This window comes from Brevundimonas sp. Marseille-Q4549 (assembly GCF_976940555.1).
Genome location: NZ_CDRHXG010000001.1, coordinates 2,724,030 through 2,779,389, shown reverse-complemented (window position 1 = coordinate 2,779,389; position 55,360 = coordinate 2,724,030). Strand labels below are relative to the sequence as shown.

Genomic DNA, 55,360 nt, shown 5'->3' with positions numbered 1-55,360 from the left:
GGGGATCATGAGCGACCACGAGAGCACCTACGTCCCGAAGACGGGCGTCGAGAAATGGCTGGACAGCCGTCTGCCCATCATTCGCTTCGGCGCGGACTATATGTCCCTGCCGACGCCCAGGAACCTGAACTACTGGTGGACCTTCGGCGGCATCCTGGCCCTGTGCCTGGTGACGCAGATCGTCACCGGCATCGTCCTGGCCATGCACTATACGCCCAACGTCGACCTGGCCTTCGCCTCGGTCGAGCGCATCATGCGCGACGTGAACGGCGGCTGGCTGATCCGTTACGTCCACGCCAACGGCGCGTCGATGTTCTTCATCGCCGTCTATCTGCATATGCTGCGGGGGCTCTACTACGGCTCCTATAAGGCGCCGCGCGAGATGATCTGGATCATCGGCTGCGTGATCTTCTTCCTGATGATCGCCACTGCCTTCCTGGGCTATGTCCTGCCTTGGGGCCAGATGTCGTTCTGGGGCGCCGAGGTCATCACCAACCTGATCGGGGCCATTCCCGGCGTGGGCGAGCCGATCCTGATCTGGCTGCGCGGCGGTCCGGCGATCGACAATGCGACGCTGAACCGCTTCTTCTCGCTGCACTATCTGCTGCCGTTCGCCATTCTGGGCTGCGTGGTGCTGCACCTGTGGGCGTTGCACGCGGCGGGTCAGAACAACCCCGTCGGCATCCTGATCCCCAAGGATCGTCAGGCCAAGGACACGCTGCCCTTCCACCCGTATTTCACGGTCAAGGACGGGTTCGCGATCATCCTGTTCCTGATCCTGTTCGCGATCTTCGTCTTCTATCAGCCGAACGCCCTGGGCCACGCGGACAACTATATCCCCGCGAACCCGCTGCAGACGCCGGCGCACATCGTGCCTGAGTGGTACATGTTGCCCTTCTACGCCATTCTGCGCGCCATCCCGGACAAGTTCGGCGGTGTGGTGGCGATGTTCAGCGCCATCGGCGTGCTGTTCGTCCTGCCCTGGCTGGATACGTCCAAGGTGCGCTCCATGCGTTATCGCCCGACCATGCGGACCTTCTTCATCATCTTCCTGGTGGTGGGCGTGGGTCTGGGCTGGTGCGGCGGGCAGTTGCCGGACGCGCCGGTCATTCCGGGCATGCCCAGCCCTGTCCTCTTCGACGGTGCGCTGAACTCCTACCTGTGGCTCACGCGTCTGTTCACGGCCTACTACTTCCTGTTCTTTTTCGTGATCATGCCGCTGGTGGGGCTGAAGGAAACGCCGCTGCCGATCCCGGCGACGATCTCCGAGCCGGTGCTGACCGGCGCGGACGCCGTCGAGCAGAAGGGCTGAGCGTCATGACGATTGGAATGAAGACCGTGTCGATCAAGACCATCCTGGCCTCGGCCGCCGTCATCCTGGGGCTGGCCGCTGCGGCGCCGGCCCTGGCGTCGGGCGGCGCGTCCCATCCGCGCTCGGGCGGGTTCAGCTTCGACGGACCGTTCGGAACCTATGACCAGGGCCAGCTTCAGCGTGGCTACAAGGTCTATCACGAGGTCTGCTCGGCCTGTCACAGCATGAACCTCATGCACTATCGGAACCTGGGCGACGCTCATGGCCCGTTCTGGAATCCGAAATACCCGAACCCGAACGACAACCCGGTCGTGAAGGCTCTGGCCAAGGAGGTTCAGGTTCCCGACATCGACAGCGAGACGGGCGAGCCGATCCAGCGCGACGCCACCCCGGCCGACAAGTTCCGCAGCCCCTATCCGAACGCCACGGCGGCGGCGGCGGGCAACGGCGGGGCGGCCCCGCCCGACCTGTCGGTGATGGCCAAGGCCCGTCACGACGGCGCCAACTACATCTATTCGCTGCTGTCGGGCTATAAGGCCGCGCCGGCGGGCCTGACCATCCGCGACGGTCAGCACTACAACCCCTATATGGCCGGCGACCTGACGCCGTTCTGGAACGGCGATCACAAGCACGTCCCGCCCGGCGGTTTCATCGCCATGCCGCCGCCGCTGAAGGACGGCCTCGTCACCTATGACGATGGCTCGCCCCAGACGGTGGACCAGTACGCCAAGGACGTGGCCGCCTTCATCGCCTGGACCTCCGAGCCCAAGATGGTGGAACGCAAACAGGCCGGCTTCGGCGTTCTGATCTATCTGCTGATCTTCGCGGGGATCACCTACGCCAGCTACCGCCGCATCTGGAAGGGCGTGGCCCACTAAGCCGCTCCTCCCGATCGGAGACCTTCAGGCCCGTCGGCGTCCGCGCCGACGGGCCTTTTGCTTGCGACCAATCGTCTCCGTCACGGAATCGACATGGGCGGGATCGGCCCCTAGGGTTCGTCGGTCTTCTTCTTGGCTGTGGGGCCTTAAGTTCATGCGTCTTGTCTCTTCCTTCGCCGCCGTTCTGCTGGCCGGCGTCGCCTTGTCCGCCTGCGCCACGACCGCCGCGCAGAACGCCGCGCCCGCCTTCGACGCGGCCCGGATATCAGAGGACATCCGCGTCCTGTCCGACGACAGTTTCGAAGGTCGCGGCATCGCCACCCCGGCCGAGGCCAAGGTGATCGACTATCTCAGCCGCCAATACGCCGCCGCCGGCTTCGAGCCTGGCGGACCGAACGGCCAGTGGACCCAGGACGTGATCCTGAACCGCTTCACCCAGTCGAATGTTCACGCGGCGCTGAAACTGGGCGACTGGAGCCTGCCTCTGACGCAGGGGCGGGAGGTCGCAATCTCCACCCGTCGGCCGGCCGAACACGTCAGCCTGAAGGACGCGCCCCTGGTCTTCGTCGGCTATGGCATCAATGCGCCCGAGCGTCAGTGGAACGACTTCAAGGGCCAGGACCTGCGCGGCAAGGTGCTGGTCGTGCTGGTCAACGACGCCGACTTCGAGGAGCCGGCGCTGAACACCTTCGGCGGCAAGGCCATGACCTATTACGGTCGCTGGACCTACAAATACGAGGAGGCGGCGCGTCAGGGGGCGGCGGGCGTGCTGATCGTCCATGAGACGGCGCCGGCGTCGTATGGCTGGCAGACGGTGGCCAACTCCTGGGGCGTGCCCCAGTTCGATATTCTGCGCCAGAACGCGGCGGCCGAGCGCGTGCCGATGGAGGGCTGGATTCAGCGCGATGTGGCTGTGGACCTGTTCCGCCGCGCGGGCCTGGATTTCGACGCCCTGAAGGTCCAGGCGCGCAGCCGTGACTTCCGGCCCGTGGCCCTGCCGGGCGCGTCCTTCTCCACCGAGTTCGACGTGGCGACCAACCAGGTCACGACCCACAACGTCATCGCCCGCCTGCCGGGCACGACCCATCCGGACGAGACCGTCCTCTATACCGCCCACTGGGATCACATCGGCATGGGCGAGCCAGACGCGACCGGCGACCGCATCTTCAACGGCGCGGTGGACAACGCCTCGGGCACGGCGGGATTGCTGGAACTGGCGCGGATGTTCGGCCGCGCGCCGCGCACCGAACGTTCCATCGTCATGATCAGCTTCACCGGCGAGGAAAGCGGCCTGCTGGGCTCGGAATACTACGCCGTCAACCCGGTCTACCCGCTGGCCAGGACGGTCGGCGGCTTCAACATGGATTCGATGAACGTTTATGGCCGGGTCACGGGCCTGGGCGTCACCGGCTACGGCCAGTCGGACTTCGACGAACGCCTGGCCGCCGCCGTCCAGCCGCAGGGACGGACCCTGGTTCCCGACCACGAGAATGCGGCCGGCACCTACTATCGTTCGGATCACTTCCCCCTGGCCAAGCGCGGCGTGCCGATGGCCTATGCCGGCAGCCGCGGCGATTTCCGGGATGCGCCGGTCGCGGCGCGTGAGGCGGCCCGCAGCGAATACGGGGCCAACCGCTATCACCAGGCGGCGGACGAATGGTCGCCGGATTGGGACTATCGCGGCATGATCGAGGATTTGACGGTCTTCTACGACGTCGGCCGCGACCTGGCGAATGGCCGCGACTGGCCTCGATGGAAGCCGGGGTCCGAGTTCGGGCCCGTGCGCGAAACCACGGCCGCCGAACGGCGCTGACCTTTCCGATCCAATCGCCAGACGGGGTGGGCGACGGTCCGTCCCGTCATCGTTTCCGCCTTTACTAGAGCCTGCGCATGATCCGCCGTTCCTTCCTCGCCGCCTCGGCTCTGCCGATCCTTGCGGCCCTGACCCTGTCGGCTTGCGCCAGCGTCCCACGGCCGGCGGCCGCGCTCATCGACGCCTTCGCCGTCGCCTCGGCCGCCCATCCGCAGTTCAGCGCCCAGCGCCTGTCCGACCACATCAAATATCTGGCCTCCGACGAACTGGAGGGCCGCTTTCCCGGCCAGATCGGCGAACGGCTGACCCTGGCCTATCTGCAGGCTCAGTACGAGGCGATGGGGCTTGAACCCGGCGGGCGCGACGGATCGTGGCTCCAGCCGGTCGATCTGGTCCGCTTCACGCCCGCGCGGGCGCCCATGGCGACCTGGAAGGGTTCCGACGGCGTCGCCCTGGCCTTGACCAGCGGGACGGACATCACCCTGCGCGCGGGGCCGGCCGATCCGCAGGTGAAGCTGGACGGTCTGCCGGTCGTCTTCGCCGGCTATGGCGTCGTGGCGCCCGAACGGGGCTGGGACGACTATGGTTCGGCCGACCTGACGGGCAAGGTGGTCGTGGTGCTGCGGGGCCAGCCGGCCTCCATGGGCGCCGATCCGAACTTCTACGGCTCGACCACCCACAAGATGCAGGAGGCGCTGAAGCGCGGGGCGGTCGGCGTCATCACCCTGCAGGAGGAGCCCGGACGTTGGCGTCGCGCGGTCGGTGGGGCGACGCGACCCCAGATGACCGTCAAGGGCTCAAGGGAGACGCGCTTCACCGGCGCGATCGACGCCGCCACGGCCGAACGGCTGGGCGGGTCCGCCTTCGCTTCCATCCTGACCCGCGCCAAGGCCGGCGGCCTGGGCGGCCCGGTGTCTCTGGATGGGACGCTTTCGGTCGACATCGACGAAACGACCGAGGTCATCCACTCCAACAACCTGCTGGCCCGGATTCCCGGCGCGAAGCGGCCGGACGAGTATGTGATCTACTCCGCCCACTGGGACCATGTGGGCAAGGCGCGCCAGCCCGACGCCACGGGGGACGACATTTATAACGGCGCCTGGGACAACGCCTCGGGCACCGCCGGCCTGATCGAGATGGCCCGCGCCTTCAAGGCGGGCCCGGCGCCGGAACGCACGGTCGTCTTCCTGCATGTCACGGCCGAGGAGCAGGGGCTGCTGGGCTCGGAAGCCTATGCCGCCGACCCGGTCTATCCGCTGGAAAGGACGGCGGCGGACATCAATATCGACATGCTGCCGTTCACGCCCGCCACGCGGGACGTGGCGATCTTCGGCGTCGGCAAGTCGGAGCTGGAGGACATCCTGGGCCGGTTCGCCGCCGTTCAGGGCCGCGTCGTGACCGGCGACGGCTATCCCGAGGAAGGCTTCTACTACCGTTCCGACCACTTCAACTTCGCCGCCGGCGGTGTGCCGGCCCTGATGCCGTGGACCGGCCGGGACTTCGTCGAGGGCGGGATTGCGGCGGGCAAGCCCTACTATGAGGGCGATATGGCCAAATACTACCACCAGCTGAAGGACGAGTGGCGGCCCGACTACGACTTCACCGCCGCGCTTCAGAATCTGGACCTGCTGTACCGGCTGGGTCTGACGGTGGCCGACAGCACGACCTGGCCCGCCTGGAAGCCGACGGCCGAGTTCAACACCATCCGCGACCGGTCCGCCGATCAGCGCCGTTATGCGTCGACGAACGGATAGGGGCTGACCGACTTGGCCCAGTCGTCGACGGCCAGCGGCCGGTCGATGGGCGCCGCCGCACGCTCGGCGCAGGGGTGACGGTGGCACAGGCGGCAGGCGGGACCGATGGGCGTCGCTTCGGGCCGGTCCAGGTCAAGCCCGCGCGCATAGGCAAGGCGGTGGGCGTGACGCAGTTCGCACCCCAGGCCGATGGCCAGGTCGTGGCCTTCGCTGAAACCGTCCTGTCCCTGGCGCTCGACCGTGCGGGCGAAGGTGAACCAGCGCGAACCGTCGGGCGTCTCGATGATCTGGGTCACGATCCGGCCGGGCGTGCGGAAGGCCGAATGCAGCCGCCAGCGCGGACAGGCCCCGCCGAAGCGCGAGAAGGGGAAGGCGCCCGAGGCGTAGCGTTTGGAGATATTGCCCGCCTGGTCCACCCGCATCAGGAAGAAGGGCACGCCGCGCGCGCTGGGCCGCGACAGGGTGGTCAGCCGGTGCGCCGCCTGTTCGTAGCTGACGCCGAACCGCGCCTGCAGCCGCGCCAGATCATAGGCCGAAGCCTCAGCCGCCTGCTGAAAGGCGCCGTAGGGCATCAGGATCGCCCCGGCCAGGGTGTTGGTCAGGGCCACCTTCAACAGGGACCGCGTCGGCCCGTCCGGCGCGCCCGCCGTCTCGACCAGGCCGTTCAGGTCGACGCCGTGCTCGACCAGGGCCAGTTGATAGGCCAGGGCGAAGGCGCGCGACGGCGGCGTCAAGGTCTCTGACAGCAACAGGCGACGGCGGTGCGGGTCGAAACGCCGCGTCCATTCCACCATCACTTCGGCCGGCAGGGTGCGGACCGCCAAGTCGTGCTTGGCCGCCAGCCGTCGTCGCGCGGCGGGCTCGAAGCCGTCTCCGTGGGCGGGGGCGTCGGCCGCCAGGGCGTCGGCCAGAGCTTCTCCCATCGTGTCCAACTCGGGGAAGTGATTGCCGCGCGATTGGACGTATTCGCGCACCCATTCGGCCGGGCTGTCGTCGTTCAGGGCCTCGCCGGCGCCGACAGCCGCCCGTGCGCGCGTGCGCTGGTCGTCGAAGGCGCGATACAGCCGCAGCAGGGCGTCGGCGACGCCCGGCGCCTCGTCCAACAGATGCAGCAGTTCGTGACGCGGCGCCGTCAGGCCCTTGAAGACCGGGTCGCTGAACACCTCGCTCAGCTTGGCGGCGTCGGCCTCTCCACCCTGATTCAGATGGCGCAGATCGACGTCGTAGGTCTCGGCCAGACGCAGCAGCAACTGGGCCGAGACGGGGCGCTGGTTGCGTTCGATGTGATTGAGATAGCTGGGCGAAACCGCCAGATCGGCGGCCATGGCCGTCTGGGTGAGACCCAGGTCCCGCCTCAGCCGCTTGAGGCGGGCGCCCAGGAACAGCTTGCGGTCGGCGGCGGTATCCATAGTCGAAAGTTGTCACAACAAGACTAAATAAGCAAAGTCATAATATGACATAATGACTTCGACATTGCGGCCGTGGCGGTGTCATTCGTGACATCAGCGTGTTTCTGTCTGGAGACGGCGGCTGCGGCCGCGCTTTCGACAGACGAGTTCGACCATGACCACCTTCGCCGATCTGGTTCCTTCGCCCACCGGCCGTTTCGACGGAATCGAACGCCCCTATTCGCCCGAAGACGTGCTGCGTCTGCGCGGCTCGGTGCCGATCACCCACACTCTGGCCGAACGCGGCGCCAATCGCTTGTGGGACCTGTTGCACACCGAGCCGTACATCAACGCCCTGGGCGCCGTGACCGGCAACCAGGCCATGCAGATGGTCCGGGCGGGGCTGAAGGCCATCTATCTGTCGGGCTGGCAGGTCGCGGCCGACGCCAACACCGCTTCGGCCATGTATCCGGACCAGTCGCTGTATCCGGCCAACGCCGCGCCGGAGCTGTGCCGCCGCATCAACCGCACCCTGCAACGCGCCGACCAGATCGAGCACGCCGAGGGCGGCGCCAAGCGGGATTGGTTCGCCCCCATCGTCGCCGATGCGGAGGCCGGATTCGGCGGCCCGCTGAACAGCTTCGAGATCATGAAGGCCTTTATCGAGGCCGGGGCGGCGGGCGTCCATTTCGAGGACCAGTTGGCGTCCGAGAAGAAGTGCGGCCACCTGGGCGGCAAGGTTCTGATCCCGACCCAGGCGCACGAGCGCAACCTCATCGCTGCGCGTCTGGCAGCCGACGTCTGCGGTGTGGCGACCCTGACGGTGGCGCGCACGGATGCGGAATCGGCCCAGCTGATCACCTCGGACGTCGATGAGCGGGACCACCCCTTCATCGATCGCGAGAACCGCACGCCGGAAGGCTTCTTCCGCTTGAAGCCGGGCACGGGGCTGGACCACTGCATCGCGCGCGGCCTGTCTTATGCCAAATACGCCGACCTGTTGTGGTGGGAGACGTCGCACCCGGATCTGGATGACGCGCGCAAGTTCGCCGAGGCGATCCAGAAGGCGCATCCCGGCAAGCTGATGGCCTACAACTGCTCGCCGTCGTTCAACTGGGAAGCCAAGCTGGACAAGGACACCATCGCCAAGTTCCAGCGCGAGCTGGGGGCCATGGGCTACAAGTTCCAGTTCGTGACCCTGGCGGGCTTCCACAGCCTGAACAACGGCATGTTCGAGCTGGCCAGCGGCTATCGCGATCGCGGCATGGCGGCCTATTCCGAGCTTCAGCAACGCGAGTTCGCCAACGAGGCGATCGGCTACACCGCCACGCGTCACCAGCGCGAGGTCGGCACAGGCTATTTCGACGACGTGGCCACGGTCATCTCTTCGGGTCAGTCCTCGACGACCGCCCTGAAGGACTCGACCGAAACCGCCCAGTTCACCCACGCGGCCTGATCAGAAAAGGAAAGCCCCTATGGAACCGCTGACCCGAACCGAAGCCATCATCGACTTCTGCCTGGCGCCTCTGGCGCTGGATGCAGGCACGGAGGCCGAGCGCGAGGTGCGGCGTCGCCTGACGCACGTCCTTCGCACCTATCAGGCCAAGGTGGCCAATCCCGTGGCGGTCGACTTCTCGTCCATGCCGTCGCAGGTCATCAACGAGGCTGCGCACGGCTACGAATAGGTTGCAGCGCACCGTATGAAAAAGGCCCGCCCCGATCGCTCGGGGCGGGCCTTTGATCGTCCGGTTTTCGCCTGGGCTCAGCCGCCCGCAGGAGCCGGCGTCCGCACGGCGGCCGCGGAGGCGGCGACTGGAGTGGCGACGGGCGTGCCGGTCTCGGTCGGATCGCCCACAGTGATGATGGGGGCGAAGACGGCCTGGGTGGCGCAGCTGGACAGGTCGCGCGCGACATGGCGACCCAGGCAGAACATGTCCTCGTAGCTGGGGCGCGAAGCGGCCAGGCATTGGAACAGCATCAGCTTGGACATGTTCAGGCAGAATTCGCTGTTCGGCTCGGACACCAGGGCGTCGGTGTTGGCCTTGGCCTCGTCGCCGGCCGCGCCCAGGGCGGCCAGCGCGGCGATCGCCAGGGAGCGGACCATGGCGGGGGTATAGGGCGGGGCCTTGCGCGACGGCTCGACCTGAAGGCCCGTGCCCGTATTGGCGGCGGCGAACAGGCGGGCCGATTCCTCGGGCGACGGCAGCATGTCGACCGCCGACAGGGTCTTGGCGCTTTCCAGCCGGACCTCGCGGTGGGGGATGGGCGTGATCGCCCAGCGGCGGCGCGGGTCGGTGCGGCCCTGGACGGTGTAGGCGTCCTGCTCCACCGCGTCGGCGATGGCGCGCATGGCGACCGCGTCCTTGTTGATGGTCGAGGCGATCAGGCCGGCGGCGGCGTCGGCGCCGGGCAGGGTGGCCGCGTAGGCGGGGTCGGCCACGATGCGGGCGACCATCTGCTGGCGCTGGGTCGGATCGACGGCGAACTGGCGCACGCCGGCGACGAATTCGGGCGATTGCAGCGCGATGACCGACCCATAGGCGATCAGGCCGCGCGACAGCTCCAGCGGTTCATAGGACGCGCCCTTGCGGATTTCGGCCTGGATCGATTCGGCGTCGGGGAAGCCGCCGGGCTGAATGGTCTGGGCCTGGCGAAGGAAGGCGACATAGACGGCGGCGGCCTCGGCCACGCTCTGGTTCAGGGTGACGGGCGGCGGGGGCGGCGGAGCCGGCGGCGCGACGCTGGCCGTCTCCGTCTTCGTCGAACAACTGGCGAGCACGACGGCCGCAGCGAGGGCGGCGATCGACAGGCCGCGGGTCATGAAGGCCTTGGGCATAGGGAGCGTCCACAGAACTCTGGCGCCGGGGGAAGCGCGTGTAACTGAAGCCGCTTATAACGCGGGGAAAGTGGTTATCCGATGGTTAATCGAACAGTTTGGAAACCGATTCCTCGTTGGCGATCCGACGGATAGCTTCACCGATAAGCGGAGCCACGGAAACCGTTCGGATTTTCGAGCAGTTCAAAACTTCGTGGGGTTGCTCGATGGAATCGGTGATCACCAGCTCCTTCAACGGGCCGTCGGTGATGCGCTGAACGGCGGGGCCGGACAGGACGCCGTGACTGATGTAGGCCGAAACCTCGGTCGCGCCCTGGTCGATCAGGGCCTTGGCCGCATTGACCAGGGTGCCGCCCGAATCGACGATGTCGTCGAACAGAATGCAGCGGCGGCCTTCCACGTCGCCGATGATGTTCATGACCTCGCTCTCGCCGGCCTTGGGGCGGCGCTTGTCGACGATGGCCAGATCGGCGTCCAGCCGCTTGGCCAACGAGCGGGCGCGCACCACGCCGCCGACGTCGGGCGAGACGATCATCAGGTCGTCGCCGCGCGGATAGTTTTCCTTGATATCCTGGGCGAGGACCGGCGTGGCGACCAGATTGTCGGTCGGGATATCGAAGAAGCCTTGGATCTGGCCCGCGTGCAGATCCATGGTCAGGACCCGGTCGGCGCCGGCGCGGGTGATCAGATTGGCGACGAGCTTGGCCGAGATCGGCGTGCGGCCGCCGGTCTTCCGGTCCTGACGGGCATAGCCGAAATAGGGCATGACGGCGGTGATCCGACGGGCCGAGGCGCGCACCAGCGCGTCCGTCATGATCAGCAGCTCCATCAGATTGTCGTTGGCGGGGTAGGAGGTGGACTGAAGGATGAAGACATCCTCGCCGCGCACATTCTCCTCGATGACGGCGAACACCTCGTTGTCGGCGAACCGCTTGACCTGCGCCTTGGTCAGCGGGGCGTCCAAGTGGTCGGCGATGGCTTGGGAAAGCGCACGGTTGGAGTTGCCAGAGAGCAGCTTCATCGGCCGGTCATCCTTTCGCCGTCATCCGACCCTCATGAACGACAGTCGGTTGGCGCGCTCTTTACCAGCGGAGCCGGGCAGGGCAAGTCGTGCGGCGAGAGATTTCGTCGGCATGGCGCGGCTCGGTCGCGGGTGCTAGAGATCGCCACGTTCGTTTCAGGAGGCTTGGCCGCAGGGTCGGCCTCCGCTCGTCATGGGGTCGTCCTTGCTCGTTTCCAAGTTCCGTTCCGGCCTGGTGCTGTTGGCCGTGGCCTGTGTCGCCATGACGATGTCGGCCTGCGCCGGCAAGACCCGCCCCAAGCTGGCCTATGAGGAACGCCCGGTCGAGGCGCTGTACAACACCGGCTACGAGCGGCTGCAGCAGCGCCGCTGGACCGACGCGGTCGACTACTTCCAGGAGGTGGAACGCCAGCACCCCTATTCCGACTGGGCGCGCCGTTCGATCCTGATGCAGATCTACGCCTACTATCAGAACAACAACTACGCCGAGGCCATCGCGGCGGCGGATCGGTTCATCCAGCTGTTCCCCGGCAATCCGTCGGCGGCCTACGCCTTCTACATGAAGGCGGTCTGCAACTTCGAGCAGATCACCGACGTGGGCCGCGACCAGGGCTACGCCAACGCCGCCCTGTCGGGCCTGCGCGACGTGGCCCGCCGCTATCCCGGCACGCCCTACGCCCAGGACGCGGCGGTCAAGATCGACATGGTCAACGACCAGCTGGCGGGCAAGGAGATGAACGTCGGCCGCTACTATCAGCGCGCCAACCAGCCGCTGGCGGCGCTGAACCGCTACAAGGCCGTCATCGCCAACCCGGACTTCCAGCGCACCTCGCACACGCCCGAGGCCCTGTATCGTCTGGTCGAGGTCAATCTGCAGCTGGGCCTGAAGGAAGAGGCGACCCGCAACGGCGCGGTCCTGGGCTACAACTATCCGGGCAGCCCGTGGTACGCTGAGGCCTACGCCCTGCTGACCGAGAACGGTCACACGCCGGACAAGGCGCCGGAGGGCAAGCGCGAGGGCTGGCTGCACCGGCTGATCCCGGGCTGATCGCCAGATCCAGCCGCCTTATGGATGCGCGTTCGGGCCTTGCGCCGGGACGCGCGTCTGTCGATTCTGCGGTCCCGATTCGTTCCGCCGGCTGCCGACCCCGATGCTGACCGCCCTTTCCATTCGCGACGTCGTCCTGGTGGACGCGCTGGACCTGGAGGTTCAGGACGGCCTGACCGTGCTGACCGGCGAGACGGGCGCTGGCAAGTCGATCATTCTGGATGCGCTGGGCCTGGCCCTGGGCGGACGCGGAGACGCCGGCCTGGTGCGGACGGGCGCCAGACAGGCCGTGGCCACGGCCGTCTTCACCGCCCCGGACGACGCCGACCTGATGGCCCTGATCGCGGACAAGGGGTTCGAGGCTCAGCCGGGCGAGGCGTTGATCCTGCGCCGGGTGCTGGGCGCCGACGGCCGCAGCCGGGCCTATGTCAACGACCAGCCCGCCGGGGTCACGGCCCTGCGAGAGATCGGCGCGGCGCTGGTCGAGGTGCACGGCCAACACGAGACAGTGGGTCTCCTCGACTGGCGCAATCACCGGGGCCTGCTGGACGCCTATGGCGGCGTGCAGCCCCAGCTTCAGGCCGTAGCCGCCGCCGCGACCAGGCTGAAGGCCGCAGAGGCGAAGCTGGCCGAGTTGCAGGCCCAGGCGGCGGATGCGGCCGCGAGGCGCGAGGAAATCGCCCTGAACCTGGCCGAACTGGACGCCCTGGACCCGCGCGCGGACGAGGAGACCGAGCTGGCCGGAGAGCGCGCCGTGCTGGGGGCCGCTGAAAAGGCCATCGCCGACCTGGCCGACGCCCGGACCCAGTTGGGCGGCGACAAGCTGAGCCAAAAGCTGGGCGCGGCCCTGCGCGCCGTCGAACATGCACGCCAGCGGGCGGGCCAGGCCGGGGTGGAGGGGGATCACCCGGTCATCGTGCGGCTGTCGGCGGCCGTGGACGCCATCGACCGGACCCTGGTGGAGGCCGAGGAGGCCATCGCCGCCGTGGACGCCGCCGCCGACGCCTTCGACTACGAGCCCGGACGGTTGGACAAGGCCGAGGAACGGCTGTTCGCCCTGCGCGCCGCCGCGCGCAAGCTGCACGTCACGGTGGACGGCCTGCCGACCCTGCGGCTGCGGTTGCGCGAACAGCTGCGGCTGATCGAAGACGGGGAGGAGGCCCTGACCAACGCCGGGCGCGAGGCGGCCGAGGCGGCGGAAGGCTACGACCTGGCGGCGACCTTCCTGACCTCGGCGCGGGAGGCGGCGGCCGAACGGCTGACCGCCGCCGTCATGGAGGAACTGGGACCGCTGAAGCTGGAGCGGGCGCGGTTCCGCGTGGTGCTGGAGCCGATCGAGGGTCGACGTGGGCCCGAAGGGGTCGAGACGGTTCGGTTCCAGATCGCCACCAACGCCGGGACCGACTTCGGCCCGCTGGACGCCATCGCCTCGGGCGGCGAACTGGCGCGCTTCGCCCTGGCGATGAAGGCGGCTCTGGCCGGGCGCGAGGACATGCTGCAGCCCGTGATGATCTTCGACGAGGTCGATCAAGGCGTCGGCGGCGCCGTGGCCGAGGCGGTGGGGTCGCGGCTGAAAAGGCTGTCGACCGGCGCCCAGGTCCTGGTCGTGACCCACAGCCCCCAGGTGGCGGCGCGCGGCCATGCCCACTGGAAGGTGATGAAGGCCGACAAGGACGGCCTGACCACCACCACGGTCGTCGCCCTGGACGAGGATCGTCGCCGCGAGGAGATCGCCCGGATGCTGTCCGGCGCCGAAATCACCGACGAAGCGCGCGCGGCGGCGCGGGCCCTGATCGGATAGGCCGGGCGGTCTTCGCAAAAACGGAGTCCGAACAGTCCGAACAGTCCGATTGCCGACCAGGCGTGGGCCTGATGGGGATGCCCGCTGTCGTGATTCCGATGGGTCCGAAGAACGAACCCGGAAGCCAGGAAGGCAGATCAGGGTTTGACGCTGCGGATAGCGGCGGGACGGCCCTGGCTTCCGGGTTCTTCGCTGCGCTCAGCTCCGGAATGACGGTTGGGTGGATTCAGGAAAAAACAGAGTCCGAACAGTCCGGACTGTCCGAATTCGCGGAAAGGATGGGATTGTCAAAGACCGGCGGACAGTGTCGCACGGCTTTGAACCAGGGCGTGTCGAAGGCGCAGTCGCGTCTTCAGGTGATTGAAAACGCGACGCCCTTTTCGTGGCGTTGCGCGCCCAGACCGTATCAGACGCCCAGGATCCAGCCTTCTTCCTGTTCGACCTTCTGGATCAGGTCGGGCGCGGCGTCCTTGGGCGGGGCGAAGGCCTTGGCAAGGTCGCCGGCTTCGTCCAGGCGGGCCAGCGCCTCGGCGGTGGTGCGGACCTGGGCCTGGTCCTTGAACTCGCCCGGTTCGGGCTTGGTCGGGAAGAGCGAGGGCCAGACCTCGACCACCAGGGCCGACAGGGGCTCCACGTCGTCAGGCGTCAGTTCGCGCCAGCCCGTGCCGAAGGGCCACACGGCGCCAGACGGACCCAGGCTGTCCAACAGGCGACGGACGGCGGGCACGCCGACCAGGGTCTGGCCGCCCACGGCGCCGGCGCCGTGCATCTGCCACACGCTCTTGGGTTGGAGACGGCCCCTGCGCGCGGCGTCCTCGGTGGCGCGGAACTCGGGGATGTCGGCGCCCGCCCCTGCGGGAGGCTTGGTGGTGGTCAGCCAGCGCTGGGCCTGTTTGGCCGGAGCGCCCCAGAAGGGCCAGGCCTCGTCCGTCATCAGCCGGTTCATCTTGGCCGCCACCTGGTAGCGGTTGTTGGTGTTGTCGGCCTTGTCCACGATGTTGGAGGCGATGAATTTCCACATCGCCTGCCACGGGGTTCCGTCCAGCCCCAGGCGCGCGGCCGTGCCGGCCGGATAGCCGAAGTTGAAGTCCAGCCCCACCAGGACCCGGTCGCCGCGCTTTCTGTGGTCGGCCAGAATGGAGGCCAGCAGAGCCTCGCCCTCGGCCCGCGTGGCGACGTTGTGCGTCTCGGCATAGAGGCGGAAACGCACGTCGCGCTTGGCCACGCCGATCCACAGCGAGGTGTCGCCCAGTTTCCTGGTCTCGGCGGCGGTCCAGTCGGCTACGACATAGGCGTCGAAAAGGCGGGCCAAGGCGGCCTCCCTGAATAAAGGCTGGTCTGTAGAATGAGCGGGCGCTTCTAACGCTCCCGCGCGCGGAGCGCAAAGGGCGTTCGGCCGCATTCAGCCCTTCAGCAGGGCCTCCAGATGCGACAGCCAGCGACGGCCCAGGCGCAGGGCCTCGCCGGGAGAGCCGGTCTGGGCGGGCAAGGCGGCGTCCCACAGGGCCATTTCGAACTCGGGATGGCGAGCGTCGGCGAACATGAGGCGCAGCACGACCTGTTCGGCGTCGGGGGCCATGACGTCCAGCGACTTGCGCGCCTCGCCCCGCCGGATGCGGGCCACGACGTGGCCGTCGACGATGATCTCGCCGCCCTCGACCTCTTCGAAGGCGTAGGCCAGGCCGTGGGCGCCGTTGGCCCACAGCACGACCACCTGTTCGACGTCGAAGTTCAGGGCGCAGGCGCGGCCCTCGCCTGGCGACAGGGCCTCGACCTCGGGCGGTGCGCCCAGGGCCTTCAACATGGCGCGACGCAGGCGGCGTTGCGGCTCCATCCACCAGGACAGGGCCAGCGCCAGGGTCGTCAGCACGGCGGCCGCCAGGGCGATCAGCAGAACCACCCGCAAGGCGTCGGCCATCGGCGTCAGGCCTCCGCGTCCGGCGACAGGTCCAGGTCGATCACCACCGGGACGTGGTCGCTGGGCTTGTCCATGTCGCGGGCCTCGCGGTGGGTCTCGATCCCCCGGAAACGGTCGGCGGCCTGAGGCGACAGCAGGGCGAAGTCGATGCGGATGCCGTTGTTCCGCTGCCAGGCGCCGGCCTGATAGTCCCAGAAGGTGTAGGTTCCGGCCGGTTCACCGCCGATCTCGTGCGCGTCGGCCAGGCCCAGGTTCTTCAGGGCGCGCAAGGCGCGGCGGCTCTCGGGTTGGAACAGGGCGTCGCCGGTCCAGTCGGCGGGGTTCCTGGCGTCCTCGGCCTCGGGGATGACGTTGTAGTCGCCGCACAGGGCCAGCGGCTCCTCGAACTTCAGCAGGTCCTGGGCGTGACGGTTCAGGCGGTCGAACCACGCCAGCTTGTAGGCGAACTTCTCGGTCCCGATCGGATTGCCGTTCGGCAGATAGATCGCCGCGACACGGACGGGGCGGGGCGCTTCGACCACAGCCTCCAGATAGCGGGCCTGATCGTCCGCATCGTCGCCCGGCAGGCCGCGCCGGACGTCGGACAGCGGGTGTTTCGACAGCAGGGCGACGCCGTTATAGGTCTTTTGCCCGTGGGTCTCGACATTGTAGCCTAGGCTCTCGAACGCCTCGCGCGGGAATTTCTCGTCCACGCATTTGATTTCCTGGAAACAGGCGACGTCGGGGGCGGCCTGCTCCAGCCACGCCAGGACGGTGGGCAGGCGGGCGTTGACGGAGTTCACGTTCCAGGTGGCGATGCGCATGACGGCGACGCTAGGCTGCGTCTGCGCTTCGGAAAAGAGCGGTCGAAAAGAAAAGGGCCGCCGGATCTCTCCGACGGCCCTTTCGGCTTTGGATGGACGGGCCCCTAGAGGCGGCCGCCCGAGGCCGGCGCGGGCGCGGCGGCCGGGGCCGGCGTCAGCTTGCAGCCGCCGCCGATCTGCTGGGCGGTGGCGCAGGGATAGATCTGCTGGACGGCGTTCTGGTCGTTGAGGCGGGCGATGACGCCGTCGGCGCCGTCGCACTTGGCTTCGTAGAAGACGCCGTTGGCGTTGCGACCCATCAGACGCGCCTCGGTCACATTGCACGAAGCGGCGGGCGAACCGGCCAGCCATGTCTTTACCGAGGCGGCGATTTCGCCCGTGGTCGTGAACCGGCAAGTTCCACTCTCGGCGACCACCTGAATGCAGGCGGTCTTGGTCCAGGCGTTGTTGATCTTCTTGATCCAGTAACCCTGGTCCCCGGAACAGCCGACCTCGTAGACCACAGCGTCGTCATTGGACTTGCCCACTACCGCGACCTGGTCGACCGTGCAGGGCACGCCGGCCTGCTGGGCGTATTCGCGCAGGAATTTCTGGGTGTCCTGGTTCGCGGGGATCGTGCATTGCGGGCCGACGGCGGCCTCCGGGTTCGCCGCGCGGGCGGTCGTCGCCGTATGGGCCAGAAGCACGCAATCCGTCGCCACCGGGGGCGTCTTCGTCTCGATCAGATAGCCGGGGCCCGCTGCACAGGCCACTTCGTAGATGGAGGTCTTCTCGGCGGTCGTGCCAAGCAGCTTGGCCTCGGAGACCTGGCAGCCCGTCTGGGCCAGGGTGGCCTGTTCCTGCGCGGCGGCGGTGATCTGTTCCGGAGTCATCTGCGGGGCTCTGTCGCGGCTACGGCCCATGCGGGCGTTGCCAGAGCCGCGAGTGGCGTTTTCCCGAGGATCGTCCGGGCGGGTCTGAGCGGCGGCCGGAACGACCGTTGCGACGCCGATGGCGAGAACCGCAAGGGTGACGGCGGCGATGGAGAGCTTCATGAACAACACCTCGAGGACTGTGTCTGCGTATGAGATCGTGTGGCGCTCCAAGATGGCCGGGTCAAGGCATGGCTGGACGTGGAGGCTTGATACGGCCTAGAGTTCGTCCGTTGTTATTGGAGACGGACTTGGCCGACGGCGCGACGCAGACCACGAAGGATGGGCGGGGCCTGACCTATCCGGGGCCGGCGGTTCCGGCCCCCGGCGAGGCTGTGGAGGTGGCGCGGGGCGTGTTGTGGCTGCGGTTCGCCCTGCCGTTTCAACTGGATCATGTGAACGCCTACGCCCTGGCCGACGGGGACGGCTGGACCGTGGTCGATACGGGGCTGAGGACGCGCGAGGCGACGGCGGCCTGGGAGGCGGCGCTGGAGGGGCCGCTGGGCGGGCGGCCGGTGCGACGGGTGATCTGCACCCACATGCATCCAGATCACATCGGCCTGGCGGGCTGGCTGTGCGAGCGGTCGGGCGCGCCCCTGTCGATGTCGCGGCTGGAATATGTGACGGCGCGGATGCTGATGGCCGAAGAGGCGGGCGACGCCCCGGCGGACGGCGAGGTCTTCTATCGCGCGGCGGGCTGGAGCGAGGCGCAGATCGCGCGCTGGCGCGACGACTACGGCGGGTTCGGCAAGGGGGTGGCCCCCATGCCCCGCAGCTATCGCCGGCTGTCCGAAGGCGAGGTGGTGCGGATCGGCGAGGACGACTGGACCGTGGTGGTCGGATCGGGCCACAGCCCCGAGCATGTCTGCCTGTGGCAGCGCTCTGACGGGGTCTTCCTGTCGGGGGATCAGATCCTGCCGCGTATCTCCTCCAATGTGTCGGTGTGGTCGACGGAGCCGGAGGCCGATCCCCTGGGCGACTGGATGGCGTCGCTGGACCGGCTGGCGGGCCTGCTGCCGGCCGAGACCTATGTGCTGCCGGCGCATGGAGAGCCGTTCACGGGCGTGCAGGCGCGGCTGGAGGCGCTGAAGCGCGGACACGAGGTCGCGCTGAAACGGCTTGAGCGGACGTTGCGTCAACCGTCTAGGGTGATCGACGGCTTCCCCGCCGTCTTCGGTCGGGCGGTTGGGGACGGGGCGCTGGGCATGGCCACGGGCGAGGCCCAGGCGCACCTGAACTATCTGGAGAAACGCGGCCGTGCGACGCGGACGCGGGATGAGAACGGCGTCGATTGGTGGAGCGCCGTCGCACAGGACGAGGAAACGACGTGAGCGAACATATCCGCAGCGAACTGGCCGACGGCGTCCTGACCGTCACCCTGGATCGGGCCGACAAGAAGAACGCCATCACCCAGGCCATGTATGCGGCCCTGGCCGAGGCGACCGAGCGGGCGCGCACCGACGATGCGGTGCGGGTGCTGCTGCTGCGCGGCGAGGGCGACAGTTTCTCGGCCGGCAACGACATTCAGGACTTCATTTCGCTGGGGTCGCAGAGCGCGGGGCCGGGCGACATGCCGGTGTTCTGGTTCCTCAAGGCGCTGGCCGACCTGGACAAGCCGGCGGTGGCGGCGGTGAAGGGGCGGGCCGTGGGCATCGGCCTGACCATGCTGCTGCACTGCGACCTTGTGGTGGTGGCCGAGGACGCCCTGCTGTCCGTGCCTTTCGTCAATCTGGCCCTGGCGCCCGAGGCGGCGTCCAGCCTGCTGCTGCCGGCGACCATCGGTCATCAGCGGGCGTTCGAACTGTTCGCCCTGGGCGAGCCGCTGGACGGCCGCACGGCCCTGGCCTGGGGGCTGGCGAACCGGGCGGTTCCGGCCGACCAGGTCGAGACGACGGCGGCGGAACTGGCGGCCAAGGTGGCGGCGCGGGCCCCGAATTCGATCCGCAAGACCAAGCGGCTGATGCGCGACGCCGAGGGGCTGTGGGCCCTGATGCAGCGCGAGGGCGAGGCCTTCGGATCGCAGATGAGCAGTCCCGAGGCGATGGAGGCCTTCATGGCCTTCAGCCAGAAGCGGGCGCCGGACTTTTCCAAGGCGGGCTGAGCCGCTTCATCCGACCTTGACTTGAATTCGCATCCCGGTTGGGTCTAGTGCGCGCGCCTTCCCGGAGCGCCGATGTCGCACGCCCTTGCCCTGACCACGGCCGATCGCCGGATCGACGCCGAGACCCCGGCCGACGCCGCCGGCGTGGCCGCCCTGGTCGCCGCAGCCTTCGGGCCGGGCCGGTTCGCCAAGACGGCCGAGCGGCTGCGCGAAGGGTCGAACTGGCGCGTCGGCTTTGTGGCGCGCGACGAGGCGGCGGTGATCGGCTCGGTGCGGCTGTGGCCCATCCGGGTCGGAGAGACGCCGGCCCTGTTCCTGGGGCCTATCGCCGTGGACGCCACGCGACGCAGCGGCGGACTGGGCGCCGAACTGGTCGAGGCCTGCCTGGAGCGGGCGAGGACGCTGGATGTCGGCGGCGTGCTGCTGGTCGGGGACGCCGCCTATTTCGAACGATTCGGCTTTCGCCCCGCGCCGGAAGCGGTCCTGCCCGGACCGGTGGCTCGTCGTCGGGTGATGTGGCTGGCCACGCGCGACGCCGAGGCGAGAGGACCTGTGCGGATCGACCGCTGACGGATTTGCGCTGGATCAAGGCGCGGCCGATCAGGTGCGCGCATGCCCCGCACGACGCCGGATATCGGCCGCATGAGGCGGCCTGGACGTCGGGGATACTGCAAGTGAACGCCTTCAAGACCCTTATGCTGGCCGCCGCTGCGGCCGTGCTGGCCACGCCGGCCCTGGCCCAGAGCGACAAGGCCTGGACCGCCCCGCGCGCCGGCGACTGGATCGTGACCGGACGGGCGACGGACGTCTTCTCTCAGGCCGACGACGCCATCAAGACCGCCGCCGCCGCCGACACCGGCCTGCATGTCGATGTGGGCGACAGCGTGATGCCGACGCTGGGCTTCACCTATTTCCTGACCGACCATCTGGCGGTCGAGGCGATCCTGGGCGCGACCAAGCACGAGATTCGCGCCCAGGGCGGGACGACCGATGTGGCGGTGCACGAGACCTGGGTCCTGCCGCCGGTCGTGACCCTGCAGTACCGACCGCTGACCGAGGGACGGTTCAGCCCCTATGTCGGCGCCGGGGTGAACTACATGGTCTTCTTCGACGGCAAGGATCAGAACAATTTCAAGGTGAAGCTGGACGACGGCTTCGGCTACGCCCTGCAGGCCGGGGCTGACCTAGGGCTGAAAGGGCCGTGGAGCCTGAACGTCGATGTCAAGAAGGTGTGGTTCAAGACCGACGCCGACATCAACGACGGCGCCATGAACAGCGACGTGCACCTGGACCCCTGGGTCGTGTCGGTGGGCGTGGGCCGCAAGTTCTGACGATGACGCCGTAAGGGCGACGACGGCGCGCGGGGTGACGAACCGGCCCCGCGCGCCTAAGTCTTCGTCCATGACGGATCAGACTTCGAACGGCGGATTGTCGGCGGTGGCCAAGGCCGCGAACCAGGCGGCGATACAGGCGCCGGGGCGCGGCCTGCCGCCCGTGCATCTGTGGAATCCCGAACACTGCGGCGACATCGACATCGTGATCCGCCGCGACGGGGTGTGGATGCACGAAGGATCGCCCATCGGCCGCAAGGAACTGGTGCGGCTGTTCTCGACCGTCCTGAGGAAGGACCCGGACGGCTATCATCTGGTCACGCCGGTCGAGAAGCTGAAGATCGCGGTCGAAGACCTGCCCTTCCGGGCCGTGGCGGTCGAGCGGGACGGCGACGACCTGGTGTTCACCACCGATGTCGGGGATGTGGCTCGGGCCGGGGCGGACGATCCCATCGTGGTCGAGACCGATCCCGAGACGGGCGAGCCGGCGCCGCGCGTCCATGTGCGGCGCGGCCTGTGGGCGCGGATCGCGCGGCCGGTCTTTTACGAACTGGTCGAGATGGCCGAGGCGGAGAACGGGCGGATGGTTGTCCGTTCGGGCGGCGAGACCTTTTCCCTGGGCGCGGTCGCATGAGCCTGGAGACGTTGAAGACGCGGCTGGCGGAACGGCTGGAGCCGGTGGACGGCTGGCGGCCCGATCTGACGGCCCACCGATCGGACTTCGACCTGAACCCCAAGGCCGCGCGCACGGTCAAGGACCTGCGGCCGGCGGCGGTCCTGATTCCCGTGATCGCGCGGCCCGAGGGGGCGACGGTGCTGCTGACCCGGCGGGCCGACACCCTGGCGCGGCACACGGGCCAGATCGCCTTTCCGGGCGGGCGGCTGGACCCCGGCGAGACGGCGGTTCAGGCGGCCCTGCGCGAAGCGGACGAGGAGGTGGCGCTGGAGCCGAACGCGGTCGAGGTGCTGGGTCTTTCCGACGCCTATGAGACGGGGACGGGGTTTCTGGTCACGCCGGTGATCGGCTGGCTCGACCGCCCGCCCGTGACCACGCCCTCGCCCGACGAGGTGGCCGAGGTGTTCGAGACGCCTTGGGAATTCCTGATGGATGCGGCCAACCACCGACGTGATTTCTACGATCTGGACGAGGGGCTGCGGCGGTGGTTCTGGGCCATGCCATGGGGCGAACGCTACATCTGGGGCGTGACGGCGGGCATTCTGAAAGGCCTGCATGCGCGGCTGTACGGCGACGAGGCGCAGGCGGTCGCGGCGGCGGACGAGGACGCGGCGTGAGCGTCTCCATGGCCGGACAGCCCTGGTTGGAGGCGACGGCGACCCAGGCGGTGATGACGGCGCTGGAGGCGGCCGGGGGCGAAGGGTGCGCGCGCTTCGTCGGCGGCTGCGTACGCAACAGCCTGCTGGACCAGCCGGTCGACGACATCGACATCGCCACCCGGCTGACGCCCGACCAGACGATACGGGCGCTGGAGGCGGCGGGGCTGAAGGCCGTGCCGACCGGGGTCGAGCACGGCACGGTGACGGGCGTGTCGGATCGACGCCCCTATGAGATCACCACCCTGAGACGGGACGTGGAGACCGACGGTCGGCGCGCGGTGGTGGCCTTCACCCAGGACTGGGCCGAGGATGCGGCGCGACGGGATTTTCGCCTGAACGCCCTCTACGCCGACCGGGCCGGGACGGTGTACGATCCGACCGGCGGCGGGCTGGAGGACGTGGCGGCCGGGCGGATCGTCTTCGTGGGCGAGGCCGAGACGCGCATCCGCGAGGACTATCTGCGGATACTGCGCTTCTTTCGATTCTACGCCTGGTACGGGCGCGGGGCGCCGGACGCGGTGGGGCTGACGGCGTGCGCGGCGCTGAAGGACGGCATGGCGCGCCTGTCGGCAGAACGGGTGTCCAAGGAGTTGCTGAAACTGCTGGCGGCCCCCGATCCGCGACCGGCGGTGGCGGCGATGGCCGAGACCGGCGTGCTGGCGCAGGTGTTGCCCGAGGTTCAGCCGCTGAATCTGTTCGAGGGGATGTGCGGCGTCAGCGACGATCCGGTGATGCGGTTGTCGGCCCTGGCGCCCGCCGATGCGGCGACGGTGACGCGGATCGCGGGGAGCCTGAGGCTGTCGAACGCCGTGCGGGATCGGCTGGCGGCGGCGGTGGCCGAGGGAGCGACGGTTTCGACTGGACTGACGGACGCCCAGGCGCGGGCGGCGCTGTATCGGCTGGGCCGGCGGGCGTTTCAGGATCGGCTGGCGCGGGCCGAGGCGACGCAAGGGCGCAGCGCGCGGCTGCGGGATATGGCCCAGACCTGGACGGCGCCGGCCCTGCCGGTCGGCGGGCGGGACCTGGCGCGGCTGGGCCTGAAGCCGGGACCGGAGACGGGGCGGGTGCTGAAGGCGTTCGAGGACGGTTGGATCGCCGACGACTTTCCCGTGGACGGGCACGAGGACCGGCTGAAACGCCTTATTGCGCCGCGCGGGTGAACTGGGTCACGACCGGGCGGTGATCCGAGCCGGTGGGTTCGCCCAGGCGGCGCGACACCAGGGCCAGGTCCGGCGAATGATAGACCTGGTCGATGGTGATGCCGGCGAAGGCGGGCAGGCGCGTCGGCCAGGTGCCGGGCCAGGCCGGGGCGGCGACCAGATTCATGTCGGCCTGGACCTGGCGGCCGATGCGGGCGCTGGAGACGCTGTTGAAATCGCCGGCGGCGATGACCGGATGGACGGGAGCCTCCAACCGGCGCTGGGTCAGGGCCATGACCTGGGTGATCTGACCCCACTGATACTGATACGGCCAGGGCCGGGTCAGGTGGACGGCGAAGACGTCCAGCGGCCCAAGCGGCGTCTGGATCACCGCGCCCGCGGCGCTGAGACCGTCGGGCGGCGAGGGCAGGGTCCGGACGATGGGATAGCGCGAGGCCACGATAGAGCGGGCGTCGCGGCCGCGATCCGGCTGGTGCAGATCGGTGCGGTAAGGGTAGCCGGCCAGGATCGTGTCGGCCCGGGCGGTGGCGACAGCCCCCATCTCCACCAGCATGACGATGTCGGGATCGGCGGCGGCGATGGAGCGGCGCATGGCCTGAACATCGGCGTTATAGACCCACAGATTGGCCGAATAGACGCGCACGACCGGCTGACCCGGCAGAGGCGCGGGCGCGCGGGGGGGGAACCATTGGGGCCAGACCGCGAGCAGAAGAAGGCCGCAGGTCACAACGCCGGTTCCGGCCGCCGGCCACAGGCGCAGCAGCAGACAGATCAGGGTGACGCCGACCGCCGCCGTCAGGGCCGGGGCGGTGAACTGGGCCAGGATGTCCACCCAGCGATGGCCGACGCCGCTGAGGGCCGTCGCGGCGATGGTCGCCAGGCCGAGAAGGGTCAGGCCGGCCGCCAGATTGGCCGCCGTCTTCAGCAGGGACATGAACGGTCCTTTGAGGGTGAACATCAACGCCACAGGCGCGTTAAGCGTGACCATTGGAGCGCGACATGGCCAAACGGTCCATCCGGGATATCGAGAAGATCTGGTCCAATGTCGAGGGCGTCAAGAAGCTGTCGGACCGGGTGATCGGCTTCGGGCCGTTCGGCCTGGGTCTGGACGCCCTGCTGACGTGGATCCCGGTGGTGGGCACCGTCTATACGGTCGGGACCGGCGGCTGGCTGATCCTGCAGGGGATAAGGGCGAAGGCGACGCCGGCGACCCTGGCGCGGATGGCGGCCTATATGGCGGTGGACACGGCGACGGGGTCCGTGCCGATCGCGGGCGACGTGGTGGACACCTTCTTTCCCGGCCAGCTGATGGCGGCCGGCGCCTTGCAGAAACACATCGAGGCCACTCACTGGGTCGAGGACAGCGAGGCGGCGGCGCGCGCCAGCGGCGACCACGAGCGCCATCTGGAGACTGTGAAGAACGACCGGAAGCTGAAGCGCATCGTCTATCTGCACGACTGATATGCGCGCAGGACAGAGCCTGCGCGCCGAGTTCGGGAAAATGAAGCCAGCGAAAACAGCGGCTTGGTTTTCGCTTGGCCCGATCCGCCAGCCCTGGTCGCGGGGCGTTCCAGACTGATCTCCATCAACGACGGAGATCCCATGAGCGACGATTTCAGCGCGCGTCTGGCCCTGCCCTATCTGGCGGCGGGGCAGATGCAGAAACACGTGACCCTGAACGCGGCCCTGACGCGGCTGGACGCCCTGTTGCAGACCCTGGCGGTCAGCCGGACGATCACGGCGCAGCCCGAAGGTCCGGCGGACGGCGCCCTCTACATTCTGCCCGAGGGCGCGACGGGAAGCGCCTGGAGCGGACGCCCGGCCGGGACGCTGATGCGGTTCGAGGCGGGCGGTTGGGCCGTCGTGCCGACGCCGGACGGCCTGATCGCCATGGTGGCCGACGCGGGCGAGGCGGTGGTGCGCGTGGGCGGCGACTGGCGGCCGCTGGGCGAACGGCTGGGCGTGGCGCAGGACCTGACGCGGCTGGGCGTCGGCACGACGGCGGACGCGGCCAATCCGGTGGCGATGAAGGTCAACGCCGCCCTGATCACCGCGCGCGGGACAGGCGAGGGCGGCGACGGCGATCTGCGGATCAAGGTCAACAAGGAGGCGGCGGACGACGTGCTGTCGCTGCTGTTCCAGAGCGGCTGGGGCGGCCGGGCGGAACTGGGCCTGATCGGCGACGACGATCTGAGCCTGAAGGTCAGCCCGGACGGCGGGACCTGGCGGCGCGCCTTTGCGGTGGATCGGGCGACGGGGCGTGTGGCCTTCGACCAGGGCGCGACGCGGCTGGAGACGACGGTGTTCACCGGCACCGGCGTCTATTCGCCCCCGGCCTGGGCGCGGTGGATCGAGGCGGTCTGCGTCGGCGGCGGCGGAGGCGGCGGGGCAGGCCAGTCGGGCGCGGCCGGGACCGCGCGCCTGGGCGGCGCGGGAGGCGGAGCCGGCGGACGCAGCGAGGGGCGGTGGGCGCGCGCGGCCCTGACTGGAGATTTGACCGTCACGCCGGGCGGCGGCGGTGCGGGCGGGTCCGGTTCGGGCGCGAACGGCCAGGGCGGCGGCGAGACGACAGTGGTTCTGGCGGGGCAGACCCTGTTGCGCGCGACGGGCGGTGCAGGGGGAACGGGGGGAGCACGACGGCGAGCCTGGGCGGCCTGGGGCGGCTGGCCGCGAACGGCGGAGGCGGATCTTCGACCGGCGGGGCGGCCGCGGACGGTGAGGAGCGGCGCGATCCCTTCGGTCCGGGCGGAGGCGGCGGCGGCGGCGGCCTGGATGCGTCCAACGCCGCGCGCGCTAAGCGGCAAGGGCGGAAGCGGGGGCCTGACCAGCGGCGCGACGAGCGGCGGCGCGGCGGGCGCGGCCGGTCAGGCGGCTTCCAACCCCGATCTGTCGCCCAGCGGCGGGGGCGGCGGCGGTGGAAACGCCTCGGCCGCCGGAGCCGGACAGGCGGGCGGCGCGGGCGGGGCCTTCGGCGCGGGCGGCGGCGGCGGCGGGGCAGGGCAGACGGGCGCAGGCGTCGGCGGCCAGGGGGCGCGGGTCTGGTCCGCGTCACGGCGGTCGGATGAGCCCGTTCGATCCGATGGAGCCGGTCGAGGGGCTGGACGCCGAGGCATGGGAGACGCCCGACAGTCTGAGTGCGGGCGAATGGCGGATGGAGAGCGGGATGGACGGCCTGTGCGGCCGCCGTTTCGCCGAAGGGGAGGACGAGGAATGAGGGCGAGCAGGCGGATGACGGGACAGCCGCTGGCCGAGGGGCGATGGCTGTGGCGCAGGCTTTACGTCTTTCTGGTCAGCGCGGGGCTGTGGCTGCTGCTGCTGCGATCACTGGGGCGGATGCCGCCCGACAGGCTGCTCCATGCGGCGGACGGGCTGATGGGGCTGCTGGCCCTGACGCTGGTGCTCTATCTGATGGCGCCGACGGCGCAGCAACTGGCGGCCATGATCGCGGAGCTTAAGCTGCGTCTGGCGGGGGGGCGGCCATGAGCTTTCGCCTGTCGGCGCGGTCCCGCGCGCGGCTGAGCGGGGTGCATCCGGCCCTGATCGCCGCGGTCGAGCGCGCCATCGCCCGGACGTCGGTCGATTTCATGATCGTCGAGGGGTTGAGGACGCCCGAACGCCAAGCGGTCCTGGTCAGGGCCGGAGCCAGCCGGACCCTGAAATCGCGGCACCTGACCGGGCACGCGGTCGATGTGGCGGCGCTGGTCGACGGGCAGGTTCGGTGGGACTGGCCGCTGTATGGCCGGATCGCCGAGGCCTTCAAGACGGCGGCCCTGGAGCTGAAGGTTCCCATCGTCTGGGGCGGCGACTGGCGCACCCTGAGGGACGGGCCCCATTTCGAACTGGATCGGGGGGCGTTCCCATGAAGAGTCTCGCACCGCTGGGATGGGCGGTCGTGCTGGGCGTCGGCCTGGTGTTGATGCTGGCGGCCCTGGCCGGGCTGGGAGTCCACTGGGATCCGCTGGGGCTGGAGCGGCGGCGGTCGCAGGCGGCCCAGGCCCGCGCCGCCATCGCCGAGACCGAACGCCGGGCCCGAGGCCTGGAGGCCGAAGGGGCGGCCGCGCAGATGCGCCGACTGGAGGACCATCAACGACAACGCACGGCATCGGAGCGGGCGACCGCCGCCGCCGTGGAACAGGCGAGGAGCGCCGATGACGCCGACATCCCTCTTGAAAGCCGCAGGGCCGATCGCCTGCGCGACCATGATCGCGAGCTGCGCCGTCTCGCGCCCGACCTTGGCGGTTACGCCGCCACGGCTGACCCTGCCCGAGGCGGCGACGCGGCCGTGCGACCTGGCGACCCTGCCGGCTGAGCCGACGGCCGGCGATCTGGATGTCGCCTATATGCGGCGGGGCGCCCAGATCGCGGCCTGCGACGGCGCGCGGCGGCTGGCGGTCGAGACGCTGCTGGCGGAGCGGGCGATGCAGGACGCCTGGATCAAGGCCGGCGCCCGGCCCCGGTGAAGGGGGCAGAAACGACTCGGCAATATCTGCCGCATGTGACCGGATTTTGCCGGGTCGGTTCGTCTACCGTCGGAATAAGTACATAAAAATCAACGTTGAAATATGTCGGACGGGCCGTTCCGAACTGGCCCCGACCTTGCTCCTGAAGAGCCCGAGCAAAAGGCTCCTGGCGCTAAAATGGCGCCGGACATCACACGAAGTGAAAAAGGACAGCCAAAATGGCTAACAGCATCAATACGAACTACGGCGCCGCCATCGCGCTGCAAAACCTCAATGCGACCAACGATCAGCTGGCTCGCACGCAGAACCGTGTCAACACGGGCCTGAAAGTCGCCACCGCCAAGGATAACGGCGCGATCTACGCCATCGCGACGACCCAGCGCGCCAATATGGGCGCCATGGACGCGGTCAAGAATTCGCTGCAACGCGGCCAATCCATCGTCGACGTGGCCCTGGCCGCCGGCGACACCGTCACCGCTGCTCTGGAAGAGATGAAGCAGCTGGCGGTCAACATCCAGTCGTCCGTCGCCGGCTCCGACGCCGAGACCGCCTACCTGGCCGACTTCAACGCCCTGGGCAAGGAAATCGACGCCGCGCTGAAGGGCGCCAGCTTCGACGGCGTCAACCTGTGGAACACGACCACGGCGACCAATGTCACGACCAATCTGAGCGGCGGCAGCTATCAGATCGGCTTCGGCACGACCGACAAGGCCGCCGCCGCCGCCGTCACCGCCGTTTCGGCCGGCACGGCCGCGCGTGCGGGCGCCACGACAACCATCGTCGACGCCGCGATCAAGGAAATCACGTCCGATCTGGCGACCCTGGGCACCCAGTCCAAGTCGGTGGGCCGCCAGCTGACCTTCGTGGGCAAGCTGCAGGACGCCACGGAAGCCGGAATCGGCAATCTGGTGGACGCCGACCTGGCCAAGGAAAGCGCCAAGCTGACCGCGCTGCAGACCAAGCAACAGCTGGGCGTCCAGGCGCTGTCGATCGCCAACTCCTCCAGCCAGATCCTGTTGAGCCTGTTCCGCAACTAAGCGGAGCTCGATCCTCCCATTTCAGGCCGAGACGATCCGCGTCTTCGCCCGACCTTCAGCGCGCGCCCGGTAAATTCTGCCGGGTGATCGGGGGCGCTCGGCAGAAACTGCCGGGCAGAAAGGACGGTAAATCAAGAGTTAACGTGTAAAATCAGTACGTTACGACCGGCAATGCGGCCGTTTCCTGGCCCGGCAATTGCTTCACCCCCACCGAGCAAAAAGCTCCTGGCGTCAAAAGGACGCCGGCGATCACCGAAGTGAAAAAGGACCCGCCAAAATGGCGAACAGCATCAACACCAACTACGGCGCGGCCATCGCGCTGCAGAACCTGAACAAGACCAACGCCTCGCTGGAGACGACCCAGAACCGGATCAACACCGGGATGAAGGTGTCGTCGGCCAAGGACAATGGCGCGATCTTCGCCATCGCCACGACCCAGCGCGCCAACATGGGCGCCATGGACGCGGTGAAAAACTCGCTGCAGCGCGGCCAATCCATCGTCGACGTGGCCCTGGCCGCCGGGGACACGGCGACGTCCGCCCTGGAAGAGATGAAGGCCCTGGCGGTCAACATCGCTTCGTCCACCGGCGACGCGCAGACGGCCTATCTGGCCGACTACAACGCCCTGGGCAAGGAAGTGGCCTCGGCCCTGTCGGGCGCCAGCTTCGACGGCGTCAATCTGTGGACCACCGCCGCCGTCACCAACCTGACCACCAACACCTCGGGCGGCACCTACGCCATCGGTTTCGCCGCCGCGCCGTCGGCCGACGCGACCCTGACGGCGGTGAACACCGGCGCCATCACGGCGGCGAACGCCACAGTCACCAACGTGGACGCCGCGATCAAGACCGTCACCACCAGCCTGGCGACCTTGGGCACCCAGTCCAAGTCGGTGGGCCGTCAGCTGACCTTCGTGGGCAAGCTGCAAGACGCGACGGAGGCCGGCATCGGCAATCTGGTGGACGCCGACCTGGCCAAGGAAAGCGCCCGTCTGACCGCCCTGCAGACCAAGCAACAGCTTGGCGTGCAGGCGCTGTCGATCGCCAACTCGTCCAGCTCGATCCTGATGAGCCTATTCCGCTGAGGCCCGGAGGCGTGATCAGCCTTGGGCGGTCGCGTCATGGCCTTGAAACCGGAGGTCGATCACGGTCGGCCTTCATACCCCGAGCAAAACGCTCCCGTCGCCAAAACGGCGGCGGCCATCACGAAGTGAAGAAGGAGAGCCAAAATGGCTAACAGCATCAATACGAACTACGGCGCTGCGGTCGCCCTGCAGAGCCTGAACAAGACCGCCGCCCAACTGGAAACCACCCAGAACCGGATCAACACCGGCATGAAGGTGTCGTCGGCCAAGGACAATGGCGCGATCTTCGCCATCGCCACGACCCAACGCGCCAACATGGGGGCGATGGACGCGGTCAAGAACTCGCTGCAACGGGGTCAGTCCATCGTGGACGTGGCCCTGGCCGCCGGCGACACGGTCACGTCGGCGCTCGAGGAGATGAAGGCCCTGGCGGTCAACATCGCTTCGTCCGCCACCGGTTCGGACGCGCAGACGGCCTATCTGGCCGACTACAACGCCCTGGGCAAGGAAGTCGACACCGCGCTGAAGGGCGCGTCGTTCGACGGCGTCAACCTGTGGAACACCACCACGGCGACCAATGTGACGACCAACACCTCGGGCGGCACCTACCAGGTCGGCTTCGGCACGACCGACATCGCGGCGGCGACCGGCATCACCGGCGTCACCACGACGGCGACGGCCGCCACGGCGACCACCACCGCCGTGGACGCTGCGATCAAGGAAGTCACCACGCGTCTTGCGACCCTGGGCACCCAGTCCAAGTCGATCGGCCGTCAACTGACGTTCGTCAACAAGCTGCAGGACGCCACGGAGGCCGGCATCGGCAATCTGGTGGACGCCGACCTGGCCAAGGAAAGCGCCCGTCTGACCGCCCTGCAGACCAAGCAACAGCTTGGCGTGCAGGCGTTGTCGATCGCCAACTCGTCCAGCTCGATCCTGCTGGGCCTGTTCCGCTAAGGCCCGGAAGGCCGGGGCGTTTCGGCGTCCCGGCCAAAGGTCTGAAACCCCGAGCAAAACGCTCCCGTCGCCAAAAGGGCGTCGGCCATCACGAAGTGAAGAAGGAGAGCCAAAATGGCTAACAGCATCAACACCAACTACGGCGCTGCGGTCGCCTTGCAGAGCCTGAACAAGACCAACGCCCAGCTGGAAACGACCCAGAACCGGATCAACACCGGGATGAAGGTGTCGTCGGCCAAGGACAATGGCGCGATCTTCGCCATCGCCACGAGCCAGCGCGCCAACATGGGGGCGATGGACGCGGTCAAGAACTCGCTGCAACGGGGGCAGTCGCTGGTCGACGTGGCCCTGGCGGCCGGCGACACGGCGACCTCGGCTCTGGAAGAGATGAAGGCCCTGGCGGTCAACATCGCCTCCTCGACCGGCGACGCGCAGGCGGCCTATCTGGCCGACTACAACGCCCTGGGCAAGGAAGTGGCCTCGGCCCTGTCGGGCGCCAGCTTCGACGGCGTCAATCTGTGGGCCACCGCGGGCGTCACCAATGTGACGACCAACACCTCGGGCGGCACCTATGGCGTCGGTTTCGCGGCCAACATCTCGACGGACGCGGCGCTGGCGGCCGTGAACACCGGCGCGATCACGGCGGCGAACGCCACCACGGCGAACGTCGACGCGGCCTTGAAGAAGGTCACGGACAGCCTGGCGACCCTGGGCACCCAGTCCAAGTCGGTGGGTCGTCAGCTGACCTTCGTGGGCAAGCTGCAAGACGCCACGGAGGCCGGCATCGGCAATCTGGTGGACGCCGACCTGGCCAAGGAAAGCGCCCGTCTGACCGCCCTGCAGACCAAGCAGCAGCTTGGCGTGCAGGCGTTGTCGATCGCCAACTCGTCCAGCTCGATCCTGCTGGGCCTGTTCCGCTAAGGCGAACGGCCGGGCGATCATGAACGGCCGCCCGGCCGAACGTCTCCTACTTCCTTAGAGGAGCGCGGGTTTGTCCGCGCTGGGAGCCATGACAGAGAATGTCGCCAGAATAACAAGCGCGCCTTCGCCCCTGCCTTCGACCGTCGTCGCTACGCCCGAGGTCCAGCCCGAGCCGCGCAACGACAACGCCGACGCCGGCCGCTACCGGCTGACCATCGAGGCCGTCGGGGATCATCGCTATGTGTACAAGGTCCTGGACCGGGTGACGGGCGAGGTGATCCGCCAACTGCCGAGGGAAGAGGTCGAGAAACTGAGCAGCGACCCGACCTATCGGGGCGGAAAGATCGTCGACACCACGGCCTAGAGGCCGCTGTCGCATCGAGGCTTGGGAACGCCGCCGGCTCGCCGGACGGCGCATTCATGGTTTCCGGGCCGTTAACCATCCGCTCACGACTCATGGTTAATGCTGCACGGAACAGAAGTCCCGGGGCTTGAAGCCATGACCAGCATCCATACCAACACCTCGGCGATGATCGCCTTGCAGAACCTGAACAAGACCAGCGACCAGCTGGCCGCGACCCAGAGCCGGGTGAACACCGGCCTGAAGGTTCAGGGCGCCAAGGACAACGCCGCCGTCTGGGCGGTGGCGCAGGGGCAGAGGGCGGACCGCGGGGCGCTGGAAGCCGTCACCACCAGCCTGAACCGCGCGACCTCGATCGCCGACGTGTCGCTGGCGGCGGGCGAACAGATTTCGGACCTGCTGACCGAGCTGAAGGCCAAGGCCACGGCGGCGTCCGACGAAAGCGCCACCCTGGCGATGAGGACCTCCTACAACGACGAATTCCAGTCGCTGCTGAAGTCGATCCAGTCGTTCGCCGACAACGCCATCTTCGACGGCTCCAACATCCTGGACGGATCGGCGACGGCCGGCATCAACTTTCTGGCCAGCGCCGACGGAACCGAGACGATCACGCTGAACCGCCAGGACATGACGCTGAACGGCCTGGGGCTGGGCACGACGCCGGCTGCGCCGGACCTGCTGACCAAGGCCAACGCCGACGCGGCGCTGACGCGGATCAACACGGCCCTGTCGACCAGCACGGCGAATCTGGCGGAACTGGGCGCCCAGGCCAAGCAGATCGAGCGGCACACCACCTATGTGGGCAAGCTCTCCGACGCGCTGGAGGCCGGCATCGGCAATCTGGTGGACGCCGACCTGGCTAAGGAAAGCGCGCGGCTGCAGGCGCTTCAGGTGCAACAGCAGCTGGGCGTCCAGGCCCTGTCGATCGCCAACCAGTCGCCGCAGATCATCCTGTCGCTGTTCAAGGGCTGACGGCCGCTTAAGGGTTCGTTATCGGCCCGCGCCGCAATGTGGAGGGGCGGAGCCGAATGATGATCAACAACAGCTATCTGTTGGGCCTGTACGGCGGGACGACCGATACGTCCTCGCTGTTCGGCGCGCAGACCTCGGCCCAGACCTCGCAAGGGGCCGCCAAGGCCAAACAGACCCAGCCCACGGCGCCGTGGTCGTCAAAGGCCACGACCGCCCCCAAGGCCAGCGACATGGTGCGCGCCGCCCTGGGCGGGCGACGCATCGTCGACGAATCCGCCGTCAATCTGGATCTGGCCGGCGCCTCGGCCGACTATCGCAAGCTGTTCGCGACCTATCAGGCGCTGAACACCCTCGGCGCCCTGGCGGATCGGGCCAACGTCAAGGGGCTGTCGGCCGCAGAGGCCGGGCAGGTCGCCAAGAGGTTCGCCTCGGGCCTGGCGGAACTGTCGGACTATCTGAAGACCTCCAAGTTCGAGGATCTGCGCCTGGTGCAGGGCGTGTCCCAGTCCAAGGTCAAGACCGGCTTCGCCCAGGAGAAGGCGCCCTCCAGCTTCGTCACTCAGCCGATCCACGACGGCGCCCTGAGCGATCCGGTCAAGGCGTTCGAGGGCGACGTGAAGTTCGCCATGACCATCCGCACGGCGGTGGGGACGCGGAGCGTCGACATCGACCTGTCGAACATGGGCGCGACGCCGCGCACGATGGACAACGTCATCGCCCACATCAACGACAGCCTGGAGAACGCCGGCGTCGCGACGCGGGTGGGGCGCGAGGCGATCGAGGTTCAGCCCAAGACGATCAAGAGCGGCGGCAAGACCATCACCCTGCCGGCGGGGCCGGACCAATGGGCGCTGAAGATTTGGGGCGGGGTGGGGGAGACGGTGGGTTTCACGGCCGCCGCCGCCTCCGACGCCGTCTATGTGACGCAGGGCGTCGGGGCCAAGGGCGCGGGCCAGTTGCTGAAGTTCCAGGCCGACGGCGGCGCCGCCCCGGCCGCCCAGCAGGGGGTGGACGATCCCTTCTGGGTCGCGGACCGGGTGGGCCATACCAACCTGCCGGACGGGGTCGCGGCGGTGCGCGCCAGCGCGACGGCGCCCGACGGCTCGGTCTGGGTCGTGGCGGACCTTACCGAGCGGCTGGACAATCAGCCGATCAAGGGCGCGCGCGACGTCGCCCTGATGAAATACGATTCCGCCGGCAATCTGACGCAGACCAAGCTGCTGGGCGCGGCCGGATCGGCCAATGGCTTCTCCATCGCCGTGGACGCCGACGGGCGCGTGGCGGTGGCCGGGTCCGTGACCGGCGCACTGGAACCCGGCAAGAGCGGCGATGTCGCCACCGTAGCCGACAGTTTCGTCACCGTGTTCGACGACACCGGCAAGGAGTTGTGGACCCAGCGACGCGGCGCCAAGGCCGCCGACGAGGCGACCGAAGTCCGTTTCGGCGACGACGGGCGCGTCTATGTCGCCGGGCGAGCCAAGTCGGCCATGCCTGGCCAGGCGGCCCTGGGCGGATGGGACAGCTATCTGCAGACCTTCGAGGAGAGGCCTCTGACGGTCATCGGGCCCGTGGCGGGGGTCAATGTCTCGACCCTGCAGTTCGGTTCCTCCGGCGACGATTCGGTCCAGGCCATGACGGTGTCGGGGTCGGACCTCTACACCGCAGGCGTCGAGAACGGGCGGGCCGTCGTGCGCCGGTTCACCCTGGATGCGGCGGGGATTCCGACCCTGGCGGCGACGCGCGACCTGGGTCTGTTGAGCGGCTCCATCGCCGGGGTCTCGGTCGAGAACGGCCGGGTGGTCGTGACGGGCCAGACCGACAACGCCGCCCTGGACGCCGGGACGGTGACGAACCCCCATGCGGGCGGGACGGATGTCTTCGTCGCCAGCCTGTCCGGCGATCTTCAGGCCGGGGCGGGCGATCGGCTGACCTATTTCGGCGGATCCGGCAACGACACGGCGGCTGACGTGCAGATCAAGGACGGCAAGGTCTGGATCACCGGCACGAACCGGGACGCGGGTGCAGCCAAGACCGATCCGACGCAGGCCTATCTGGCGCGGCTGGATCTGGCGACCGGGACGGTGGAGTACAATCGCACCTGGCGCGGCGACGGCGATCAGGTCACGCCGACCAGCCTGAGCATCGCGGCGGGCGGCGCCAGCGTGCTGGATCGCCTGGGCCTGCCGCAGGGCGAGATCATGCAGGCGGAATCCAAGCTGCTGACCGTCGCCACTGCGGCGCGGGTGGGCGATCAGTTCTCGATCTCGCCGGCGGGGGGCGGCCGGGCCGTGACCGTGACCATCGACGCCAAGGACACGCTGGACACCCTGGCCAAGAAGATCATGACCGCCTCGAATCGGCAGTTGAAGGCGACGGTAATCACGGATTCCAAGGTGGTTCCGCCCGTCCAGAGGCTTCAGATCGTCGCGGCCGACAACAAGGCCGGGGCGGTGATATCGGCCGGCGCGGTGGGCAAGGACGCCCTGGCGGCGCTTGGGCTGTCGCCGGGCTTCGTCGGAAACACGGCGGACAAGTCGATCAAGACCTTCGGCCTGAACCTGGCCAACACCTTGAATCTGAACGATCCCGCCTCGATCAAGGCGGCGACGGAGGCCTTGGCCCAGGCCATGACGGCGGTGCGATCCGCCTACCGCGCCCTGGGGCCGCAGACCACGCCCCAGACCAACAGCCAGTCCGGCAAGGGCGCCTCCACCGCCTATCAGCAGACCCAGTTGGCGAATTTCCAGGCGGCGCTCAATCGTCTGAGCGCCTGATCGCCTCAGCGCGCGGGCGCAGGCTAGGATCGGCGGTTGACGCCCGGCGCCGGCTCGGGGTTATTGGGTCGGCAATCGTGAAAGGCGTCCATGACCCCGCCCAAAGACAACCGCGTCATCATCGCCGTCGGCGCCGGTCTGGTGATCGTCGTCGCTGTCGTTCTGGCCCTGATCTTCACCAGCGGCGGGGACAAGACGCCCGAGCCGCCCCCTGCCTCCAAGGGGGGGCTGACGGTCGATCTGGCCGATGCGCCGTCGCTGGAGCCGACGCGAGAGCTGAAATGTTTCGTGGACGGGCAGTTCGTGGGTCTGGCGACCCTGGCGGACTGCGCCCGGCGCAACGGTCTGGCCACCGACGCCCTGGACGTGGGTCTGGACGAGACCGGGGCCCTGGCCGCCGCCCCGACCGCCGCCTTCGCCCCGCCGCCGCAACTGCCGCCCGTCCAGACGGTCGAGACGCCGCAGGCGACCCCCAGCGTCGAACCGATCTCGCCCAAGCCGACCGCCGCGCCCCCCGCCGCCGGCAGCCCCTGCCTGCGCTATACCGGGTCGGACTGGCGCGTGCTGTCGAACGGCATGAGCCGCGCCGCCTGCGTCCAGGCCCTGTACGCCGGAACGTGCGTGCGGCCGGGCGAGGCGCAGTACGGCCGCTGGGGCGACACGACCCTGCGCCTGGTGCCGCGCCGGGTCGAACAGTCCGGCGACAACACCCGCTTCCGCACCCTGGCCGAACAGGATCGCAACTGCCAATTCCCGGAGCTGAACTGATGCGCGCGACCGCCCTTGTCCTCGTCGCCGGCGCCGCCGCACTGGCCGCCTGCAGCAATGAACCCAAGTTCGAGTTCACGCCCGAGACCTGCTACTATGTGACCCAGCCCGCCGGAAAGCCGCCCGAGTTGCAGAAGCTGGGCGAGAACGTCGCCCAGATCGAACTGTGCGCCGCGCGTCTGGAAGAGATGCGGCTGCGCTTCCTGCGCATGGGCGGCTCCAACCAGGAGGTCACGGGCGCCTATCAGGGCCGGTTCATCTTCATCGACCGCGAAGGCGTGAAGTTCGGCAAGAGCCTGAACGGCAGCCGCTTCTTCGCCATGGCCCGCACGGGCGACGGCCGTCTGGCCATTCCGGGCGCCATCACCCGCGACGAGACGGGGCGGCCCATCGCCGTCGCCGACGAGCCCGAGGCGAAATAGAAAACGCGTCGCAGGCTTGCGTAGCGTGAACAAAGGTGGAACATTTCGTTAATCCACCGATTTGGCGGGTCTGATGTCGAATGCGTCTGGCGGTGATCCGCTTCGGCCCTAAGACATCCGGCTGAATTACGGGGCGGGCGAGAAACGCGCCGCCCTTCGAGAAAAGGAAGTTTCCATGGCGGGCAGCGTCAACAAGGTCATTCTGGTCGGCAATCTGGGGCGCGACCCGGAAATCCGCTCCATGCCCAACGGCGACCGGATCGCCAATCTGTCGATCGCCACGTCCGAGACGTGGCGCGACAAGTCGACCGGCGAGCGCAAGGAGAAGACCGAGTGGCACCGGGTCGTCATCTTCAACGACAATATCGTCAAGGTGGTCGAGAACTATGTGAAGAAGGGCTCGACGGTCTATGTTGAGGGCGCCCTTCAGACGCGCAAATGGACCGACCAGCAGGGCGTTGAGAAATATTCCACCGAGATCGTGGTCAGCCGGTTCAAGGGTGAACTGACCATGCTGGGCGGCCGTTCGGAAGGCGGTTCGTCGGGCGGCGGTTACGGCGGCGGTCGCGGCGATGACGACTATTCCTCGGGCTTCTCGACTGGCGGGGCCAACAAGCCCAGCGGCCCCAAGGAAAGCTACGACCTGAACGACGACATTCCGTTCTAAGGTTTTCGGCGTGGGGCGGGGGCCGTACAGCTATCGCGACGATCCCGCCGTGCCGGACTTTCCGGACGACCGGCCCCTGGTCCTGTTCGACGGGGACTGCGCCCTGTGCTCCGGCTCGGCGCGCAAGATTCTGAAGCATGACCGGGCCGGGGTGTTCCGCCTGGCCCCGACGCAGTCGCACTTGGGACGGGCGCTGCTGGTCCATTATGGGGTGGACCCCGACGATCCCTACACCATGCTGATCGTCCACGACGGCCGGGCGCGCGAGCGGTCGGACGGGGTTCTGGCCATCGCCGCCCGATTGCCCCTGCCGTGGCGGCTGGCGGTCGTGGGACGGATCGTGCCGCGCGTCATCCGCGATACGGCCTATGACTTCATCGCGCGCCGCCGTCGTCGATTTCCCGGTCAGGCCTGGTGCGCCTTGCCGCCTCACGGCGTGGATCTGAAGGATCGGGTGCTGGGATGAGCGGACGAGTGCTGGTGCTGGGCGCCAACGGTTTCATCGGGTCGCACGTCGCGGCGGCCCTGTCCGCCGAAGGCTGGACGGTGCGGGCCGGGGCGCGCCGCATCGCCGAGCCCGCCCGCCGGGCGCCGGCTTTCGACTGGGCAGCGGCCGATTTCGCCAGGCTGACGACGGCCGAGGCCTGGGCGCCGCTGCTGGCGGGCGTGTCGGCGGTGGTGAACTGCGTCGGCGTGCTTCAGGACGGCGGCGGCGACAGCACGCGCGCCGCCCATGTCGACGGGCCGCGCGCCCTGATCGCGGCTTGTGAAGCGGCCGGGGTGCGGCGGTTGATCCATATCTCGGCCGTCGGCGCGGACGCCGAGGCGGGCACGGCTTACGCCCGCACCAAGGCCGAGACCGAACGGCTGGTGGAGGCCAGCGGCCTGGACTGGCTGATCCTGCGGCCGTCGCTGGTGGTGGATCGGGCGGCGTTCGGGGGAACGGGCCTGATCAGGGCGCTGGCGGCCTTTCCGCTGGTCATGCCGGTGGTGGGCGGGGACCAGACCTTCCGCCCGATCCCTCTGGGCGACGTCAGCGCCGCCGTGGTCGCGGCCCTGAAGCCCGACGCGCCGTCCGGCCTGACGCTGGACATGCCGGGGCCGGAGGCTGTGACCATGGCCGACACTGTGCGGCTGTATCGCGGCTGGATGGGGCTGAAGCCGGCGCCGGTGGTGCGCGTGCCGCGGGCCCTGGCCGCGCCGGCCCTGGCGGTCGGCGACCTGCTTGGGCGGCTGGGCTGGTCGTCGCCGATCCGCACCACGGCGATCCGCCAGATGGATCACGACGTGGCTGGTCGCGACAGCGGCTGGGCCGAACGTCTGGGTGTCGAGGCGAGGGGTTTCTCCCGTTTTCTGGCCGAGACGCCGGCCTCGGTTCAGGACGTCTGGCATGCGCGGCTGTGGTTCGTGCGGCCGGTCGCCATCGTGACCTTGGGACTGTTCTGGCTGACCACCGGTCTGATCAGCTTCGGTCCGGGCTGGAACCGTGCCGTCGCCATCCTGCATGAGGGCGGCTATGGCCGACTGGCTGGTCCCATCGCCTGGTGGGGCGCTCTGCTGGACGTGGTGCTGGGGTTGATGCTGTTCGTACGGCCGTGGACGGCGCGGGTGGCCGTCTTCATGTGTCTGGCCACGGTCGGCTATCTGATCGCCGGGACACTCAGCCTGCCGTACTACTGGATCGACCCTCTGGGGCCGTGGCTGAAGGTTCTGCCGATGATGGCGCTGTGCCTGTTCGTTGCGGCGACGGACGCCCGCCGGTGAGCCTCTATGTCCTGCTGAAGATCGTTCACATCCTGTCCGGGGCGGTGCTGTTCGGCACGGGCGCGGGGATCGCCTTCTTCATGCTGCGCGCCAATGCGACCAGGGATGCGAAGACGGTGGCGGATGTCGGCAGGATCGTGGTTCTGGCCGATTTCGTCTTCACCGCCAGCGCCGTGGTGGTCCAGCCGATCAGCGGTCTGGGGCTGATCCATCTGCAGGGCTGGTCCCTGACCAGTCCGTGGCTGCTGGCCGCCTATGGCCTCTATGTGCTGATCGGCGTGTGCTGGCTGCCGGTGGTGTGGATCCAGTATCGGATGATGAAGCTGGCCGAGCAGGCGGTGGGGCAGGGCGCGCCCTTGCCGGCCGCCTATCACCGACTGTTCCGCTGGTGGTTCGCTCTGGGCTGGCCCGCCTTCGCAGGCGTGTTGGCCATATACTGGCTGATGGTGGCCAAGCCGAATTTCTGAACAGGAAACTTCGGGTCATCCAATGTGAACCGACGCGCGCCCGCGAGAATGACATAGGTGGATCATGACCGACGCCGCCCCGCCCGCGCCCGCCAAGCCCCATGCCCTGACCGGGCTGGAGATCGCCGCCATTCTGGCGATCATCGTCGTCTGGGGCGTCAACAACGCCGGGGCCAAGGTCGCGACGGAACATCTGAGCCCGCTTCTGGTCGGGGCGATCCGGTTCGGCATCGCCAGCGCCTGTCTGTTCGCCTTCGTCCGACCGCCGTTCCCCGACTGGAAGAGCCTGCTTATCATCGTTCTGGTGGGCGGCCCGATTCAGTACGGCCTGGTCTATATCGCCTATTGGCTGGCCCATGACGTCAGCCCGGTGACGGTGGCCAACCAACTCTGGATTCCCTTCACCTCCCTGTTCGCCTTCCTGATGCTGGGCGAGCGGCTGAGCCGGGGGGCGATGATCGGCATGGGGGTGGCCTTCGTCGGCGTGGCCTGGATGACGCTGGACGCCCACGCCCTGCAGGACTGGCGCGCCATTCTGGTGGGGATTGCGGCGGGCGCGGCCTGGGCCCTGGCGACGGTGGTGGCGCGGCGCACGACCTCCATTCCGCCGCTGAAGATGCAGGGCTTGCTGGCGGCGGGCACCCTGCCGGTCATGGCCTTCGGCTCTCTGGTGTTCGAACACGATCAGATTCAGGCGATCCAGGCCGCGCCGCCGGTGGTCTGGTTGGCCCTGATCTGGGCCGGGGTGGTGTCGTCGGTTCTGGCCACGACCCTGCTGTTCTGGCTGGTGCAGCGGCGAGAGGCCGGGCGGGTGACGCCCTATCTGCTGGCGACGCCGGTGGTGTCTATGGCCATCGGCTGGGGGCTGATGGGCGATGTGCTGACGCCGCAGATTCTGACCGGCGCCGCCATCGCCATGGGCGGGGTTGTGCTGGTGGCCCTGGCCGAACGGGGCTTGCGTGCGGGGGCGGCGAAGGCTTGATCTGGGCGGGCAAGATTTCGGAGCCTTTGATGACCCACGCCCCAATCGACGCCGAACATGTTTCCCGCCGCTGGCTGGGCAAGGCCACCCGAGACCTGCCCGAGAACGAGGCCGAGGTGGTGCGCAGCGCCGCCGACCGCCGCCCGGTGTCGGAGGACGTCAACGAGACGTTCGACGATCATCTGACGTTCGGAGAGCGGCTGGCCGACCGAGTGGCGTCCTTTGGCGGCTCCTGGCCCTTCATCATCGCCTTCGGCCTGTTTCTGGCGGCATGGACAGGGCTGAACCTGCTTCTGCGGAAGGAAGCGTTCGATCCCTATCCCTTCATCTTCCTGAACCTGGTGCTGTCGATGCTGGCGGCGGTGCAGGCCCCCGTCATCATGATGAGCCAGAACCGACAGGCGGCCCGCGACAGGCTGGACGCGGGCAACGACTACCAGGTCAATCTGAAGGCCGAGATCGAGATCATGGCCTTGTTGGAGAAGGTCGAGCACCTGACGGCCAGGCAGGAGGAACAGACCGCCCTGATCCGCCGCCTGCTGGCCGAACGGGAGGACTGAGGATCAGCTTGCGGTGAGGGCGGCGCAGGCCACCCGGTCGCCGGCGCCGCCAATCGGCTGTGTCGAATGGTCATCGGGATTGGCGTGGATGATGATGGCCGAGCCGTCGGCGTCCCACAGCCATAGACCGGGGCCTTCCGAGGAAATGCGGGCGCGCGTCGTGAACAGTTCGGCGTTCACCTTGCCATCCGGCCCGGCGTAGATGTTGGGCAGGTCGCCGTCGTCAGGGCCTGCGGGGTTCAGAAGCCCGTGAGGCTGTTTCGGCTCGCCGTGATTGATGTGGGCGCCGGAGGAGGTGAAGGGCGCCTCGCAGGCGGCCGTGGCGTGGATGTGGATGCCGTGCCAGCCGGGCGTCAGACCCGAGGCCTCGACCTTGATCAGAAGGCCGGTCGGACCCTGGCGCAGGTCGACGCGGCCGATGTTGGCGCCCTGGGCGTTGACCAGAACAGCCTGGCCGGTCGCGCCCACAGGGGCGCGTTCGGCCTGAACATGGGCGGCGTCGCCGGCCGAGGCGCAGGCGGCGGTGGCGGCCAGGGGGGAGGCGAGGGCGAGGAGGACGGCGAGACGGGAGGCGCGCATGCGAAAAGTCCTTTCAGAGACGGGCTTTCACGGCGGCGTCGCTTTGCCACCGGGCCCCTTGAATGCTAGAAATCGTCACAACGGATCACGTTCCGATTCCGGCCGCATAAAGCCACGCTTCATTGACCGACGACAGCTACGAAAACGCCGCAACCCCGATCAATAGCGGAGGCGGCGGCTCCGACATTTCCACGATCACGATCGAGGACGAACTGAAGCGTTCGTATCTCGACTACGCCATGAGCGTGATCGTCAGCCGCGCCCTGCCTGATGCGCGCGACGGACTGAAGCCCGTTCACCGGCGCATCCTGTATTCGATGCACGATCTGAACATGACGCCCGAGCGCGCCTATTCGAAGTGCGCCCGCGTGGTCGGCGACGTGCTGGGCCGGTTCCACCCCCACGGCGACGCCTCGGTCTATATGGCCCTGGTGCGGATGGCGCAGCCGTTCTCGATGGGGCTGATGCTGGTCGACGGCCAAGGGAACTTCGGCTCGGTCGACGGCGATATGCCCGCCTCGATGCGTTACACCGAGGCCCGGATGGCGCCCGCCGCCGTCGCCCTGATGACGGACATCGACAAGGACACCGTCGATTTCCAGCCCAACTACGACGAGAAGGAGCTGGAGCCGGTCGTTCTGCCGAGCCGGATACCGAACCTGCTGGTCAATGGCGCGGGCGGCATCGCCGTCGGCATGGCGACCAACATCCCGCCGCACAATCTGGGCGAGGTCGTGGATGCGGCCATCGCCCTGCTGGACGATCCGAACGTTTCGGACGACGCCCTCTTGGACATCGTGCCCGGTCCCGACTTCCCCACCGGGGGCGAGATCATGGGCCGCACAGCGCCGCGCAACGCCCTGCGCGACGGCCGCGGCTCTGTGGTCGTGCGCGGCCGCGCCTCCATCGAGGAAATCCGCAAGGACCGCGAAGCCATCGTCGTCACCGAACTGCCCTATCAGGTCAACAAGCAGACCCTGATCGAGCGGATCGCCGAAATGGTGCGCGAAAAGCGTCTGGAAGGCATTTCCGATGTCCGCGACGAGTCCGACCGCCAGGGGATGCGGATCGTCATCGAGCTGAAGCGCGACGCCTCGGGCGATGTGATCCTGAACCAGCTGTGGCGCTACACCGCCATGCAGTCGTCGTTCGGCGTCAACATGCTGGCGCTGAACCACGGACGGCCCGAGCAGATGGGCCTGCGCGCCCTGCTGGAGGTCTTCCTGGACTTCCGCGAGGAGGTGGTGGTCCGCCGGGTCAAGTTCGAACTGGCCAAGGCCCGCGACCGCGGCCATGTGCTGGTCGGTCTGGCCGTCGCCGTCGCCAATATCGACGAGGTGATCCACATCATCCGCTCGTCGGCCGATCCCAGCGAGGCGCGCGAGCGGTTGCAGGACCGCGCCTGGCCGGTCGGCGACATGATGGCGCTGGTCGAGCTGATCGCCGACCCGCGCACCGTGATCGTCGAAGGCGACCGAATCCGCCTGACCGACGAACAGGCCCGCGCCATCCTGGCCCTGACCCTGTCGCGTCTGACCGGCCTGGGCCGCGACGACATCTTCGGCGAGGCGCACGGCCTGTCGGACACCATCCAGGGCCACCTGACCATCCTGTCGGACCGCAAGAACGTCCTGGCCATCATCCGCGACGACCTGCTGGAGGTGAAGGACAAGTTCGCCGTTCCGCGTCGCACCCTGATCGGGGAAGGCGATGGCGAGATGGAGGACGAGGACCTGATCCCGCGCGAGGACATGGTCGTCACCGTCACTCACGGCGGCTACGTCAAGCGGGTGGCCCTGAACGCCTATCGGACCCAGCATCGCGGCGGCAAGGGCCGCAGCGGCATGGCGATGAAGGACGAAGACGCCATCACGGGCGTGTTCAGCGCCTCGACCCACACGCCGGTCCTGTTCTTCGCCACCAACGGCAAGGCCTATAAGCTGAAGACCTGGCGCCTGCCGCTGGGCAATCCGCAGTCGCGCGGCAAGGCCTTCGTCAACCTGCTGCCGATCGAGCCGGGCGACAGCATCATGAACGTCCTGCCCCTGCCCGAGGATGAGGCGACCTGGGGGGATTACGACATCATGTTCGCCACCAGTTCGGGCGACGTGCGCCGGAACAAGCTGTCGGATTTCGCCACGGTCAACCGCGCGGGCAAGATCGCCATGAAGCTGGAAGGCGACGACCGGATGGTCGGCGTCGGCCTGTGCACCGCCGACGACGACGTGCTGCTGACCACGGCGCTGGGGCGGGCGATCCGCTTCAAGGCCGACGACGTGCGGGTGTTCAAGGGCCGGGATTCCACCGGCGTCCGGGGCGTGCGCCTGCAGGACGGCGACGAGGTCATCTCCATGGCCATCCTGGGCCGGGTGGACGCGACGCCGGAAGAACGCTCGGCCTATGTCAAACACGCCAACGCCATGCGCAAGGCCCTGGCCGGGGCCGATGGCGAGGAAGACGCCGCCCCGGTCGAGGCCGATGACGAGGCGACCGCCGACGCGGTCCTGTCGGTCGAACGGATCGCCGAACTGGGCGCGGCCGAACAGTTCATCCTGACGGTCACGGACACCGGCTTCGGCAAGCGGTCCTCGGCCTATGAATATCGCCGCACGGGTCGCGGCGGGCAGGGGCTGACGGCGCACGGTCTGGGCGGTCGCGCGGGCACCCGCCTTGCGGCGGCCTTCCCGGTCGAGGAAACCGACGATCTGCTGCTGGTCACATCGGGCGGCCAGATGATCCGCACCCGTATCGATCAGGTCCGCATCGTCGGCCGCTCCAGCCAGGGCGTCACCATCTTCCGCACCGGCAAGGACGAAAAGGTCGTCTCGGTCGAACGCCTGCCGGAAAGCGGCGGCGACGATGCGGAAGTCGCGGGCGACGAGGGCGAGGGCTGATCAGCCGCGCCTATCCCCGCCTTCGCCGGGATAGGCGGCATGGAGCCGCCAGTGGACATCCTGATCGACGGTCTGCCCGCCACGCCCGCCGACCTGGCTCACCAGGCCCTGGTCAACTACGGCGCCTACACCTCCTTCCGGGTCGAGGCAGGGGCGGTGCGCGGCCTCGATCTGCATCTGGCGCGGCTGGAGCAGGCGGCGGTCGAACTGTTCGGCGACAGCCCTGGCGAGGACGAACTGCGCCGTCTGATGGCGCTGGCGGTCGGCGGCCGTGACGCCTGCTGGCTTCGGGTCAGCCTGTTTTCGCCCGAGATCGGCCATCGCGCGCCGTCCTTCGTCGGGCGGCCCAGGGTGATGACCGTGGTTTCGCCCGCGCCGCCGCCGCTGGCGACCAGCGCACGGGTCATGAGCCTGCCCTATGAACGGGAAGCCCCGCATTTGAAGCATCTGGCCACCCTGGGCCTGATCCACGCCCGGCGTGCGGCGCGGGCCGCCGGCTTCGACGACGCCCTGTTTGTGGATCGGAACGGCTGCGTGTCCGAAGGCGCATTGTGGAACATCGGCTTCGTCCAGGGGGATCGTATCGTCTGGCCGCAGGCGTCGATGCTGGCCGGCGTCGCCCAGACGCTGATCCAGCGAGGACTGGCCCGGGAGGGCCTGGTCTCTGAACGTCGTCCGGTCGCCTTGTCGGACGTCGCCGCCTTCGACGGCGCCTTCCTGTGCAACAGCGCCACGCCCGTCTGTCCGATCACAGCCGTCGACGCCGTCGTCTTCCAGCCCGATCCGGCGATCCTGACCCGGATCGCCCAGGCCTGGGCGGCTCAGCCGCCGCAGATCCTGGGATGACGAAGGCGTCAGGCCGCTAGGCCGCCGATTTCGCACCTGCTAAACGACCACAAACGGCAGGCGAAACGCCGGGGAGACACGCCATGCGCATCGGCCTTTATCCGGGCACCTTCGATCCCGTGACGAACGGGCATACGGACATCGTCAAACGCGCGCTGAAGCTGGTCGACCGGCTGGTCATCGGCGTGGCCCAGAACGACGAAAAGGGGCCCCTGTTCACCACCCAGGAGCGGGTCGAGATGCTGGAGACCGAGATGGCGGCCTTCGGCGGCGACATCGTGGTGCGGCCCTTTTCGACCCTTCTGATGCATTTCGCCGAAGAGGTTGAGGCCAATGTCATCGTGCGCGGCCTGCGGGCCGTCGCGGACTTCGAATACGAGTTCCAGATGACGGCGATGAACCAGCGCCTCAATCAGAACATCGAGACGGTGTTCCTGATGGCGGATCCGCGCCACCAGGCCATCGCCTCGCGGCTGGTCAAGGAAATCGCCCGTCTGGACGGCGCGATCGACAGTTTCGTCAGTCCCGCCGTCGCCGAGCGCGTGCGGGCCAAGGTCAAGGGTCTGGGATGAGGACGGGCATGCGTCTGGGAATGATGGCGGCGACGGCCGTGCTGGCGGCGTCGGGCCTGATGCTGTCGGATCTGGGAACGACCCCGGCCAGGGCGCAGACAGCGGCTGCGACCGCCGACTGGCGCACGGTGGCCCCGGAAAACCTGCTGGTCATCGACACGGCCAAGGGCCGCATCCTGGTCGAGCTGTCGCCCGTGGCGGCGCCGAACCATGTCGAACGCATTCGCACCCTGGCGAACCAAGGCTTCTACGACGGGCTGAAATTCCATCGGGTCATCCCCGACTTCATGGCCCAGACCGGCGATCCCAAGGGCACGGGCGAGGGCGGCAGCGAGTTGCCGGACCTGAAGGCCGAGTTCAGCTTCCGTCGCGGGCGTGACGCGGGCTTCGCCCAGGTTCCCGACGTCGGAAACGGCGTGTTCGGCCTTGTCGGAACCCTGCCGGTCCAGACCCAGCCCGACGCCCAGATGATGATCACGGCCGACTTCAAGGTGGAGGCGCACGGCCTGTTCTGTCCCGGCGTGCTGGGCATGGCGCGCTCCGGCCAGCCCGACAGCGCCAACAGTCAGTTCTTCCTGATGACCGGCGAAAAGGATCTGCTGAACGGCCAGTACACCGCCTTCGGCCGCATCGTGTCCGGCCTGGACGTGGTCAAGTCGCTCAAGAAGGGCGGCGAGGCCGACGACGGCAAGGTGACGGATCCCGACGTCATGACCCATGTGCGCATGGCCTCGGCCCTGCCGGAGGCGCAGCGCCCGACGGTGCGGGTGATGGACGCCCGCAGCCCCGCCTTCGCGCAACGCCTGGCGGCCGAACGCGCCCAGCACGGCGCAGGCTTCACGATCTGCGATGTGCAGCCGGTGGTCGAGGTGACGGGCGGCTGAGATTCCCTGGGGAGGGGACCGTTGTGAGGACATTCAGAGCGAAGGGCCTGACCGGCCTGTGGTCGAGCCTGATCTTCGGGCTATGCGCGTCGGCGGCCGTGGCCCAGGAGACCGCGACCCCGCCGCCGCCGGCTGAATGGCGCACCATTGCGCCGGAAGACCTGCTGGTGATCGACACGAACAAGGGGCGGATCCTGGTGGAATTGGCGCCACAGATCGCGCCGGCGCATGTCGAGCGCATCCGGCTGCTGGCCGCGCGCGGCTTTTACGACACGCTGAAATGGCACCGGGTCATCGACTGGTTCATGGCCCAGACGGGCGATCCCTTGGGCACCGGAGACGGCCAGAGCTTCTATCCGGACCTGAAGGCCGAATTCACCTTCCGACGCGGGGCGGACATGGCGTTCACGCCGGTGGCGGCGCCGGCCGGCGCCCTGGTCGGCTTCGTCGGCTCCGTGCCGGTCCAGACCCAGCCCGACGCCCTGATGGCCGGCACGGGCGATCACAAGGTGCACGGCTGGGGTCTGTATTGCCCGGGTGTGGCCGGCATGGCGCGCGACGAGGGAAACGACACCGCCAACAGCCAGTTCTTCCTGATGCGCCAGGCCTATCCGGCGCTGGACAAGCGCTACACCGTCTGGGGGCGGGTGGTGTCAGGACTGGACGTGGTGCGGGCGCTGAAGGCCAGCCCCAACCCCGACGGCATCGTGGACGGTCCCGATCAGATGACGCGGGTCCGTGTCGCCGCCGACCTGCCGACGGCCGAACGGCCCAGCCTGCAGGTGTTGAACACGGCCTCGGCGACCTTCCACACCATCGTGGAGCAGGCGCGGCAGGCGCGCGGGGCCGACTTCTCGGTCTGCGACATCGAAATCCCGTCGCGGGAGACGCCGGCCGCCTAAGCGCCGTTGCGGCCCGCGCCGTTTCCACGCCCGCGCCGGCGTCGGCGGCGCTTTGGCTTGCGGTCCTCGCGCATCCGCTGGAGCAGCAAACCCTCGCGAAGGCCCCGGTCCGCCACGCGCACGCGGTTGGAGGGCCAGGCGCGTTGAACCGCCTCCAGGATGGCGGCCCCGGCCAGGACCAGGTCGGCGCGGTCCGGGCCGATGCAGGCCTCCTTGGCCCGCCCTTCCGGCCCCAAAGCCTTCAGCCGCTCGGCCGCCGCCTCGCAGTCGCCGCGCGTCATCCACAGACCATCGACCCGGTCGCGATTGTAGCGGGGCAGGTTCAGATGGATGCCCGCCAGGCTGGTGATCGCGCCTGACGTGCCGACCAGATGGGCGCGATCCTGACGAAACAGCTCCAGCATGGCCGGGTCAGAGACGCCGCCCGCCGCGATGGCCGCGCCCATGTCGGCGACCATGGCCTCGTACCAGGCCTCTCCGGCGTCGGCGGGCTCGGGGTGGCGTTCGGCCAGGGTGACGACCCCCAGCGGCGCCGACATCCAGGCGGTGGTGGTCCAGTCCGCGCCGTCGCGCTTCAGCCAGGACATTTCGGTGGAGCCGCCGCCCACATCGATGATCAAAACGGCCTCGGCCTTGGCGTCGATCAGGTTCAGGCAGCCCTCGACCGCCAGGCGCGCCTCTTCGGCCGGGTCGATGATGCGCAGCCGCAGGCCGGTGCCTTTGCGCACCCGTTCGACGAATTCGGCGCCGTTCTCGGCCGCGCGACAGGCCTGGGTGGCCACGGCGGCGAGGCGGCCGGACTCGACGCCCTTGCGCATGATCCGTTCGGCGCACAGGGCCAGGGCGTCATAGGCCCTGTCCATGGCGCGCGGGTCCAGAAAGCCGGTGCGCGACAGGCCCTCGCCCAGCCGCACGATGCGGCTGAAGCTGTCGACCACGCGAAAGCCTTCGCGGGCCGGCCGCGCGATCAGCAGCCGGCAATTATTGGTCCCCAGATCGAGCGCGCCATAAAGCGGCGCGTCCCGACCCGACGCATCCCGCGAGCGGGAAGGCTGGGACCGCTCGTCGCGCCGTGCGGGCGCGCCGTGGGTCTCCGGCATGGGCCGTCATCCGATGTGGGCGGTCCGAAGCGGCGCCCGTCGGAACCAGCCTAGCGCGGCGGGATCGTCCGCGCCAAGCCATTCTGTCAGGAAGATGAACGGCCCGTACCGGCGGGGGTCATGGCGCGAGGCGCAAGGTCTCTGCATGACCCAGATTCGCACCGCCCGTTTCGCCATCGGCCAGGCCGTCCGCCACCGCGACGACGCCTTCAAGGGCGTGGTCATGGATGTCGACCAAGCCTATGCCGGTCCTGCCGTCGATCTGGGCCTTCTGCGGGCCGATCAGCCCTTCTATCGCGTGTTCGCCCTGGGCGACGACGGCGGCTTCATCGCCTATGCCGCCGAATCGTCGCTGGAGGCTGGCGGTCGGGCCCTGGACCCTGGCGAGATCGCACGCTGGTTCGCCACCGATGACCAAGGCCATCACGCCCCGCTTGACGCGGGCCTGCACTGACGGTTGGAAGGCCCGGTCGCCGGGCCTAGGATGGGCCCAAAGAGGAGCGTCCCATGTCCGACTTCGAACACGTCTTCGAACAGCCGCCGGAAGGCGCCGCCGCCGACTGGACCATCCCCCAGAACTGGGCCGCCTATACCGAGGTCGAGCACCAGACCTGGGACACCCTGTACGCCCGCCAGATGAAGATATTGCCGGGCCGCGCCTGCTCGGCCTTTCTGAACGGGCTGAAGGCGCTGGACCTGAACGCCGGCGGCATCCCCGACTTCGACGTCATCAACCCTAAGCTTCAGGCCCTGACCGGCTGGACCGTGGTGTGCGTGCCGGGGCTGGTGCCGGACGAGGTCTTCTTCGACCATCTGGCCAACCGCCGCTTCGTCTCGGGCCAGTTCATCCGCAAGCCGGATCAACTGGACTATCTGCAGGAACCGGACATCTTCCACGACGTCTTCGGCCATGTGCCGATGCTGACCGACCCGGACTTCGCCGCCTATATGGAGGCCTATGGCAAGGGCGGACAGCGGGCGGCGTCGTTGGGGATGCTGCCCAACCTGGCGCGGCTGTACTGGTACACGGTCGAGTTCGGCCTGATGCAGGAGGCGGACGGCCTTCGCATCTATGGCGCGGGCATCGTGTCCTCGGCGACCGAGAGTGTGTTCGCGCTGGACGACCCGTCGCCGAACCGCCTGGGCTTCGATCTGGAGCGGGTGATGCGGACCCTGTACCGGATCGACGACTTCCAGCAGGTCTATTTCGTCATCGACAGCATCGAGGCGCTGAAGGCCGTGACTCTCCAGGATTTCGGCCCGGTATACGCCGCGCTGAAGGGACAGGACGATCTGGCCATCGAGACCATCCTGCCCAGCGACCAGGTCTTCACGCGCGGCACCCAGGCCTATGCGGAACGCGGCGGCCGGTTCGCGGCCTGACCGCCGTCAGGTGTGGGTGATCAGGCTGTTGTGCCGCGTGTCGCGCATGCGGATGAAGGTGATCAGCGACACCCCGATCATGCCGGTCACATACCAGAAGAAGACGCTCTCCATCCCCGCGCCCTTGAACCACAGGGCCACATACTCGGCCGTGCCGCCGAACACCGCATTGGCGATGGCGTAGGGCAGGGCGACGCCGAGGGCGCGGATGTGGGCGGGGAACAGTTCGGCCTTCACCACCGCATTGATCGCCGTATAGCCCGACACGATCACCAGCCCGGCCAGCGCCAGTCCGAAGGCCGCCAGCGGGCTTTCGACCCGCGACAACAGGGTCATGATCGGCACGGTGCAGAGCACGCCCAGCACGCCGAAGGCGACCATGACCGGCCGCCGTCCGATCCGGTCGGACAGCGCCCCGACGGCGGGTTGCAGCAGCATGAAGATGAACAGGGCCGCCGCGCTGATCTCGGTCGCGGTGTTCTTGGAAAACCCGCTCGTATTGACCAGGAATTTCTGGAGGTAGGTCGTGTAGGTATAGAAGGCCAAGGTGCCGCCGGCCGTCAGGCCGAGCACCATGAAGGCCTCCTTGGGTGTTTGACGAACAGTTGGACGGCGCTGGACTTGGGCTTGTCCTTGACGTCTTCGGCCTTGTGCGTCTCGTCCAGTCGCCGACGCAGCCAGAAGACGATCACCGCCAGCGCCGCACCGACGAAGAAGGGAATGCGCCAGCCCCAGCTCGCCAGCGCCGTCTCGCTGAGCGTGTTCTGCAATACGATCAGAAGCAACAGGGCGATCAGTTGGCCTGAGATCAGGGTGACGTACTGGAAGCTGGACCAGAAGCCGCGCCGGTGCGGCTCGGCCATTTCCGACAGATAGGTGGCGCTGGAGCCGTATTCGCCCCCGACGCTGAGGCCCTGCAACAACCGCGCGAACAGCAGCAGGGCGGGCGCCGCAAGGCCGATGGTCGCATAGCCGGGCGTCAGGCCGATGATCAGCGAGCCGGTGCACATCAGCGTCACCGACAGCGTCAGACCCGCCTTCCGTCCCTTGCGGTCGGCGTAGACGCCCATGATCCAGGCGCCGATGGGCCGCATCAGAAAGCCGACCGCGAACACGGCGGCTGCGCTCAGAAGTTGTGCGGTGGCGTCTTCGCTCGGGAAGAAGACCGGCGCGAAATACAGGGTGAAGGCCGCATAGGCGTACCAGTCGAACCACTCCACCAGATTGCCGGCCGAACCGCCGACGATGTTCCGAAGGCGGCGGGCGGGGCTCATGGTCGCCTCGGCGGGCGTATCGGCGGTCATCGGCGCATCAACCTCTCTGGAAGGGATAGAAGTCGGTCCCAAGCTGTAAAATCGTCGTCAGTTCGTCCAACGCTCCGCGCGTCTCGTCCAGCAGTTGCGGATCGGCCAGATCGGCCGGACGCAGTTCGTCGCGATACCAGCGGTTCGCCCAGTCCGACAGGCGCGTGTGCAGGGCGTCGGTCAGGCGCATGGCCGGATTCGTCGCCGCCAGCTCCGCCTCGGTCAGCACGACGCGCAGGCGCAGGCAGGCGGGGCCGCCGCCGTTCCGCATCGACTGGCGCACATCGACATAGCGCACCGTGCCGATCGGGCCGTTGGAGGCGGCGATCCGTTCGGCGACCGCATGGCTGCGCGGATTGTCGCGCGTCTCGGTGGGGCAGATCAGGGTCAGGCGATCCTCGCCCGGAACCTGGATCAACATGGAGTTGAACAGATAGCTGCTGATCGCGTCGGCCAGCGGCAGGTCGGCGTCCGAAACCTCGACGAACTGCGGCTCGAAAAGGCCGTCGGCGGCGCGGCGGATGGCGGCCTTGGTCGCCTCCGTGTCCTCGAACGCCAGTTCGTGGAAGAACAATGTGTCCAGCGCCCCGACGCAGACCACGTCGTTGTGGAAGGTTCCGCCCGCGATGGCCGCGCGCGACTGCTGGGCCAGGACCGGGCGGCCCGCCTCATGACGGCGGACGATGGCCTCTGAGGCTTCGCGCGTCTGGCGCGCAGGGAAGGGGTCGTCCCACGGCTCGAACGCCTCGCGGCCCCAGACCAGCAGATTGACCCCGCGACCGCCATGCGCGGCGCACAGGCGAACATGGTTCGCCGCGCCTTCGTCGGCCAGATGGGCCACGGCGGGCAGGGCGTCGTGGACGGCGAACCGGCCGGGATCGGGAAACAGGGCGTCCAGCGCCCGTTTCGTCTGTTGGTGTTCCAGACTGCGGTGCAGATTGGTGTGCAGATTGGCGGGCGTGAAATGCACCCGGCCGTCCGCGGCGTCGGCGCTGGGCGTCACCGTCGCGGCGTTGGCGGCCCACATGGGCGAGGCCGAACAGGCGGCGGCGGCGAAAGACGGGGCGGTGCGCCACGCCTTGTCCAGCACCTGAGCGTCCGAACCGGCGAACCCCAGCGACCGCAGGAAGGGAATGTTCGGCCGCTCATGCGGCGGCAGGACGAACTGGGGCAGGCCCAGGTCCGCCAGCGTCTTCATCTTGTCCAGACCCTGCAGCACCGCCGCGCGCGGGTTCGACGCCTCGCCCTTGTTCAGGCTGGACGCCAGATTGCCGGGGCTCAGGCCCGCGTAGGAATGGGTCGGACCGATCAGGCCATCGGCGTTGGCTTCGACGGCGGTCATCAGGATTCTCCCTCCCCGGCACGGGGAGGGGGGCTGAGCCGAAGGCGAAGACGGGTGGGGGCGGCAAGGCGACATCCCACAGACCTGTCATGCACCAGACCGGCGCGATCCTGCCGGGCCGCCCCCACCCCGTCGCTGCGCGACGACCCTCCCCGGTACGGGGAGGGAGAGGCGCGGTGCGAGGTCACGCCCGCAACCCCTTGATCTCGCCTTCGATATTGGCGACCGCGTCCGCCTCGAAACTGGCGACCGGATAGGCGCAATAGTCGGCGGCGTAATAGGCGCTGGGCCGGTGGTTGCCGCTGGCGCCCAGACCGCCGAACGGCATGTCGCCCGCCGCCCCGGTCGTCGGTCGGTTGAAGTTGACCACGCCCGCGCGGATGCGGCGGATGAAGCGGTCCCAGGTCTTCGGATCGTCGCTGACGAGACCGGCGGACAGGCCGTATCGCGTGGCGTTGGCGGCGGCGATGGCGGCCTCGAACGTCGGGACGCGGATCACCTGAAGGAAGGGCGCGAACATCTCTTCGTCCAGCACGTCCAGACCGGTCACGTCGATGATCGCGGGTTTGACGAAGGCGCCGGGCAGATTGTCCACGGGGCCGGAGGCGCGGATGACCTTGGCCCCCAGGTCGATGCGCTGTTGAAGGGCCTGAAGCGCGCCTTGGGCGGCGTTGGCCGAGATCAGCGGCCCGGCATAGGGTTCGGGGTCGCTGTTCCACGGGCCGAAGATCAGGCGGTCGGACAGGGCGGCCACGGCCTCGACGATGGCGTCGCCCTGCGGCCCTTCCGGCACGATCAGGCGGCGGGCGCAGGAGCAACGCTGGCCGGTGGTGACGAAGGCGGACTGCACCACGATACCCGCCACGGCCTCGGCGTCGGCGGCGTCCCAGACGACCAGCGGATTGTTGCCGCCCAGCTCCAGCGCCAGGATGACGTGCGGATCGTCGGCGAACTTCCTGCGGAAATACGCGCCCGCCGCGCCCGATCCGGTGAACATCAGGGCGTCGATGCCCGCGTCCAGCAGGGCCGCGCCGGTCTCGCGCCCGCCCTGGACCACATTGACCACGCCGGTCGGCAGGTCGGTGGCGGCGAAGGCCTCGGCCATCACCTGACCGACCAGCGGCGTTTCTTCCGACGGCTTGAAGACCACCGTGTCGCCCGCCAGCAGGGCCGGGACGATATGGCCGTTGGGCAGATGGCCGGGGAAGTTGAACGGGCCAAGCACCGCCGCCACGCCGTGCGGGCGGTGGCGCAGGGTGGCGCGGCCGAAAGCCGTGTCGTTGGATCGCTCGCCCGTGCGCTCGTCATAGGCGCGGATCGAGATGTCGACCTTGCCGATCATGGCGGCGGCTTCAGTCTTGGTCTCCCACAGCGGCTTGCCGGTCTCGCGGCTGATGGCCTCGGCGATCTGAGGCGCGCGGTCTTTCAACACAGTCTGATAGCGTTTGACGGCGTCGATCCGATCCTGACGCGGTCGGTCGGCCCAGTCGGGAAAGGCGGCGCGGGCGGCGTCGACGGCGGCCTGAACCTGGGCCGGGCTGGCGGCTTCGCCTTCCCAGTTCACGGCCTCGGTGGCGGGATCGGTGGATTTGAAAACGGTCATGATTTCACACGAATGGTTGCGCCGTTACGAACCTTCAACGCGGCGGCGGTTTCGGCGGTCAGGCGAACGGTCTCGCCGTGGATGTCCGCCCTGGCGCGGACGGCGCGGAAGGCGGCGACGCTGTCGGTCGAGATCAGGGCCGGCAGTTCGGCCTCAACCTGGTCGGCGATTTCCAGCGTCAACAGGCGCGCATCGCGCACCGTGCGGATGTTGTCGCGCCCGCAGGAGACGGTCGGCCCGGCGTCGAAAATGTCCACCAGCCCATTGGTGCGGAAACCCTCGCTTTCCAGCAGGGCCATGGCGGGCACGCCCTGGGGATGGACCTTGCCGATCACGGCGCGGGCG

At 68.5% G+C, this 55,360-nt stretch carries 56 protein-coding genes (1 of these 56 running past the window's edge); 41 read left to right on the top strand and 15 right to left on the bottom strand.

Going from position 1 to position 55,360, the window contains the following annotated elements; genetic code table 11:
- Positions 1–7 precede the first annotated feature (7 nt).
- The 4 genes from ACWPV3_RS13910 to ACWPV3_RS13895 all read left to right on the top strand — a co-directional run bounded on the left by ACWPV3_RS13910 (position 8) and on the right by ACWPV3_RS13895 (position 5,757).
- Positions 8–1,312, top strand: a complete 1,305-nt coding sequence (locus ACWPV3_RS13910; protein WP_292087504.1) for a cytochrome b — start codon at positions 8–10, stop codon at positions 1,310–1,312.
- 5 nt (positions 1,313–1,317) lie between these two features.
- Positions 1,318–2,190: a cytochrome c1 gene (locus ACWPV3_RS13905; RefSeq protein ID WP_292087506.1), complete on the top strand. Its 873-nt coding sequence runs from the start codon at positions 1,318–1,320 to the stop codon at positions 2,188–2,190.
- A gap of 154 nt (positions 2,191–2,344) precedes the next feature.
- On the top strand, positions 2,345–4,003 hold the full coding sequence (locus ACWPV3_RS13900) for a M28 family metallopeptidase (protein ID WP_453978237.1): 1,659 nt from the start codon (positions 2,345–2,347) through the stop codon (positions 4,001–4,003).
- A gap of 77 nt (positions 4,004–4,080) precedes the next feature.
- The gene (locus tag ACWPV3_RS13895; RefSeq protein ID WP_453978236.1) at positions 4,081–5,757 is read left to right on the top strand and encodes a M28 family peptidase; all 1,677 of its coding nucleotides are present in this window, start codon (positions 4,081–4,083) and stop codon (positions 5,755–5,757) included.
- On the opposite strand, the gene ACWPV3_RS13890 is transcribed toward ACWPV3_RS13895, so the two are convergent.
- Complete coding sequence (locus ACWPV3_RS13890; RefSeq protein ID WP_453978235.1) at positions 5,736–7,166, bottom strand: helix-turn-helix domain-containing protein; 1,431 nt, start codon at positions 7,164–7,166, stop codon at positions 5,736–5,738. The two genes, ACWPV3_RS13895 and ACWPV3_RS13890, sit on opposite strands and share 22 nt — an antisense overlap.
- 154 nt (positions 7,167–7,320) lie before the next feature.
- On the opposite strand from ACWPV3_RS13890, the gene aceA reads away from it, so the two are divergent.
- Complete coding sequence (gene aceA / locus ACWPV3_RS13885) at positions 7,321–8,601, top strand: isocitrate lyase (RefSeq protein ID WP_292087512.1); 1,281 nt, start codon at positions 7,321–7,323, stop codon at positions 8,599–8,601.
- A gap of 19 nt (positions 8,602–8,620) precedes the next feature.
- Entirely contained in the window at positions 8,621–8,830 is a 210-nt protein-coding gene (locus tag ACWPV3_RS13880; protein ID WP_292087513.1) for a hypothetical protein, read from the top strand.
- Between the two features lie 77 nt (positions 8,831–8,907).
- Here the strand turns inward: ACWPV3_RS13880 and ACWPV3_RS13875 are convergent, their stop codons facing one another.
- The gene (locus ACWPV3_RS13875; RefSeq protein ID WP_292087515.1) at positions 8,908–9,981 is read right to left on the bottom strand and encodes a hypothetical protein; all 1,074 of its coding nucleotides are present in this window, start codon (positions 9,979–9,981) and stop codon (positions 8,908–8,910) included.
- A gap of 85 nt (positions 9,982–10,066) precedes the next feature.
- Complete coding sequence (locus tag ACWPV3_RS13870) at positions 10,067–11,002, bottom strand: ribose-phosphate pyrophosphokinase (RefSeq protein WP_292087516.1); 936 nt, start codon at positions 11,000–11,002, stop codon at positions 10,067–10,069.
- 193 nt (positions 11,003–11,195) lie between these two features.
- Here ACWPV3_RS13870 and ACWPV3_RS13865 point away from each other — a divergent pair, with 193 nt between their 5' ends.
- Both ACWPV3_RS13865 and recN read left to right on the top strand, forming a co-directional pair.
- Positions 11,196–12,050, top strand: a complete 855-nt coding sequence (locus ACWPV3_RS13865; RefSeq protein ID WP_453978234.1) for an outer membrane protein assembly factor BamD — start codon at positions 11,196–11,198, stop codon at positions 12,048–12,050.
- Between the two features lie 103 nt (positions 12,051–12,153).
- Positions 12,154–13,851, top strand: a complete 1,698-nt coding sequence (recN, locus tag ACWPV3_RS13860; RefSeq protein ID WP_453978233.1) for a DNA repair protein RecN — start codon at positions 12,154–12,156, stop codon at positions 13,849–13,851.
- A gap of 406 nt (positions 13,852–14,257) precedes the next feature.
- On the opposite strand, the gene ACWPV3_RS13855 is transcribed toward recN, so the two are convergent.
- The 4 genes from ACWPV3_RS13855 to ACWPV3_RS13840 form a co-directional block, all read right to left on the bottom strand.
- Positions 14,258–15,163 carry a cobalamin biosynthesis protein CbiG gene (locus ACWPV3_RS13855; RefSeq protein WP_292087521.1) on the bottom strand — a complete coding sequence of 302 codons (906 nt, stop codon included), beginning with the start codon at positions 15,161–15,163 and terminating at the stop codon, positions 14,258–14,260.
- Positions 15,164–15,253: 90 nt separating this feature from the next.
- Positions 15,254–15,769 (bottom strand): hypothetical protein, encoded by a 516-nt coding sequence (locus ACWPV3_RS13850; protein WP_292087522.1) that lies wholly within the window; start codon positions 15,767–15,769, stop codon positions 15,254–15,256.
- Positions 15,770–15,774: 5 nt separating this feature from the next.
- The gene (gene xth / locus ACWPV3_RS13845; protein ID WP_453978232.1) at positions 15,775–16,572 is read right to left on the bottom strand and encodes an exodeoxyribonuclease III; all 798 of its coding nucleotides are present in this window, start codon (positions 16,570–16,572) and stop codon (positions 15,775–15,777) included.
- A gap of 104 nt (positions 16,573–16,676) precedes the next feature.
- A complete protein-coding gene (locus tag ACWPV3_RS13840; RefSeq protein WP_453978231.1) occupies positions 16,677–17,606 on the bottom strand; it encodes a hypothetical protein in 930 nt (309 codons plus the stop codon).
- Positions 17,607–17,734: 128 nt separating this feature from the next.
- On the opposite strand from ACWPV3_RS13840, the gene ACWPV3_RS13835 reads away from it, so the two are divergent.
- From ACWPV3_RS13835 to ACWPV3_RS13805, 7 genes are all read left to right on the top strand, one after another.
- Complete coding sequence (locus ACWPV3_RS13835) at positions 17,735–18,814, top strand: MBL fold metallo-hydrolase (protein WP_453978230.1); 1,080 nt, start codon at positions 17,735–17,737, stop codon at positions 18,812–18,814.
- A complete protein-coding gene (locus ACWPV3_RS13830) occupies positions 18,811–19,584 on the top strand; it encodes an enoyl-CoA hydratase (protein WP_453978229.1) in 774 nt (257 codons plus the stop codon). Before ACWPV3_RS13835 ends, ACWPV3_RS13830 begins: the two co-directional genes overlap by 4 nt.
- A gap of 72 nt (positions 19,585–19,656) precedes the next feature.
- Positions 19,657–20,154 (top strand): GNAT family N-acetyltransferase, encoded by a 498-nt coding sequence (locus tag ACWPV3_RS13825; protein WP_453978228.1) that lies wholly within the window; start codon positions 19,657–19,659, stop codon positions 20,152–20,154.
- Positions 20,155–20,279: 125 nt separating this feature from the next.
- The gene (locus ACWPV3_RS13820) at positions 20,280–20,915 is read left to right on the top strand and encodes an OmpW/AlkL family protein (protein WP_453978538.1); all 636 of its coding nucleotides are present in this window, start codon (positions 20,280–20,282) and stop codon (positions 20,913–20,915) included.
- Positions 20,916–20,985: 70 nt separating this feature from the next.
- Positions 20,986–21,549: a DUF1285 domain-containing protein gene (locus tag ACWPV3_RS13815; protein ID WP_453978227.1), complete on the top strand. Its 564-nt coding sequence runs from the start codon at positions 20,986–20,988 to the stop codon at positions 21,547–21,549.
- Positions 21,546–22,208 (top strand): CoA pyrophosphatase, encoded by a 663-nt coding sequence (locus tag ACWPV3_RS13810; RefSeq protein WP_453978226.1) that lies wholly within the window; start codon positions 21,546–21,548, stop codon positions 22,206–22,208. Before ACWPV3_RS13815 ends, ACWPV3_RS13810 begins: the two co-directional genes overlap by 4 nt.
- A complete protein-coding gene (locus ACWPV3_RS13805) occupies positions 22,205–23,410 on the top strand; it encodes a CCA tRNA nucleotidyltransferase (RefSeq protein WP_453978225.1) in 1,206 nt (401 codons plus the stop codon). Before ACWPV3_RS13810 ends, ACWPV3_RS13805 begins: the two co-directional genes overlap by 4 nt.
- Here ACWPV3_RS13805 and ACWPV3_RS13800 read toward each other — a convergent pair.
- Positions 23,391–24,344, bottom strand: coding sequence for an endonuclease/exonuclease/phosphatase family protein (locus tag ACWPV3_RS13800; protein ID WP_453978224.1), 954 nt, complete (start codon positions 24,342–24,344; stop codon positions 23,391–23,393). The genes ACWPV3_RS13805 and ACWPV3_RS13800 overlap by 20 nt on opposite strands.
- A 65-nt stretch (positions 24,345–24,409) precedes the next feature.
- Here ACWPV3_RS13800 and ACWPV3_RS13795 point away from each other — a divergent pair, with 65 nt between their 5' ends.
- The 19 genes from ACWPV3_RS13795 to ACWPV3_RS13705 all read left to right on the top strand — a co-directional run bounded on the left by ACWPV3_RS13795 (position 24,410) and on the right by ACWPV3_RS13705 (position 41,606).
- Positions 24,410–24,871 (top strand): DUF4112 domain-containing protein, encoded by a 462-nt coding sequence (locus ACWPV3_RS13795; protein ID WP_292181408.1) that lies wholly within the window; start codon positions 24,410–24,412, stop codon positions 24,869–24,871.
- Positions 24,872–25,012: 141 nt separating this feature from the next.
- Positions 25,013–26,893, top strand: coding sequence for a DUF2793 domain-containing protein (locus ACWPV3_RS13790; protein ID WP_453978223.1), 1,881 nt, complete (start codon positions 25,013–25,015; stop codon positions 26,891–26,893).
- Positions 26,890–27,273 (top strand): M15 family metallopeptidase, encoded by a 384-nt coding sequence (locus tag ACWPV3_RS13785; RefSeq protein ID WP_453978222.1) that lies wholly within the window; start codon positions 26,890–26,892, stop codon positions 27,271–27,273. The genes ACWPV3_RS13790 and ACWPV3_RS13785 overlap by 4 nt, the downstream gene beginning before the upstream one ends.
- Positions 27,270–27,719, top strand: a complete 450-nt coding sequence (locus ACWPV3_RS13780; RefSeq protein WP_453978221.1) for a hypothetical protein — start codon at positions 27,270–27,272, stop codon at positions 27,717–27,719. The genes ACWPV3_RS13785 and ACWPV3_RS13780 overlap by 4 nt, the downstream gene beginning before the upstream one ends.
- Before the next feature lie 369 nt (positions 27,720–28,088).
- Complete coding sequence (locus tag ACWPV3_RS13775) at positions 28,089–28,907, top strand: flagellin (RefSeq protein WP_292087551.1); 819 nt, start codon at positions 28,089–28,091, stop codon at positions 28,905–28,907.
- Positions 28,908–29,184: 277 nt separating this feature from the next.
- Entirely contained in the window at positions 29,185–29,991 is an 807-nt protein-coding gene (locus tag ACWPV3_RS13770) for a flagellin (protein ID WP_312733277.1), read from the top strand.
- 144 nt (positions 29,992–30,135) lie between these two features.
- Positions 30,136–30,948, top strand: coding sequence for a flagellin (locus ACWPV3_RS13765; protein WP_312733279.1), 813 nt, complete (start codon positions 30,136–30,138; stop codon positions 30,946–30,948).
- A gap of 114 nt (positions 30,949–31,062) precedes the next feature.
- The gene (locus tag ACWPV3_RS13760; protein WP_312733281.1) at positions 31,063–31,869 is read left to right on the top strand and encodes a flagellin; all 807 of its coding nucleotides are present in this window, start codon (positions 31,063–31,065) and stop codon (positions 31,867–31,869) included.
- Positions 31,870–31,957: 88 nt separating this feature from the next.
- Entirely contained in the window at positions 31,958–32,233 is a 276-nt protein-coding gene (locus ACWPV3_RS13755; RefSeq protein WP_453978220.1) for a flagellar protein FlaG, read from the top strand.
- Between the two features lie 135 nt (positions 32,234–32,368).
- Positions 32,369–33,202 (top strand): flagellin, encoded by an 834-nt coding sequence (locus ACWPV3_RS13750; RefSeq protein ID WP_292087557.1) that lies wholly within the window; start codon positions 32,369–32,371, stop codon positions 33,200–33,202.
- Between the two features lie 56 nt (positions 33,203–33,258).
- The gene (locus tag ACWPV3_RS13745; protein WP_453978219.1) at positions 33,259–35,976 is read left to right on the top strand and encodes a transcriptional regulator; all 2,718 of its coding nucleotides are present in this window, start codon (positions 33,259–33,261) and stop codon (positions 35,974–35,976) included.
- Positions 35,977–36,066: 90 nt separating this feature from the next.
- A complete protein-coding gene (locus ACWPV3_RS13740) occupies positions 36,067–36,744 on the top strand; it encodes a hypothetical protein (RefSeq protein WP_453978218.1) in 678 nt (225 codons plus the stop codon).
- Positions 36,744–37,166, top strand: a complete 423-nt coding sequence (locus ACWPV3_RS13735) for a hypothetical protein (protein ID WP_453978217.1) — start codon at positions 36,744–36,746, stop codon at positions 37,164–37,166. Before ACWPV3_RS13740 ends, ACWPV3_RS13735 begins: the two co-directional genes overlap by 1 nt.
- Before the next feature lie 175 nt (positions 37,167–37,341).
- Entirely contained in the window at positions 37,342–37,833 is a 492-nt protein-coding gene (gene ssb / locus ACWPV3_RS13730; protein WP_292087561.1) for a single-stranded DNA-binding protein, read from the top strand.
- A gap of 10 nt (positions 37,834–37,843) precedes the next feature.
- Positions 37,844–38,299, top strand: coding sequence for a thiol-disulfide oxidoreductase DCC family protein (locus tag ACWPV3_RS13725; RefSeq protein WP_453978216.1), 456 nt, complete (start codon positions 37,844–37,846; stop codon positions 38,297–38,299).
- Positions 38,296–39,597, top strand: a complete 1,302-nt coding sequence (locus tag ACWPV3_RS13720) for an SDR family oxidoreductase (protein WP_453978215.1) — start codon at positions 38,296–38,298, stop codon at positions 39,595–39,597. Before ACWPV3_RS13725 ends, ACWPV3_RS13720 begins: the two co-directional genes overlap by 4 nt.
- Complete coding sequence (locus tag ACWPV3_RS13715) at positions 39,594–40,064, top strand: DUF2269 family protein (RefSeq protein WP_453978214.1); 471 nt, start codon at positions 39,594–39,596, stop codon at positions 40,062–40,064. Before ACWPV3_RS13720 ends, ACWPV3_RS13715 begins: the two co-directional genes overlap by 4 nt.
- 64 nt (positions 40,065–40,128) lie before the next feature.
- Complete coding sequence (locus ACWPV3_RS13710) at positions 40,129–41,046, top strand: DMT family transporter (protein ID WP_292087566.1); 918 nt, start codon at positions 40,129–40,131, stop codon at positions 41,044–41,046.
- A 29-nt stretch (positions 41,047–41,075) separates the two neighbouring features.
- Positions 41,076–41,606, top strand: a complete 531-nt coding sequence (locus ACWPV3_RS13705; protein ID WP_453978213.1) for a DUF1003 domain-containing protein — start codon at positions 41,076–41,078, stop codon at positions 41,604–41,606.
- Positions 41,607–41,609: 3 nt separating this feature from the next.
- Here the strand turns inward: ACWPV3_RS13705 and ACWPV3_RS13700 are convergent, their stop codons facing one another.
- A complete protein-coding gene (locus ACWPV3_RS13700; protein WP_453978212.1) occupies positions 41,610–42,185 on the bottom strand; it encodes a superoxide dismutase family protein in 576 nt (191 codons plus the stop codon).
- A gap of 122 nt (positions 42,186–42,307) precedes the next feature.
- On the opposite strand from ACWPV3_RS13700, the gene gyrA reads away from it, so the two are divergent.
- From gyrA to ACWPV3_RS13675, 5 genes are all read left to right on the top strand, one after another.
- Positions 42,308–45,079, top strand: a complete 2,772-nt coding sequence (gyrA, locus tag ACWPV3_RS13695; protein ID WP_453978211.1) for a DNA gyrase subunit A — start codon at positions 42,308–42,310, stop codon at positions 45,077–45,079.
- 39 nt (positions 45,080–45,118) lie between these two features.
- Positions 45,119–45,925, top strand: coding sequence for an aminotransferase class IV (locus ACWPV3_RS13690; RefSeq protein ID WP_453978210.1), 807 nt, complete (start codon positions 45,119–45,121; stop codon positions 45,923–45,925).
- Positions 45,926–46,008: 83 nt separating this feature from the next.
- Positions 46,009–46,497: a pantetheine-phosphate adenylyltransferase gene (coaD, locus tag ACWPV3_RS13685; protein WP_292087573.1), complete on the top strand. Its 489-nt coding sequence runs from the start codon at positions 46,009–46,011 to the stop codon at positions 46,495–46,497.
- An 8-nt stretch (positions 46,498–46,505) separates the two neighbouring features.
- Positions 46,506–47,381, top strand: a complete 876-nt coding sequence (locus ACWPV3_RS13680; protein WP_292087574.1) for a peptidylprolyl isomerase — start codon at positions 46,506–46,508, stop codon at positions 47,379–47,381.
- Between the two features lie 23 nt (positions 47,382–47,404).
- The gene (locus ACWPV3_RS13675; RefSeq protein ID WP_453978209.1) at positions 47,405–48,283 is read left to right on the top strand and encodes a peptidylprolyl isomerase; all 879 of its coding nucleotides are present in this window, start codon (positions 47,405–47,407) and stop codon (positions 48,281–48,283) included.
- Here the strand turns inward: ACWPV3_RS13675 and ACWPV3_RS13670 are convergent.
- The gene (locus tag ACWPV3_RS13670; protein WP_453978208.1) at positions 48,280–49,383 is read right to left on the bottom strand and encodes a Ppx/GppA phosphatase family protein; all 1,104 of its coding nucleotides are present in this window, start codon (positions 49,381–49,383) and stop codon (positions 48,280–48,282) included. The two genes, ACWPV3_RS13675 and ACWPV3_RS13670, sit on opposite strands and share 4 nt — an antisense overlap.
- 145 nt (positions 49,384–49,528) lie before the next feature.
- Here ACWPV3_RS13670 and hspQ point away from each other — a divergent pair, with 145 nt between their 5' ends.
- Together hspQ and phhA are read left to right on the top strand one after the other, a co-directional pair.
- Positions 49,529–49,837 carry a heat shock protein HspQ gene (gene hspQ, locus ACWPV3_RS13665; protein WP_312733312.1) on the top strand — a complete coding sequence of 103 codons (309 nt, stop codon included), beginning with the start codon at positions 49,529–49,531 and terminating at the stop codon, positions 49,835–49,837.
- Between the two features lie 53 nt (positions 49,838–49,890).
- Positions 49,891–50,766, top strand: a complete 876-nt coding sequence (gene phhA, locus ACWPV3_RS13660; protein ID WP_453978207.1) for a phenylalanine 4-monooxygenase — start codon at positions 49,891–49,893, stop codon at positions 50,764–50,766.
- A 6-nt stretch (positions 50,767–50,772) separates the two neighbouring features.
- On the opposite strand, the gene ACWPV3_RS13655 is transcribed toward phhA, so the two are convergent.
- The 5 genes from ACWPV3_RS13655 to ACWPV3_RS13635 form a co-directional block, all read right to left on the bottom strand.
- Positions 50,773–51,342 carry an MFS transporter gene (locus ACWPV3_RS13655; RefSeq protein WP_453978206.1) on the bottom strand — a complete coding sequence of 190 codons (570 nt, stop codon included), beginning with the start codon at positions 51,340–51,342 and terminating at the stop codon, positions 50,773–50,775.
- Complete coding sequence (locus ACWPV3_RS13650) at positions 51,327–52,070, bottom strand: MFS transporter (protein WP_453978205.1); 744 nt, start codon at positions 52,068–52,070, stop codon at positions 51,327–51,329. Before ACWPV3_RS13650 ends, ACWPV3_RS13655 begins: the two co-directional genes overlap by 16 nt.
- 7 nt (positions 52,071–52,077) lie before the next feature.
- Entirely contained in the window at positions 52,078–53,415 is a 1,338-nt protein-coding gene (astB, locus tag ACWPV3_RS13645) for an N-succinylarginine dihydrolase (RefSeq protein ID WP_453978537.1), read from the bottom strand.
- A 181-nt stretch (positions 53,416–53,596) separates the two neighbouring features.
- Positions 53,597–55,015 (bottom strand): succinylglutamate-semialdehyde dehydrogenase, encoded by a 1,419-nt coding sequence (gene astD / locus ACWPV3_RS13640; protein WP_453978204.1) that lies wholly within the window; start codon positions 55,013–55,015, stop codon positions 53,597–53,599.
- A protein-coding gene (locus ACWPV3_RS13635) for an arginine N-succinyltransferase (protein WP_453978203.1) crosses the window boundary here: on the bottom strand, positions 55,012–55,360 show its end. It continues 659 nt past the right edge of the window; the window shows 349 of its 1,008 coding nt (coding positions 660–1,008); its start codon lies off the right edge, out of view; its stop codon occupies positions 55,012–55,014. Before ACWPV3_RS13635 ends, astD begins: the two co-directional genes overlap by 4 nt.

What these genes read in the sequence shown, in the direction of transcription:
- ACWPV3_RS13910 (WP_292087504.1), top strand. Translation starts at nt 8, where the DNA reads ATGAGCGACCACGAGAGCACCTACGTCCCGAAGACGGGCGTCGAGAAA.
- ACWPV3_RS13905 (WP_292087506.1), top strand. Translation starts at nt 1,318, where the DNA reads ATGACGATTGGAATGAAGACCGTGTCGATCAAGACCATCCTGGCCTCG.
- ACWPV3_RS13900 (WP_453978237.1), top strand. Translation starts at nt 2,345, where the DNA reads ATGCGTCTTGTCTCTTCCTTCGCCGCCGTTCTGCTGGCCGGCGTCGCC.
- ACWPV3_RS13895 (WP_453978236.1), top strand. Translation starts at nt 4,081, where the DNA reads ATGATCCGCCGTTCCTTCCTCGCCGCCTCGGCTCTGCCGATCCTTGCG.
- ACWPV3_RS13890 (WP_453978235.1), bottom strand. Translation starts at nt 7,166, where the DNA reads ATGGATACCGCCGCCGACCGCAAGCTGTTCCTGGGCGCCCGCCTCAAG.
- aceA (WP_292087512.1), top strand. Translation starts at nt 7,321, where the DNA reads ATGACCACCTTCGCCGATCTGGTTCCTTCGCCCACCGGCCGTTTCGAC.
- ACWPV3_RS13880 (WP_292087513.1), top strand. Translation starts at nt 8,621, where the DNA reads ATGGAACCGCTGACCCGAACCGAAGCCATCATCGACTTCTGCCTGGCG.
- ACWPV3_RS13875 (WP_292087515.1), bottom strand. Translation starts at nt 9,981, where the DNA reads ATGCCCAAGGCCTTCATGACCCGCGGCCTGTCGATCGCCGCCCTCGCT.
- ACWPV3_RS13870 (WP_292087516.1), bottom strand. Translation starts at nt 11,002, where the DNA reads ATGAAGCTGCTCTCTGGCAACTCCAACCGTGCGCTTTCCCAAGCCATC.
- ACWPV3_RS13865 (WP_453978234.1), top strand. Translation starts at nt 11,196, where the DNA reads ATGGGGTCGTCCTTGCTCGTTTCCAAGTTCCGTTCCGGCCTGGTGCTG.
- recN (WP_453978233.1), top strand. Translation starts at nt 12,154, where the DNA reads ATGCTGACCGCCCTTTCCATTCGCGACGTCGTCCTGGTGGACGCGCTG.
- ACWPV3_RS13850 (WP_292087522.1), bottom strand. Translation starts at nt 15,769, where the DNA reads ATGGCCGACGCCTTGCGGGTGGTTCTGCTGATCGCCCTGGCGGCCGCC.
- xth (WP_453978232.1), bottom strand. Translation starts at nt 16,572, where the DNA reads ATGCGCATCGCCACCTGGAACGTGAACTCCGTCAACGCCCGCCTGCCC.
- ACWPV3_RS13840 (WP_453978231.1), bottom strand. Translation starts at nt 17,606, where the DNA reads ATGAAGCTCTCCATCGCCGCCGTCACCCTTGCGGTTCTCGCCATCGGC.
- ACWPV3_RS13825 (WP_453978228.1), top strand. Translation starts at nt 19,657, where the DNA reads ATGTCGCACGCCCTTGCCCTGACCACGGCCGATCGCCGGATCGACGCC.
- ACWPV3_RS13820 (WP_453978538.1), top strand. Translation starts at nt 20,280, where the DNA reads ATGCTGGCCGCCGCTGCGGCCGTGCTGGCCACGCCGGCCCTGGCCCAG.
- ACWPV3_RS13815 (WP_453978227.1), top strand. Translation starts at nt 20,986, where the DNA reads ATGACGGATCAGACTTCGAACGGCGGATTGTCGGCGGTGGCCAAGGCC.
- ACWPV3_RS13810 (WP_453978226.1), top strand. Translation starts at nt 21,546, where the DNA reads ATGAGCCTGGAGACGTTGAAGACGCGGCTGGCGGAACGGCTGGAGCCG.
- ACWPV3_RS13800 (WP_453978224.1), bottom strand. Translation starts at nt 24,344, where the DNA reads ATGTCCCTGCTGAAGACGGCGGCCAATCTGGCGGCCGGCCTGACCCTT.
- ACWPV3_RS13795 (WP_292181408.1), top strand. Translation starts at nt 24,410, where the DNA reads ATGGCCAAACGGTCCATCCGGGATATCGAGAAGATCTGGTCCAATGTC.
- ACWPV3_RS13790 (WP_453978223.1), top strand. Translation starts at nt 25,013, where the DNA reads ATGAGCGACGATTTCAGCGCGCGTCTGGCCCTGCCCTATCTGGCGGCG.
- ACWPV3_RS13785 (WP_453978222.1), top strand. Translation starts at nt 26,890, where the DNA reads ATGAGCTTTCGCCTGTCGGCGCGGTCCCGCGCGCGGCTGAGCGGGGTG.
- ACWPV3_RS13780 (WP_453978221.1), top strand. Translation starts at nt 27,270, where the DNA reads ATGAAGAGTCTCGCACCGCTGGGATGGGCGGTCGTGCTGGGCGTCGGC.
- ACWPV3_RS13775 (WP_292087551.1), top strand. Translation starts at nt 28,089, where the DNA reads ATGGCTAACAGCATCAATACGAACTACGGCGCCGCCATCGCGCTGCAA.
- ACWPV3_RS13770 (WP_312733277.1), top strand. Translation starts at nt 29,185, where the DNA reads ATGGCGAACAGCATCAACACCAACTACGGCGCGGCCATCGCGCTGCAG.
- ACWPV3_RS13765 (WP_312733279.1), top strand. Translation starts at nt 30,136, where the DNA reads ATGGCTAACAGCATCAATACGAACTACGGCGCTGCGGTCGCCCTGCAG.
- ACWPV3_RS13760 (WP_312733281.1), top strand. Translation starts at nt 31,063, where the DNA reads ATGGCTAACAGCATCAACACCAACTACGGCGCTGCGGTCGCCTTGCAG.
- ACWPV3_RS13755 (WP_453978220.1), top strand. Translation starts at nt 31,958, where the DNA reads ATGACAGAGAATGTCGCCAGAATAACAAGCGCGCCTTCGCCCCTGCCT.
- ACWPV3_RS13750 (WP_292087557.1), top strand. Translation starts at nt 32,369, where the DNA reads ATGACCAGCATCCATACCAACACCTCGGCGATGATCGCCTTGCAGAAC.
- ACWPV3_RS13745 (WP_453978219.1), top strand. Translation starts at nt 33,259, where the DNA reads ATGATGATCAACAACAGCTATCTGTTGGGCCTGTACGGCGGGACGACC.
- ACWPV3_RS13740 (WP_453978218.1), top strand. Translation starts at nt 36,067, where the DNA reads ATGACCCCGCCCAAAGACAACCGCGTCATCATCGCCGTCGGCGCCGGT.
- ACWPV3_RS13735 (WP_453978217.1), top strand. Translation starts at nt 36,744, where the DNA reads ATGCGCGCGACCGCCCTTGTCCTCGTCGCCGGCGCCGCCGCACTGGCC.
- ssb (WP_292087561.1), top strand. Translation starts at nt 37,342, where the DNA reads ATGGCGGGCAGCGTCAACAAGGTCATTCTGGTCGGCAATCTGGGGCGC.
- ACWPV3_RS13720 (WP_453978215.1), top strand. Translation starts at nt 38,296, where the DNA reads ATGAGCGGACGAGTGCTGGTGCTGGGCGCCAACGGTTTCATCGGGTCG.
- ACWPV3_RS13710 (WP_292087566.1), top strand. Translation starts at nt 40,129, where the DNA reads ATGACCGACGCCGCCCCGCCCGCGCCCGCCAAGCCCCATGCCCTGACC.
- ACWPV3_RS13705 (WP_453978213.1), top strand. Translation starts at nt 41,076, where the DNA reads ATGACCCACGCCCCAATCGACGCCGAACATGTTTCCCGCCGCTGGCTG.
- ACWPV3_RS13700 (WP_453978212.1), bottom strand. Translation starts at nt 42,185, where the DNA reads ATGCGCGCCTCCCGTCTCGCCGTCCTCCTCGCCCTCGCCTCCCCCCTG.
- ACWPV3_RS13690 (WP_453978210.1), top strand. Translation starts at nt 45,119, where the DNA reads ATGGAGCCGCCAGTGGACATCCTGATCGACGGTCTGCCCGCCACGCCC.
- coaD (WP_292087573.1), top strand. Translation starts at nt 46,009, where the DNA reads ATGCGCATCGGCCTTTATCCGGGCACCTTCGATCCCGTGACGAACGGG.
- ACWPV3_RS13680 (WP_292087574.1), top strand. Translation starts at nt 46,506, where the DNA reads ATGCGTCTGGGAATGATGGCGGCGACGGCCGTGCTGGCGGCGTCGGGC.
- ACWPV3_RS13670 (WP_453978208.1), bottom strand. Translation starts at nt 49,383, where the DNA reads ATGCCGGAGACCCACGGCGCGCCCGCACGGCGCGACGAGCGGTCCCAG.
- hspQ (WP_312733312.1), top strand. Translation starts at nt 49,529, where the DNA reads ATGACCCAGATTCGCACCGCCCGTTTCGCCATCGGCCAGGCCGTCCGC.
- phhA (WP_453978207.1), top strand. Translation starts at nt 49,891, where the DNA reads ATGTCCGACTTCGAACACGTCTTCGAACAGCCGCCGGAAGGCGCCGCC.
- ACWPV3_RS13655 (WP_453978206.1), bottom strand. Translation starts at nt 51,342, where the DNA reads ATGGTGCTCGGCCTGACGGCCGGCGGCACCTTGGCCTTCTATACCTAC.
- ACWPV3_RS13650 (WP_453978205.1), bottom strand. Translation starts at nt 52,070, where the DNA reads ATGACCGCCGATACGCCCGCCGAGGCGACCATGAGCCCCGCCCGCCGC.
- astD (WP_453978204.1), bottom strand. Translation starts at nt 55,015, where the DNA reads ATGACCGTTTTCAAATCCACCGATCCCGCCACCGAGGCCGTGAACTGG.